Source organism: Pseudomonas sp. NFX5, assembly GCF_049132125.1.
Classification (GTDB): domain Bacteria; phylum Pseudomonadota; class Gammaproteobacteria; order Pseudomonadales; family Pseudomonadaceae; genus Aquipseudomonas; species Aquipseudomonas marginalis.
This window is the reverse complement of the sequence record NZ_JAFMZG010000030.1, coordinates 109,224-166,532: the sequence shown is the minus strand read 5'-3', so window position 1 is coordinate 166,532 and position 57,309 is coordinate 109,224. Positions and strand designations below refer to the sequence as shown.

Genomic DNA, 57,309 nt, shown 5'->3' with positions numbered 1-57,309 from the left:
GTGAATTCCTGCCGGTGGAAGGGGAATCGGGCTACCGCCCGAAAGTGTCGATCCATGTGCCGTGCTACAACGAGCCGCCAGAGATGGTCAAACAGACCCTCGACGCCCTGGCCGCCCTCGATTACCCGGACTACGAAGTCCTGATCATCGACAACAACACCAAGGACCCGGCGGTGTGGGAACCGGTGCGCGACTACTGCGAAACCCTGGGCCCGCGCTTCAAGTTTTTCCACGTCGCCCCCCTGGCCGGTTTCAAGGGCGGTGCACTGAACTACCTGATCCCGCACACCGCCATGGATGCCGAAGTGATCGCGGTGATCGACTCGGACTACTGCGTGTCGCCGAACTGGCTCAAGCACATGGTGCCGCACTTCGCCGACCCGAAAATCGCCGTGGTGCAGTCGCCGCAGGATTACCGCGACCAGAACGAAAGCACCTTCAAGAAGCTCTGCTACGCCGAATACAAAGGCTTCTTCCATATCGGCATGGTCACCCGTAACGACCGCGACGCGATCATCCAGCACGGCACCATGACCATGACCCGTCGCTCGGTGCTCGAGGAACTGGGCTGGGCCGACTGGTGCATCTGCGAAGACGCCGAACTCGGCCTGCGGGTATTCGAGAAAGGCCTGTCGGCGGCGTACTACCACGACAGCTACGGCAAGGGCCTGATGCCGGATACCTTTATCGACTTCAAGAAACAGCGTTTCCGCTGGGCCTATGGCGCGATCCAGATCATCAAGCGCCACACCGCCAGCCTGCTGCGCGGCAAGGACACCGAGCTGACCCGTGGCCAGCGCTACCACTTCCTCGCGGGCTGGTTGCCGTGGGTGGCGGACGGCATGAACATCTTCTTCACCGTCGGCGCGCTGTTGTGGTCGGCGGCGATGATCATCGTGCCGACGCGGGTCGACCCGCCGCTGTTGATTTTCGCGATCCCGCCGTTGGCGTTGTTCGTGTTCAAGGTGGGCAAGATCATCTTCCTCTACCGCCGCGCGGTAGGTGTGAACCTCAAGGATGCGTTCTGCGCCGCCCTGGCTGGCCTGGCGTTATCCCACACCATCGCCAAGGCGGTGCTGTATGGTTTCTTCACCACCAGCATTCCGTTCTTTCGTACACCGAAAAACGCGGATAACCACGGCTTCTGGGTAGCGATTTCCGAAGCCCGCGAAGAAATGTTCATCATGCTGCTGTTGTGGGGCGCCGCGCTGGGGATCTACCTGGTGCAGGGCCTGCCGAGCAATGACATACGTTTCTGGGTGGTGATGCTGCTGGTGCAATCACTGCCGTATGTGGCGGCGTTGATCATGGCGTTCCTGTCGTCGCTGCCGAAACCGGCCGTGGCACCTGAGCCTGCCCCGGCGGCTTAAAAACGTGCGCAATGCACTAAACGGCGGCCTCTGGCCGCCGTTTTGCTATAAGATAACGGCCGTTTTGTCCGCCCGCCCTGCTCTTCCAGACATGTTTCCCGGAGTTTTCCCATGACGGCCCATGCCGACCTTTCGCCGACCCTTCAACTTGCCATCGACCTGATCCGTCGTCCCTCGGTCACGCCGATCGACGCCGATTGCCAGAAGCTGATGATGCAGCGCCTGGGCGACGCCGGTTTTGCGCTGGAGCCGATGCGCATCGAGGACGTGGACAACTTCTGGGCCACCCATGGCAAGCATGACGGCCCGGTGCTGTGCTTCGCCGGCCACACCGACGTGGTCCCCACCGGTCCGGTGCAAGCCTGGCAGAACGACCCGTTCGACGCCTTGATCGACGAAAACGGCATGCTCTGCGGGCGTGGCGCGGCCGACATGAAAGGCAGCCTGGCCGCCATGCTGGTGGCGGCCGAGCGCTTCGTCAGCGACTACCCGGACCACAAGGGCTCGGTCGCTTTCCTGATCACCAGCGATGAGGAAGGCCCGGCGCACCATGGCACCAAGGCCGTGATCGAACGCCTGGCTGCGCGCAAGGAGCGCCTGGACTGGTGCATCGTCGGCGAACCGTCGAGCACCACCCTGGTAGGTGACGTGGTCAAGAACGGCCGCCGCGGCTCCCTCGGCGCCACCCTGACCGTGCGCGGCGTACAGGGCCATGTGGCCTACCCGCACCTGGCGAAGAACCCGATCCACCTGGCCGCACCGGCCCTGGCCGAACTGGCCGCCGAGCACTGGGACAACGGCAACGCCTTCTTCCCACCGACCAGCTTCCAGATCTCCAACCTCAACTCCGGCACCGGCGCCACCAACGTGATTCCGGGTGACCTGACGGCGGTGTTCAACTTCCGTTTTTCCACCGAATCCACGGTCGAAGGCCTGCAACAGCGCGTTGCGGCGATTCTCGACAAGCATGGCCTGGACTGGCATGTGGAGTGGGCGCTGTCTGGCCTGCCGTTCCTCACCGAGCCGGGCGCGTTGCTCGATGCGGTGTCGGCCAGCATCAAGGCGATCACCGGGCGTGAGACCCAGGCCTCCACCAGTGGCGGCACCTCCGATGGGCGCTTCATTGCGACCCTCGGCACCCAGGTGGTCGAGTTGGGCCCGGTGAACGCGACGATCCACCAGGTCAACGAGCGGATCCTGGCCAGCGACCTCGACGTGCTGACCGAAATCTATTACCAGACCCTGATCAAGTTGCTCGCCTGATGCTGGCCTGCCCCATTTGCAGCGCCCCGCTCAACGCGGTGGACAATGGCGTGGCGTGCCCGGCCGGGCACCGTTTCGACCGCGCGCGCCAGGGTTACCTGAACCTGCTGCCGGTGCAGCACAAGAACAGCCGCGACCCGGGCGACAACCTGGCGATGGTCGAGGCGCGCCGTGACTTTCTCAACGCCGGGCACTACGCCCCGGTGGCCAGGCGCCTGGCCGAGCTGGCCGCCGAACGCGCACCGCAGCGCTGGGTGGACATCGGTTGCGGCGAGGGTTACTACACCGCGCAAATCGCCGCGGCCCTGCCCCATGCCGATGGCTACGCCCTGGACATTTCCAAGGAAGCGGTCAAGCGCGCGTGCAAACGCGACCCGGCGCTGACCTGGTTGATCGCCAGCATGGCCCGCGTGCCGTTGGCCGACGCCAGCTGCCAGTTCCTCGCCAGTGTGTTCAGCCCGTTGGATTGGCAAGAGGCCAAGCGCCTGCTCAGTCCCGGCGGCGGCCTGATGAAGGTCGGCCCGACCAGCGGCCACCTGATGGAACTGCGCGAGCGCCTGTACGACGAAGTACGCGAGTACACCGACGACAAGCACCTGGCCCTGGTGCCGGACGGCATGAGCCTGGCACACAGTGAAACCCTGGAACTCACCTTGAGCCTGGCCGAGCCCCAGGACCGCGCCAACCTGCTGGCCATGACCCCTCACGGCTGGCGCGCCAGTGCCGAGCGCCGTGCCGAGGTGATCGAGGCGGCCGAGCCGCTGCTGGTCACAGTATCGATGCGCTACGATTATTTCGTGCTTCAATAACCGACTTTTAACCATCCGCGAATGGATTTTCGAATCCCGCAACGAGGAATATCCATGCGCCAACCCGATATCGAGATTTACCTGAAGGACGCCGACGTCGACTACAAGGCCATCGCCGCCTGGCTGGGCGCTGCCCTGGCCCCTTGCAGCGACTGGGTCCAGCGTGGCCAGACCTACAAGTGCAAGGCCGGCAATGTGCCGGTCACCTGGCTGCCGAAAGCCGTAGGCAAGTGGAACAGCCTGTACCTGGAAAGTGACCAGACGCCGTGGGAAGACGACATTGCCTGCGCCCGCGCTGCGTTTGCTGCGCTGAACGTGGAAGTGCGCTGCGCACCGGGGAGCTGGGTCGAGGAAGAAGGTGAGGAAAGCGCCGACACCTGGATTCGCATCAGCGCGGACGGTGAAGAGCAGATCACCTGGAAAACTGCCTGAGCCTGAACTGTTAACCCAATCAAATGTGGGAGGGGGCTTGCCCCCGATAGCGGTGTATCAGCCAATGTATTCAGTGACTGACACTCTGCCATCGGGAGCAAGCCCCCTCTCACATGGGTTCAGTGGTGAACTTACAGACCGACCACATCCTCCGCCTGCAACCCCTTCTCGCCGCTTACCACGGCGTATTCCACCTGCTGGCCCTCGGCCAACGAACGGTGGCCGTCGCCGCGAATGGCGCGGTAGTGCACAAACACATCCTTGCCATCTTCACGCTGGATGAAGCCATAGCCCTTGGCGTCGTTGAACCACTTCACATTGCCTGTCTCGCGCGTTGCCATCTGTTCACTCCCACTTGATTGTTATTGTTGAGCCGATCGCGTTGAACTGCCGAGTATAAGACAGGCTCAAAAACGATCAACTCAAGTTTACATCGCTGCTTTTTTGCCGATTTTCGGCGAATACGGCACACTACCCGCCCGAGCGCCTGCTCGGTTTTTCCCACTTGAAGCAGCTCGCCTATGACCCGCTCCCCGTTCCGCCGTCTGGTGTTTGGCACCTTGCGCCGACTGTTGTACCTCTGGGTTCGCTCGGAGACGATCAACCAGTCGTCCCTTACCATCAACCTGGACCGCAGCCGGCCGGTGTTTTACGTCCTGCAATCGCCCTCCCTCACCGAATTGGCCGTGGTCGATGCCGAGTGCACCAAGGCCGGCCTGCCGCGCCCGGTACTGCCGGTATCGGTAGGCCCGCTGATGGAACCCGCGGCGTTCTTCTACCTCACGCCCGAGCCGGACTGGCTGGGGCGCCAGGACAAGCGCGGCGCGCCGCCGACCCTGACCCGCCTGGTCAACACCCTCAGCGAACACGCCGAAGAGAATGCACAAATCATTCCGGTCAGCGTGTTCTGGGGACAAACCCCTGCGAGCGAGTCCAGCCCGTGGAAACTGCTGTTTGCCGACAGCTGGGCGGTCACCGGGCGTCTGCGCCGGTTGTTGAGCATCCTGATCCTGGGGCGCAAGACCCGCGTGCAATTCTCCGCGCCCATCAACCTGCGTGAATTGATCGAGCACAATAAAGGCCACGAACGCACCGTGCGCATGGCCCAACGCATCCTGCGCGTGCACTTTCGTAACCTGAAGACGGCGGTGATCGGCCCCGATTTGTCCCACCGGCGCAATCTGGTGAAAGGCCTGGTCAACATGCCGCTGGTGCGCCAGGCCATCCTTGACGAAGCCGAGCGGGAAAAAATCAGCCCGGAAAAAGCCAAGGCCCTGGCCCTGCGCTACGGCAACGAGATCGCCTCGGACTACACCTACACCGCGATCCGCTTCCTGGAAGTGGTGTTGAGCTGGTTCTGGAACAAGATCTACGACGGCATCAAGGTCAATAACATCGAGGGCGTGCAACAGGTTGCCCAGGGCTACGAGGTGATTTATGTGCCTTGCCACCGCAGCCATATCGACTACCTGCTGCTGTCCTACCTGCTGTTCAAGAACGGCCTGACCCCGCCGCATATCGCCGCCGGCATCAACCTGAACATGCCGGTGATCGGCAGCCTGTTGCGCCGTGGCGGTGCGTTTTTCATGCGCCGCACCTTCAAGGGCAACCCGCTGTACACCTCGGTGTTCAACGAATACCTGCACACCTTGTTCACCAAGGGCTTCCCGGTGGAGTACTTCGTCGAAGGCGGACGCTCGCGCACCGGGCGCATGCTGCAGCCGAAGACCGGGATGCTGGCGATTACGCTGCGCAGTTTCCTGCGCTCCTCGCGCATGCCGATCGTGTTCGTGCCGGTGTATATCGGCTATGAGCGCGTGCTCGAAGGCCGCACCTACCTCGGTGAGCTGCGGGGTGCGAGCAAGAAGAAAGAGTCGATCTTCGATATTTTCAAAGTGGTCGGCGCGCTCAAGCAGCGCTTTGGCCAGGTCGCGGTCAACTTCGGCGAGCCGATCAAGCTGGCCGAGTTCCTCGACGCCGAGCAACCGGACTGGCGCAGCCAGGAACTGGGCCCGAACTACAAACCGGCCTGGCTCAACGAAACCACCAACCGCCTTGGCGAACAGGTGGCCCGCCACTTGAACGAAGCGGCCGCCGTGAACCCGGTGAACCTGGTGGCCCTGGCGCTGCTGTCGACCACGCGCCTGGCCCTGGATGAACAGGCCATGGCCCGCCAGTTGGACCTGTACCTGGCGCTGCTGCGCCGCGTGCCTTATTCGCCCCACACCACCTTGCCCGAAGGCGACGGCCTGGCGCTGATCAAGCACGTCAAGGACATGGACCTGCTGTCGGAGCAGAGCGATGCCTTGGGCAAGATTCTGTACCTGGACGAGCAGAACGCCGTCCTGATGACCTACTACCGCAACAACGTGCTGCACATCTTCGCCCTGCCGGCGCTGCTGGCCAGCTTCTTCCAGAGCAGCTCACGGATGAGCCGCGAGCAGATCCTGCGCTATACCCACGCGCTGTACCCGTACCTGCAATCGGAGCTGTTTATCCGCTGGTCGCTGGAAGAGCTGGATACGGTGGTCGATCAATGGCTGGACGCGTTCGTCGAACAGGGCCTGCTGCGCTTCGAAAACAACGTGTACCTGCGCCCGGCACCGAGCTCGCGGCACTTCGTGCTGCTGACCCTGCTGTCCAAGACCATCGCCCAGACCCTGCAACGCTTCTACATGGCGATCTCGCTGCTGCTCAACAGCGGCCAGAACAGCATCAGCGCCGAAGAACTGGAAGACCTGTGCACGATCATGGCCCAGCGCCTGTCGATCCTGCATGGCCTCAACGCCCCGGAATTCTTCGACAAGAGCCTTTTCCGACATTTCATCCAGACCTTGCTGGAACAAGATGTGCTGCGCCGCGACGAGGCCGGCAAGTTGAGCTACCACGACCTGCTCGGCGAACTGGCCGAAGGCGCGGCCAAGCGCGTGTTGCCCGCGGAGATTCGCCTGTCGATCCGCCAGGTGGCCTTGCACCGTGTGGATGGCGCAGCCGAAGCGCCGGTGGAAGCGGAAGAAACACGCTAGATTGAACAAGGCGCCAGTTGGATGCTGGCGCCGTTGAAAAGGAGCTGCACCATGAAAAAGATCATTCTCCTGGGCCTCACCGCCCTGCTCGGAGCCTGCCAATCCATGCATCCAGCGCCCAAGGCCAGCCTTGACGGCGAGGTGTTCTACCTGCAACGCATTGCCCTGCCGCCCGCCGCCACCTTGAGCGTGAGCCTGCAGGACGTGTCCCTGGCGGATGCGCCCGCGGTGACGCTGGCCGAGCAGAAAGGCCCGGTCAAAGGCCAGGTGCCGCTGCCGTTTCACCTGACCTACGACCCCGCACAGGTCAAGCCGGGCCACAGTTATTCGGTGAGCGCTCGCATCGAGCTGGACGGCAAGCTACTGTTTATCACCACCGAACGGCACACGGTGCAGCTCAACGGCCAGGATCCACAGCCGCTGCGCGTGCGCGTGAACGCCGTAGCACCCTGAACTCGAACATAAGGAAGCGCCCATGCTCCGCAACTCCCTTCGCCTCACTGCCCTGTGTGCCGGCCTGCTGCTCGGCGCCAATGCCGTGGCCCTGGACCTCAGTAGCCTGTCCCAGGGCGACGCCAGCGGCGGCCTCAAGGACGCCCTGACCCAAGGCGCACAGATCGCCGTGAAACAACTGGGTGTACCCGGTGGTTTCAGCAACAACCCTGAAGTGAAGATCGGCCTGCCGGGCAAGCTGGGCAAAGTCGCCGACAAACTGAAAATGTTCGGCATGGGTGACCAGGTCACGCAGTTGGAAGACAGCATGAACAAAGCCGCTGAAACCGCCGTGACCCAGGCCCAGCCGATCCTGGTCAACGCGGTGAAGAACATGAGCGTGACCGACGCCAAGGGCATCCTCAGCGGCGGCCAGGACTCCGCCACCAAGTACCTGAACAAGAGCAGTCGCGAACAGATCCGCGCCAAGTTCCTGCCGATCGTCAAGGCCGCCACCGACAAGGTGGGCGTGGCCCAGCAGTACAACGCCCTGGCAGGCAAGGCCGCCGCGTTTGGCGCCGTGGATGCCAAGAGCGCCAACGTCGAAAGCTACGTGACCGAACAGGCGCTGGATGGTTTGTTCAAGATGATTGCGCAGCAGGAAGAGACGATTCGCAAGAACCCGGCGGCGGCGGCCACCAGTCTGGCGAAGAAGGTGTTTGGCGCCTTGTAATAGCTATGATGCCCACGTTTCAGCGAGACGTGGGCATCGGGAAGCCGCTCAATGAGAAGTCTTTAACCAGTTCTTTTGTATTTCTGCTTGGTCTCGCATTGAAAAGAACCATTCGCGGCCAACCTTCTTTTTGACAAATATATTCAAGTCGACAAGACCGTTCAGCACGGCCGATGCCGTATTGTAAGAACAGCCTAGATTTTCCTTCACATTGACGGCGGTGAACTGTTTGGCGGTACCGCTCTTGGCGACCTGAAATACCGTCTTTTGTTTCTCATTCAGTTCCTTATAAAGTCCTGACTCCCACAACCAATGCTCAAACGCCTCGGCCTCTCGGACACTTATCTCGTAAGACTGCTTAAATCCATCAACTGCGCGTTGCACGATGGAGCACTGATAGTCGATGAAGTAAGTCAGATCGAGTTCATCCGTCTCCGTATACAGATAAGACATACCGTATTGAACAGCCGCATTCTTCAGCAAGACACTGATGGAGATATACCTGAATGCCGCGTAATCGCTTTTAAACATGAACCAATAAAACAACGCACGCGCAACACGACCATTGCCATCCCGAAAGGGATGCTCGTAACCCAAGGCAAAGTGCAGAGAAATGCCTTTGATCAGTGGATGCAGGTAGCGGGTGGCCGTAGCATCGTCGTGACAAGTATTGATCCAATCAGCCAACCGCTCCAGCCGAGTGATGATCCCTTCTGCAGGAGGTGGCGAATGCACAACATTGCCATCGCCATCCTGGACAACCACCTCATCGTTTAAACGAAAGCTGCCAGGAGAATATTTATCATCGTCAATGCCCTGAACACCTACTTCGTGCATGTCCGCGATCAACTCCACACTTAGCGGCTCGTTTCTCTTATCCCAAGCGAAACGCATCATTCGGTAATTGCCGATGATCATTTTTTCATCTGGCGTTCTGGGCAGTCGCTCTCGCTTCAACATATCTTTTGCAACGAGCGTCGTGGTTGCCGCGCCCTCCAACTGGCTGCTACTGATGGCCTCATCTTCGATCAGGTCGTTGAGCAAATACTTTATATGAGCAGCCTTCCCGACCTTGCTGCTCATGTACTCAAGTGCGGCAGTCGAGGCATACCTGTCGACCGTGGAGACCACGCGTTGTGCGGTTGGCGTTAATACAAAGTTGCACCAGACCTCAGGCGTACCTACGGGCACTATTTGCTGATACAGACGGGAGCGCTCGGACTTTACGATCCCCCAACATATCGCTGGATCCAAGTGCTGAGGAAAACGGTGGCGTAGCTGATCAAAGTGCAAATAGCGGCCCCGACTGTCTGTTGGCTGAGACAGCTTCATATAGTCAGATAGATGCTGAAGATGGGGCTCCTGGCCAATGAGAACAAAAACCCGTTCTGGCACCTTGGGTGGCAGTTTAATCATCAAAATCTCAATTTTTGATTTCTGAGACTTGAGTACAGCAGAAAACCCCACCTATCTCAATAACCACGAAAATTGAGACATGCCTTTCTTCAATGCAATACCGACTCAGCCAATCGCCCCACCGTCAACGTTGCAAAGCCCCCCATGGCCAGCGCCGTCGCACGGTTGATCTTCAAGGGTGTCAGCCAGGCTTTTTGCAGCCCTTCGAAGCGACTGCCGAATACGATCCACGCAGACCCTACCGGTATCACCACCAATGCCAGTGTGGCCATGAACCCGGCATAGCCTTGCCATGCGGCAAAGGTACCGGCCGGCGCAATGAACGACACGATCAACAGCCCCTTGGGGTTCATCAGCGTCAACCAGAAGAAACTCAACCCACTGAGGCGGTCACGGCCAGGGTCGACGGTGCTGTTTTTGCGTTGCCAGAGCTTGTACGAGACATACAGCAGGTATCCGGCCGCCGCCAATTGCGTGAACTTCGACGCCCAAGGCGAATAGGCCGCCAGGTAGAGCAGTGCAACACCCCATATCGAAACCTGAAGCACGTAAGCCAGGCACTCGACAAATGCCAACCACCAGGACGCACGATAGCCAAACAATACGCCGGCACGAAACAGCAAGGTATTGGTGGGACCGGGGGCGAGCAGTAGCAACATCAGGGCTGGAATGCAGGCGAACATGCAGGTTTTCCTCAAGAGTGACGACCCAAAGTCGTTCCACCCATCGAAACTGACGCGTCAACATGGATGGCCCGGCGACAGTGGCCAACATCAAACCCGCGAAGTCTACTGCAAGTACCCGCAAGATGCCCTCACCGGGAGGGCATGCAGATTCGTTCCAGCGGTTAAACCAGATAACTACAGGAAAGCGCCCACGACAAAAGTCGTCGTTGTTGCCACGCCATAACCAATACTCATGGGCGGCTCGACCGAACGCATTGAACAAGGGAGTGGCCTCGTGGGACTGGGCTCAGGCCAGCAAGGGCTAGGCGGTTTTGCGTAGCAAGGCCGGGGCGGCGGCGGGCAAGGCCGGGGTGGCGGCTCTTGCGGGCAAGGACCGCTTACCGGGGGTCTTTGAGGCATGCACAGCGCAGCAAAAAAGTTCTTGAGGGGGCAAAGAGACATAAAGTATTCCTTAAGTCCAAAGAGATGAGTCCATTTACCGTTGTCGTCAACAACTGACATCGACAAATCCATACCTGTGATCAGGTAGTCTCTAAGTGGCAGGAATGCAGGAAGCGTTCCCGGCTCCTGCCACCCGTTTCGACACTCAAATATTGGCCCTTACCCCTCTATGCCGCCTTCCGAACCTTGAACCACGCCGCGTAGAGCGCCGGCAAGAACAACAGGGTCAACGCCGTCGCCACGATCAAGCCGCCCATGATCGCCACTGCCATCGGCCCGAAGAACACGCTGCGTGACAGCGGGATCATCGCCAGCACCGCCGCCAGGGCGGTCAGCACAATCGGGCGGAAACGCCGTACGGTGGCTTCGATAATTGCCTGCCACGGCGCCAGGCCGGCCCTGATGTCCTGTTCGATCTGGTCCACCAGGATCACCGAGTTGCGCATGATCATCCCAGACAACGCGATGGTCCCGAGCATGGCCACGAAGCCGAAGGGCTGGCGGAACACCAGCAGGAACAGCGTCACGCCAATCAGGCCCAACGGCGCGGTCAGAAACACCATCGCCGTGCGTGAGAAGCTGCGCAGTTGCAGCATCAGCAAGGTCAGCACCACCACGATAAACAGCGGCACGCCGGCCTTCACCGAGTTCTGCCCGCGGGCGGAGTCTTCGACGGTGCCACCGACTTCCAGCAGGTAGCCATCCGGCAGTTCGGCGCGTACACCTTCAAGGGTTGGCAGGATTTGCTGGACCAACGTAGCCGGCTGTTCCTTGCCGTAGATATCGGCGCGCACCGTCACCGTCGGCAAGCGGTTGCGGTGCCAGATAATGCCCTCTTCAAAGCCGTATTCGAGGGTGGCGATCTGCGACAGGGCCACGCTTTTACCGTTGTCGGTCGGTACCGCCAGGCTGGGCAGCAGCGACAACTCAGTGCGCTCGTGGACGGTGCCGCGCAGGAGAATTTCGATCAACTCGTTGTCCTCCCGGTATTGACTGACGCTGGACCCGGTCAGTGAGCTTTGCAGGAATTTCGACAGGTTGGCGGTGCTGACGCCGAGGGCGCGGGCGCGGTCCTGGTCGATATTGAGGTAGACGATCTTGCTCGGCTCTTCCCAGTCCAGGTGCACATTGACCACATGGGTATTTTCGCGAACCTTGGCCGCGACTTTCCGCGCAAGAGCGCGGACTTCCTCGATGTGTTCGCCGGTTACGCGAAACTGCACCGGGTAGCCCACGGGCGGGCCGTTTTCCAGGCGGGTGACACGGGAGCGCAGGTCGGGGAATTGTTCGTTGAGGGTTTCGATCAGCCAGGTGCGCAGGCTCTCGCGGCCCTCGATGGTCTTAGCCAACACCACGAACTGCGCAAAACTGGCCGCTGGCAGTTGCTGGTCCAGGGGCAGGTAGAAACGCGGCGAACCGGTGCCGACGTAGGCCACATAGTTATCAATGCCGGCGTGTTCCTTGAGCAAGGCTTCCAGGCGCTTGACCTGGTCGGCGGTGTTGCTCAGGGAAGCGCCTTCAGCCAATTTCAGGTCGACCATCAGCTCCAGGCGGCCTGAGGCCGGGAAGAACTGTTGCGGCACAAAACGAAACAACGCCACCGAGCCGATAAACAGCAGCAACGTCAGGACAATCACGGTTTTGCGCCGACTCACGCACCACTCCACCAAACGTCTTACACGTTGGTAGAACGGCGTGCCGTAGGGATCCGGGCCATCGGTGCCATGTTTGGCCGCGTGAATCTTCGCCAGGTCCGGCAGGAGTTTTTCCCCCAGGTACGGCACAAACACCACGGCGGCGATCCATGAGGCGAGCAACGCGATCGTCACCACCTGGAAGATCGAGCGCGTGTATTCCCCTGTGCTCGACTGCGCGGTGGCAATCGGCAGGAAGCCGGCCGCCGTGATCAGCGTACCGGTGAGCATCGGGAAGGCGGTGCTGGTCCAGGCAAAACTGGCCGCCTTGAGCCGGTCGTAGCCCTGCTCCATTTTGATTGCCATCATTTCCACGGCAATGATCGCATCATCCACCAGCAACCCCAGGGCCAGCACCAACGCACCGAGGGAAATCTTGTGCAGGCCGATGCCGAGGTAATACATCGTGGCAAAGGTCATCGCCAGCACCAGCGGAATCGCCAGGGCTACGACCATGCCAGTGCGTATGCCGAGGGAGAAGAAACTCACCAGCAAGACAATCGCCAATGCCTCGGCCAACACCTGCACGAATTCGCCGACACCGGTTTTCACCGCTGCCGGTTGGTCTGACACCTTGCGCAGCTCCATGCCCGCCGGAAGGTTCTTTTGCAAACGTGCGAACTCGCCTTCGAGGGCCTTGCCCAGCACCAGGATATCGCCACCGTCGCGCATGGCCACGGCCAGTCCGATAGCATCCGCCCCCATGTAACGCATGCGCGGCGCCGGTGGATCGTTGAAGCCGCGGTGAATATCGGCAACATCACCGATGCGGAAGGTTCGATCAGCGACACGAATAGGAAAGTCGCGGATTTCTTCCACCGTCTTGAAGTTGCCCGACACACGCAGTTGCACACGCTCGCTCGGGGTTTCAAAGAAGCCGGCAGTGGACACCGCGTTCTGCTCCTGCAACGCCTGCTGCACAGCGGCCAACGGCAGGCCAAGGGTGGCGAGCTTGAGGTTGGACAGCTCGATCCAGATCTTCTCATCCTGTAGGCCAAGTAACTCGACCTTGCCCACATCCGCCACCCGTTGCAGCTGAATCTGGATGCGGTCGGCGTAGTCCTTGAGCACGGCATAGTCGAAGCCGTCGCCGGTCAGGGCGTAGATATTGCCGAAGGTGGTACCGAACTCGTCGTTGAAAAACGGCCCCTGGATATCCGGCGGCAAGGTCTGCCGGATGTCGCTGATCTTCTTGCGCACCTGGTACCACAACTCAGGAATCTGCACAGAGTGCATGGAGTCGCGCGCAATGAAGGTGACGGTGGACTCACCCGGGCGAGAGAACGAGACAATGCGCTCGTATTCGCCGGTCTCCATCAGTTTTTTCTCGATACGCTCGGTGACCTGGCGCGAGACTTCCTGGGCCGTAGCGCCGGGCCAGTTGGTCTTGATCACCATGGCCTTGAAGGTGAACGGTGGATCTTCGCTTTGCCCCAGCTTGGTGTAGGACAAGGTGCCGACCACAGCCAGCAGGATCATCAGGAACAGTACGATCTGGCGGTTACGCAACGCCCATTCGGAAAGATTGAAAGCCATTGGGGACTACTCCTTGGCCGCCAGGTTCACTATACGGTTGGAGCCATCCACCGCGCGCACTTGCTGGCCCTCGTGGAGCACATGCACGCCGGCTGCGACCACCCAGTCGTTGGGGGTCAAGCCTTCCAGCACCGGTACGGTTTTTTCGCCAAAGGCGCCGATGCGTACCGGCGTGCGCTTGAGGGTGTTGTCCGGCTGTACACGCCAGACGTAGGACGCACCGTTCTCCGCACTCAGGGCAGACAGCGGTACCGACAGCGGAACAACGCCGTCGGCCTGTATGAATACGCGAGCGCTTTGCCCCAGTTCCGCCGGGACTGTGCCGCCGGTGAAGGCAACGCGAGCGGCGAAGGTGCGCGATTTTGGATCAGCCGCAGGCGACAGTTCACGGATGCGCCCGGTGAAACGCTGGCCCGGCTGGCTCCACAATTCCACCGCGACCGGTTGACCGATCTTGAAGCGACCAAACCCTTGTTCGGGCAGGCTGATAAGCACTTCGCGCTCGCCATCGGTGGCCAGGGTGAACACGGTCTGGCCAGCGGAGACCACTTGGCCGACTTCCACCGCGCGCTTGGCCACGACGCCATCCTGGGGGGCGCGCAATACGGCGTAACCGGCCTGGTTACTGGCCACGTCGAACTCGGCCTTGATCTGCTTGAGGCGCGCTTCGCCGGAACGGTAAAGGTTTTCGGAATTGTCGTACTGGGAACGGCTGACCATCTGACGGTCCATCAGGGTCTTGTAGCGATCACGCTCAGCGCGCACCAGGCGCAGGTTGGCCTCAGCAGCGGCGACCTGGGCACGGGCGGCCTCCAGTTGCAGGCGCACATCCTGAGGGTCAAGTTCCGCCAGCGCCTGGTTGGTCTTGACCCGCTCGCCCTCCTCCACCAGACGCTTGCTGACTTTGCCACCGATGCGAAAGGCCAGGTCCGGCTCATAGCGCGCGCGTACCTCACCGGGGTAGCTGTCCGTCGACTGCGCCGAGGGTTGCGGCTGCACCACCATGGCCGGGCGGACGGTGGTCTGGACCGCTTCTTCCTGGCCGCAGGCGGCCAACAGGAAGACCAGGCAGACAGGCAACGCAAAGGGCAGGAAAGTGCTGCGCATGCTGAAGGACCTTTCGCAAATGGAGCTAGGAATAATTATACTGGCCGGTATGTTATTAATACCAAACTCGCCAGTCCAGTATTAAAGGTGAAAATGTCCGACAATCGTGTAAGCACCAATAGCCCCGGGCGTCCCAAGGACATGGCAAAACGCCAGGCAATCCTCTCGGCAGCAAAAACCCTGTTCTTGAGCAATGGCTACGCCAGCACCAGCATGGATGCCGTGGCCCTTGAGGCCGGCGTGTCGAAACTGACCGTCTACAGCCACTTCACCGACAAAGAAACCTTGTTCACCGCCGCCGTGGTGGCCAAGTGCGAGGAACAGTTGCCGGTGATGTACTTCGAACTGCCCGAAGGCATGCCGGTGGAAACGGTATTGTTGAATATCGCGCGGGGGTTCCATCGGCTGATCAACAGTGAAGAGTCGGTAAACCTGCATCGCCTGATGATGACCACCGGCAATCAGGACGTGAAACTCTCACAGATCTTCTTCGAAGCCGGGCCCATGCGCATGCTCCAGGGCATGGAGCGCCTGCTCGGCAAGATCGACCAGAGCGGCGCGCTGAGCATCGACAGACCGCTTACGGCAGCCGAGCACTTCTTCTGCCTGCTCAAGGGCACCGCGAACTTCTGCCTGCTGTATGGCTGCGGCGGGCAACTGAGTGAGGAAGCCGCCGAAGCCCATGTGCAGGAGGTGGTGGGGTTGTTTATGCGGGCCTATAGGAGAGATGCGGCTGCAAGTGGTTAGCTGCAAGCAGCAAGTGAAAAGCGCTTTTGCTTGCAGCTTGTGGCTTAAGACTTGAGCGCTTTCTTGGGATAAATGTCATACCGGCTGGACTTGCCATCCAGCGCATGGCTCGGCTTGGGCCCCTCGATGCAGGGCGCCTTGCGCGGGCGCTTGACCACCACACGGTGGCTGGCCAGGGCCAGGGCGGCGGCCAGCAACGCCGGTGCGTCCGGATCATCCCCCACCAGCGGCCGGAACAGGCGCATTTCTTTCTTCACCAGGGCGGTTTTCTCACGGTGAGGGAACATCGGATCGAGGTAGATCACCTGGGGCGGCTCCCCTTGCCAATGGAGCATCACGTCAATGGAGTTGCCCTTGAGCAGCTTCATGCGCGCCACGATGGGCGCCACGTCGAAATCCTCCGCGCCGCGTGCCAGGCCATCTTCGAGCAGGGCGCCAATCAGCGGTTGGCGCTCGATCAGGCTCATCTCGCAGCCCAGGCTGGCCAGCACGAACGCGTCCTTGCCCAGACCCGCCGTGGCGTCCAGCACACGGGGACGCACGCCTTGGGCAATGCCCACGGCCTTGGCGATCATCTGTCCGCTGCCGCCGCCATACAGCCGACGGTGAGCCGCGCCGCCTTCGACGAAGTCCACCCGCACCGGCCCCGGCGCGTCGGGACCAAGCTGTTGCAGTTGCAGGCCATGCTCACCTACCTGCAGGGAAAAATCCGCCTCCGCAAGCTGTAAAGGCAAGCCGAGCTGTTCAGCCCACTGCTCGGCCCGGGCCTGGAAACCTTCGCCCAAGGCCTCGACCTGGATGCGGCTGGCCGCTGGTTGTTCGCTCATCAATCGCTACGCTCAAAAATATTAAGGATCGGCAAACAACGGCCGATAAAAACAACAGTCAGGTATTTTGCCAGAGCTGAGCGTCGACCGAGAAAAATGTCAGACATTCTCCCCCTAACCATCGGTGTACTGCCGACCCATAACCACTACGGCCTGCGCAATACTCAAGCGCTGGCCGGGGTGAGCCATGTGTGGCAGGACTTCTTCGCCCGGGCGCTGGCCGAGCAGCTCGGTGAAACGCCGGACGCGCTCGCCGCCAAGGCGCCGGCACCGGCGGACCCGGCGGTAGAGCCCAGCGCCGGTGCCGACCTGTTGTCGCAGATCCTCACCCAGCGTGAGTGCGACGTCAAAGACACCGAGATTGCGCCACCTGAGCCACTGTTCCTGCCCATCGCCGAATTCGAAACCGCATTGCTGCCACCGGCCGCCGAGCCGTTCCCACAGGATGAAATCGTCGCACAGCAGCGCCAGCAGAATTTCGAAAGCGCTTGGGTTCGCCCCATCGTCCTGACGGCCGGCCAGCCACTGCCTGAGCCCGGCCCGGCGCCGGAACCACGCCCTCTGCACTTGCCGATTGCCGAGTTCGAACTGGACCTGTTGCCACCACCGGCCACGCCTTACCCGACCGAAGAATTGCTGGCGCAACAGAAGGCGCTGGACTTCGACTACCACTGGGCACGCCCGCTGATCACCCACAACCTGCGCCTGGCGGCCTAGCGACAGACCCACCAACGCCCCATGTCCAGATGGAAATGGTTGCGGTGCGCGGCGTTGTAGTCCGGGCTCAACACCACATTGAAGTCATCACAGGCGCCATCGCGCACCTGGCGCAGGAACCGCGCGCTGTCGCCCTCCCCGGACCAATCCTTGAGCACGCTGATACTGCGCCCATCCGCCAGGCGAAACCCGGCGATATCCAAGGCATTGGCCGACGCATGCTGGCTGAGCCGCCCTTCGGCACGGTTATACATGTTGCGACAGGCAAAGCTGCCCAGGTGATCGACCCGCGTCACCGCCTGGCCGAACACCGCCTGGGCCGCCGGCTGCAGGCTGTGACGCTCGAACAGGGCGAACGCCACGGCCAACGGGCAACTGGCGAGAAAGCTGCTGCTCAATGCCACGTCTGCCCCCTGCACGCGCAAGGTATTGCGCAGCGGACAGGCAGCGTCGGCGGGCGTGTCAGCCTGATGGCTGACACGCAAACCAGAGGTTTTCAGCACTTGGTCGCACAGCACAGGGTCATCCTGCAGGCGCCCCAGCTTGTAGCGAGTCAACAGGTTAGGGCTGGACCTCACGTCCAGCGGCGACCAGGGGTTCCATTCTGCCGGCAACGGCAGCCAGCCACGCCATACACCCACGGCAAATGCGCCGCCGAGCACCAGCAGAGCACCCAGCAGTTTGAAAAAACGCACGGCTCAGTCCTTGAAGAACTGATTGGCCTGGCTGAAGGGCATCGAGCGCTCGGTAAAGCTGAAGGTGCCCAGCTCATAGACTTCCTGGGCCGCTCGGTAGAACTCACCATAGGCCGCCAGTGCCATGGCCGAGCCCACGCTGATGCGCTTTACCCCCATCGCACTCAATTGCGCCACGCTGAGTTTCAGGCCGCCGGACATCAACACGTTCACCGGCTTTGGCGCCACGGCCTTGACCACCGCCAGCACGTCCTCGGCACTGCGCAGGCCCGGCGCATAAAGCACGTCGGCGCCGGCTTCGGCGTAGGCCTGCAAGCGGCGAATAGTGTCGGGCAGATCCAGGCGACCATGCAGGAGGTTTTCCGCGCGGGCCGTCAGTGTGAAGGGGAATGGCAAGCTGCGGGCAGCGGCGACGGCGGCTTCCACGCGTTCTACGGAAAGGTCGAAGGGATAGATCGGGTCGACGGCAACGCCGGTGGCATCTTCGATAGAGCCCCCCACGATACCGCTGGCCGCCGCCCGCAGGATGGTCTCGGCACAGCCATCAGGGGTATCGCTGAAGCCGTTTTCCAGGTCGGCCGCCACCGGCAGCGCGGTGGCCTTGGCAATCATGCTGGCATTGCCCAAGGTGTCTTCCAGGGACAACGCCCCTTCCGCGTCCGGGCGTCCCAGGCTGAACGCATAACCCGCACTGGTCGTGGCCAGGGCTTCAAAGCCAAGGCTGGCGAGCATCACCGCAGAGCCGGCGTCCCACGGGTTAGGCATCACGAAGGCACGGTCGCGCTCATGCAGGGCCTTGAAGGTTTCGGCGCGAAGGGTTTGGGCATCCATGACTGACTCCTGGCGGGAAAAGGAGCCCTAGAGTAACCCCAGTTGCTCGGCTTCGGGTTCCCGATGCAAGGTCGGCAGCGCCGGCAGGCCGGGCAGGCGCGCCATCAGCTGCGCGTGAAAACGCAGGGCCAGTTGCGCGGCAAGGCGATTATCCGAGGTGTGCAGGAACACGTAGGGTGTGCGGCCTTCTTCGATCCAACCCGCGACTTTTTCCACCCACGGCACCAGGAACGGGTCATTGGCCTCAAGCTCCGGATGGCCGATAAAACGCACTTGGGGAAACCGGGTCAGCGCGGCCGGACGGGGCGGCACCTTGGGCTTTTTCGATTGTGCGTGCAGTACCGCCGCCGAAGTCGACGTGCAACTGAACAACGCACGCGGGTCGAGGCAGATGCGCTCGACACCGCGATCACGCAACAAACGGTTGAGCATGCGCTCGGCATCGCCCTTGGCGAAGAACTCAGGGTGGCGTACTTCCACCGCCATCGGGCGTTCCAGGCCATCGATAAAACCGGCCAGTTCAGCCAGGCGTTGCGGCGAAAAACTCGCCGACAGTTGCAGCCACAGCGGCGAAACACGTTCACCGAGCGGGCTCATCAAACCGACAAAACTTTCCGCCGCCGGCAATTGCTCGCGCAAGTCGCCACCGTGACTGATGTCACCGGGGAATTTGGCAGTGAAGCGAAAATCGTCGGGCATGATGTCGGCCCAGCGCTGCACGGTAGCGGCCGAGGGGCGAGCGTAGAACGTGGTATTGCCTTCAACGGCGTTGAAGACCTGGGAATAAAGGGCAAGGTAATCGCCGGAGCGGGCGTCGGCTGGGTACAGGTACTCGCGCCAGGCGTTTTCACTCCAGGACGGGCAGCCGAGGTAGTAAGGCAGGCGCATCAGATGTGGATGTCGAGACCCAGCACTTCCATATCCCATTCGACAAATCCGGCGGTGGTCAGGTAGCTGGCCAGGGCGGTGGCAACGCTTTTGCTCATGGAGCGCGGGAAGACCATGTCTTGCTGACGGGCGGGAACGCCACTGATGCGGGCTTGTGAACTGGCCTGCGCATCGGATTGGACCTCAATGAAGTCCGGCGAATCCTCGACGGAGTCGTCCACCGTGGCGTTTGCCCTACGCGGCTTGCGCTTGATCGGGTACGACTGTGAGGAAAATCCATCTATACGCATAGGCGCGAACTCGCTATCAGTAATGGCATTTTGGCAGCACTGTCCGTCGCGCGCAAATGCTCTGGTGATAACTAGAACACATAATTTGAAAAAGGTTTAAAAACCCGGGCAAATTCTGACGATTGGCGACTTTTGCCTCAAATTGCCATCATTTTTGGCGTCAAATAATCCCTCTTTCCGCCTTGGTCTGCGCGACCTTATCGCGCAGGTAAACCGGTGCGGCCTGATCCGCAGGAATCGCCTCGCCACGTTCGAACGCGAAGCGCGCCAGGGTCAGCAGATCTTCGGCGTGAGGCAACAGGGTGGCGTCCTGGCCAGCGGGTTGAACACCGATGCGCTCGCCATACCCCCAGCCGGTACCGGCGCCGAACCAGTCACCGCTGGCATCGTCGGGCAATACCGCCGATTCCGGTGGCTGTACCGCTTCCACGCCGACAAGGCGCATTTCGCCAGCCGTTTCGCGGTAGCAAGCCCAATACACTTCGTCCATACGCGCATCGATCGCGGCCGCCACCTGCCGCGCGCCCTGTTCGCGCAAGGCACGCTGGGCCAGTACGGCAAGGTTGGAGACCGGCAGCACCGGGCATTCCAACGCAAAGGCCAGGCCCTGGACCACGCCAATGGCGATACGCACCCCGGTGAACGCCCCCGGGCCACGGCCGAAGGCGATGGCATCCACGGCCGACAGGGTGGTGCCCGCGTCTTCAAGCAGCTGCTTGATCATCGGCAACAGCTTCTGCGCGTGCAGGCGCGGGATCACCTCGTAGTGGCTTGTGACCTTGCCATCGTGCAGCAAGGCAACGGAGCAAGCTTCAGTCGCGGTGTCCAGGGCCAGCAGGGTGCTCATCGGTGTGGGTGTCCAAGTCGAAAAAAAGTGCGCCAGTATAAACAACAACGGCCCGCAAGCGGGCCGTTGTCTATCAAGCCGATAAAGGATCAGCTCAGTGCTTGCAGGACCTTGGCGGTGATGGCTTCCACCGAGCCGACGCCAGGGATATGGCTGTACTTCGGCTTGCCCTGGGCTGCGGACAGCTTCTGGTAGAAATCCACCAGCGGCTTGGTCTGGGAATGGTAGACCGACAGGCGATGACGCACGGTTTCTTCGGTGTCGTCCTTACGCTGCACCAGGTCTTCACCGGTGACATCGTCCTTGCCTTCAACTTTAGGCGGGTTGTAGACGGTGTGGTACACGCGGCCCGAGGCTTCGTGGACGCGACGACCGGCGATACGCTGGACGATTTCTTCATCTTCAACCGCGATTTCCACCACCGCGTCCAGCTCGACGCCGGCTTTCACCAGGGCTTCGGCCTGGGGAATGGTGCGTGGGAAACCGTCGAACAGGAAGCCGTTCTTGCAGTCTTCCTGGCTGATGCGTTCCTTGACCAGGTTGATGATCAGGTCATCGGAGACCAGGCCGCCGCTGTCCATCACGCTCTTGGCGATCAGGCCCAGCTCGGTGCCGGCCTTGACGGCAGCGCGCAGCATGTCGCCGGTGGAGATTTGTGGAATGCCGAATTTTTCAGTGATGAACTTTGCCTGAGTACCTTTACCGGCCCCGGGAGCTCCCAGCAGAATGACGCGCATCGATGTGCTCCTCAATTTTTTATAGAGATGACGCTCGGATTCGCCGCGTGGGGCCAATCTCGTAAAAATAATATAGGGCTCATGAAACTATGGGCCCAGGCCGCCCAAACGGCCAAAGGCTGATCAAGATACACAGCGGGCCCTAACCACACAAGCCGCCAAAAGTCGCAGGAACCCGCGCCACGCGTACGTCATAGGTAGGGTGTGCCTGAGTGCAACCCGCGCTGTAAACGCCGACCACCCCTTTCGGGGCGGCCGTCGTGGTTTCTGCGCAAGCCTTTGAGAACACGCAAAAAACCTCAGCCGGTGTTGCGCAGGCCGGCGGCAATACCGGCCACGGACACCAGCAGCGCCTGTTCCAGAGGGCTGTCCTGCGCGGCTTCCTGGCGACGCGAGCGCGCCAGCAACTCGGCCTGCAACAGGTGCAAGGGATCGAGGTAGGTGTTGCGCAGGCGGATAAACTCCAGGGTGTCAGGGCTATGGGCCAGCAGTTGCGACTGGCCGGTCAGGCCAAGCACCACGTCGCAGGCCTGCGACAATAGGTCGCGTAAGTGCGCCCCCAATGGCAACAGGTCCGGCTGCACCAGGCGCTCGTCATACAGGCGCGCAATATCGGCATCGGCCTTGGCCAGGACCATTTCCAGCATATCGATGCGGGTGCGGAAGAACGGCCACTGTTCGCGCATCTGTCCCAGCAGTTCACCTTCGCCGCGCTCCAGGGCCTTGCTCAACGCGGCCTCCCAACCCAGCCAGGCCGGCAGCATCAGGCGAGTCTGGGTCCAACCGAAGATCCACGGAATGGCGCGCAGGCTTTCTATACCACCGGCGCGACGCTTGGCCGGGCGACTGCCCAGAGGTAGCCGGCCCAGCTCCTGCTCCGGGGTGGACTGACGAAAATACTCGACGAATTGCGGATTTTCCCGCACCACCGCGCGATAAGCGCTGACGCCGTCGGCCGCCAATTCATCCATCAAATGGCGCCACGCCGGCTCCGGTGGCGGCGGTGGCAGCAATGTCGCTTCCAACACGGCGGCCAGATAGAGATTGAGGTTCTGTTCAGCAATGTCCGGCAAGCCGAATTTGAAGCGAATCATCTCGCCTTGTTCGGTGGTACGGAAACGCCCCGCCACCGAACCCGGCGGTTGCGACAGGATCGCCGCGTGGGCCGGGCCGCCGCCACGTCCGACGGTGCCGCCGCGACCGTGGAACAGCAGCAATTCCACCTGTTGCTCCCGGCAGATATCCACCAGCCGCTCCTGGGCCCGGTACTGCGCCCAGGCGGCGGCGGTGGTGCCGGCGTCCTTGGCCGAGTCGGAGTAGCCGATCATCACTTCCTGCGGGCCCTGCAAGCGCGCCCGGTAGCCTGGCAGCAGCAACAGTTGTTCGATCACGGGACCGGCGTTATCCAGGTCGGCCAGGGTTTCGAACAGGGGCACCACGCGCATCGGCCTTTGAACGCCCGACTCTTTAAGCAGCAGTTGCACCGCCAATACGTCCGACGCTGCACCGGCCATGGAGATGACATACGAGCCTAACGATGCGGCAGGCGCGGCGGCCACTTCCTTGCAGGTATTGAGCACTTCGGCCGTATCGGCCGATGGCTTGAAATAGCCCGGCAACAGCGGTCGACGGTTGGCCAGCTCCTTCATCAGGAAGCTGATGCGCATGTCTTCGTTCCAGTCCTCGTAACGGCCCAGGCCCAGGTAATCGGTGATTTCGGTCATCGCCGCCGAATGACGACTGGAATCCTGGCGCACATCCAGGCGCACCAGGAACAGGCCAAAGGTGACGGCCCGACGCAGGCAATCGAGCAACGGGCCGTCGGCGATCACGCCCATGCCGCACGCGTGCAGCGACTGGTAGCACAGCTCCAGTGGCTCGAGCAGGTCGCGGTTGTTCTGCAACACCTCGGCAGGCGCCGGCGTGCTGCTGCTCAACGCGGTATGGGCCCATTGGCGCGTGGCGCGCAGGCGTTCGCGCAGTTGCTTGAGCAGGGCACGATAGGGTTCGACGCTGTCGCCGACCTTGGCCTGCAACGCTGGGCTGGCCTGTTGCATCGACAGTTCGGAGGCCAGGTGGTCGATATCGCGCAGGTACAGGTCGGCCGCCATCCAGCGCGCCAGCAGCAACACCTCGCGGGTGACCGGCGCGGTGACATTCGGGTTGCCGTCACGGTCGCCGCCCATCCACGACGCAAAGCGGATCGGCGCGGCTTCCAGCGGCAAACGCAGGCCCGTCGCCGCGTGTAACGCCTGGTCGGCCTTGCGCAGGTAATTGGGGATGGCGTGCCACAACGAATGCTCGATCACCGCGAAGCCCCACTTGGCTTCATCCACGGGGGTGGGCCGGGTGCGGCGGATCTCTTCGGTGTGCCAGGCTTCGGCGATCAAGCGCTGCAGGCGCTGGCGGATCTGCTCGCGCTCAGCAGTGGTAAGGTCGCGGTGATCCTGCAGCGCCAGTTGCGCGGCGATGGCGTCGTATTTCTGGATCAGGGTGCGACGCGCCACTTCGGTGGGGTGGGCGGTGAGGACCAGTTCGATGTCCAGGCGTCCCAACTGGCGGGCCAGGGACTCATTGCTGTGGCCCTCGCCCTGCAGGCGCGCCAGCAACTCCGGCAATACGCGGGACTCGAACGGTGCCGGTTGCGACTCATCGCGCCGGTGAATCAACTGGTACTGCTCGGCGATATTGGCCAGGTTGAGGAACTGGTTGAAGGCCCGCGCCACCGGCAGCAGTTCGTCTTCCTGCAACTGATTGAGGCTGGCGCTCAGTTCATCACCCGCGGCTTTGTCCGGGGCGGCTCCGCGGCGGTCGGCCTTGGCGCCTTTGCGGATCTGTTCGATCTTGGCGAGAAAATCATCGCCGTACTGCTCTCGAATGGTGTTGCCCAACAGCTCACCCAGCAGGTGAACATCCTCACGCAAGCGTGCATCGATATCACTCATCAGCCAATCTCCAGCCAGAAATCCGGGACGCGCAGGTCTGTCAGAGTGCCGCCGGCATCGTTTTATGACAAGACTTTAAACCTTGTGACTTGCAGCTAGTCTCAAGTGTGAGCCGCCGCGTTTATCCACGCGCACGGCTGGTCACTCATCACCGCCCGCCACCGCAGGCTTTATTGAGGTTGCCATGAAAATTCGAGAACTGGCCCAGCATTGGGAAGAGAACGCCAAGGGTCGCCTGACCAAGACCGAGTACGCCATCCATCTGGATGTGGAGGCCGCTGCACGGCTGGCAGCCATCGCCGAGATGTACCCCAAGCGCCACACCGAAGAACTGCTCGGCGAGCTGATCGGCGCCGCCCTTGAGGAGCTGGAAGCCAGCTTTCCCTACATCAAGGGGCAACAGGTCATCGCCACCGATGAAGAGGGCGACCCGCTCTATGAGGACGTCGGGCCTACGCCGCGGTTCCTGACCTTGTCCCGTCGCTATCTGCATGATTTGTCTGCCAGTGCCGACGACCAAAAGCACTGACGGACTCGATTGACACCCATCTGAACCCCGTATTCCGGGCCTCTGTCGAGGCTCGGAGTACCCCTGCACGTGGCAAAAGTTCCAATTTTTTACCCTGACCAATCAGTCAGATATTTTTTTAGGCAAATCGCCATCTCTTCTGAACTTTTGAAAAAAGCCTCCGGTCACAGCCAGTAAGCCATCACTTGGAACGGCCGTTTGAAAGGGCCTGTCGCGCTTTACCGCCGCGCCCCAAGCCGTTCACCGACTGCGATGGATTTTGATGTTTTTAGGAGCTATCCAATGGAGTTGAAGACGATGAAGACCAGCACTGCCAAATCCACGTTTAACCACCTGCGCGGGCTTAAATTGGCCGCGCTGGCAATCGGCACCAGCTTCGTTTTGGCTGGCTGCGCCGGCAACCCGCCAACCGAGCAGTACGCGGTGACTCAGTCCGCGGTCAACAGCGCAGTGAGCGCCGGCGGCACCGAGTACGCAGCAGTTGAAATGAAATCGGCCCAGGACAAGCTCAAGCAAGCCGAAATCGCCATGCACGACAAGAACTATGACGAGGCGCGTCGCCTGGCCGAACAGGCTGAATGGGATGCTCGCGTTGCAGAGCGCAAGTCCCAGGCCGCCAAGGCCGAACAGGCTGTGAAGGATTCCCAGAAAGCTGTTCAGGAGCTGCGTCAGGAAGGTATGCGCCCGGCTGCTATCCAGCAGAAATAAAGCGCCGCGCCTGATTGCACTGCACCCGATATCGAATTGAAAGGACGACACGACTATGCGTAAACAATTGATGATCCCTGCCCTGCTGGCGATGAGCGTTGCCCTGGCGGCCTGCTCTACCCCGCCCAACGCGAACCTGGAAAACGCACGGACCAACTTCTCGTCCCTGCAAACCAACCCGCAAGCCACCAAGCTTGCCGCGCTGGAAACCAAGGACGCCAGCGATTGGCTGGACAAGGCTGACAAGGCCTACCGCGACAAGGAAGACCAGAAGAAGGTCGATCAACTGGCCTACCTGACCAACCAGCGCGTTGAAGTGGCCAAAGACACCATCGTGCTGCGCGAATCCGAAGCCAAGCTGAAAAACGCCGGCGACGAACGCGCCCGTGCCCTGCTCGAGGCCCGTGATGCGCAGATCAAGCAGCTGCAGGACAGCTTGAACGCCAAGCAAACCGAGCGCGGTACCCTGGTGACCTTTGGCGACGTGCTGTTTGCCACCAACAAGGCCGACCTGAAGTCCAGCGGCCTGGTCAACATCAATAAGCTGGCGCAGTTCCTTCAGGAAAACCCGGATCGCCAGGTGATCGTTGAAGGTTACACGGACAGCACAGGCAGCGATGCCTACAACCAGAGCCTGTCGGAGCGACGCGCCGCTTCGGTGCAGGTTGCGCTGATCAAGATGGGCGTTGACCCACGTCGCATCGTGACCACCGGCTATGGCAAGGAATACCCGGTTGCCGACAACAGCAGCGTCTCGGGCCGTGCCATGAACCGCCGCGTTGAAGTGACCATCTCCAACGATAACCAGCCGGTCAAGCCACGCTCGTCCGTCGCCAACTGATTGATTGATGCTGGATAAGAAAACCCACCTTATGGTGGGTTTTTTTTGGGCTCGCCGAATTGGACAGGACGGTTTGTGTCCTCCGCTGGCAGCTCAATCTTCGGGGCATGGGCATGTTTCGGCAAATGCTCCATCAGTTGCTTTTTCTGCTCCCGAGCCTGCTGCCGTTCCAGATCCTCATGGCACCTGACCATATCCCGCATGTTACGTAATGCAGGACTTTCAGGAGCTGCAGGATTCGCAGGAGTTGAAAAAATAGATATCGCCACTTTCTCGGCCCTGAACTGTGTAAGTTACACCGCTTTCTGTGGCGTCTTGCGCGATATGGTTCCAAATAAATCCCGCCCCCCTGTGGGCATTGAGCGGGCCGTGGCTAACCTGACCCCGGATACACAAAAACCCGCCTATGGCAGGCGGGTTTTTCAACGGGTGGGCAATCAGGGGTTGATCGAGCCTCCCCCCTGATAGTCGGGTTGCGGAATCTGGCCATTGCCCTTGCCACCATCTTCGCTGCCACTGTTCCCCATTAAAGACTGCTGCAATTTTGCCAACTTTTCCTGCATCCTCTTCAGTTCCTCCTCCAGTTCCTCAAGACTAGCTCCGCCCCCGCTTCCATTCCCGCCCTGAGAGCCTTGTGACTTCATTTGGTCAATTCTGTTTTGTAGGCTATTAATATCCCCCTTGAGATCTTGCTCGGGACTACCGCTCCCGCCGGCGCCATAGCTGCCCGTATTCACTGGAGACTGTGTTCCGCTGATGTTTGCCATAAATGTCGACTCCACAATAACTAACGAAAAGGACCGATCAGTCACACCGATCAGTCCATAGTCTGTGGCGGGCAAATAGAGATGGTTCCGGCCTGGGAAGACTCGGACCTGCACCAAGGGACGAATCCCCAGGCTGAGTGGCGTTTTCCCACGGACTCGACGCGCTGGCTTACTGCTGCAGTTGCGGGGTTTCCTGGCCCATGCAACGCACCGCCTGCTTCTTATTATTGACCAATACACCACTCAAGCCTTTTTGTTCGGTATCGAACATGACCAGCACGCCATCGACGCACTGTGCCACTTGAGCGGCCGGGGTCAGGGAGATCTTGTAGTCCTCGCCCGGCACGGTCTTGAGCATGGTGAAGTCGCTGAGCAGCAACGCATCCTCAGGCTTGGCGAAGTGCAAATAGCCGTAGTACCACAGGCAGCCGACGGTGCCGATGATGGTGCCGATGCCGGTGAGGATCAGCGGGATCATGTTGCGTTCTTCGCTCATTGCGGGCTCTCTGATGGATCAACTTTAGGAATGGGGTAATTCGGAATCTCGCCCAGGCGGCGCAGGCCGTTGAAGTGCTGCGGGTCGTCCAGATAGCGCAGCATCACGGTTTGCCAAGTCTTGTCGGCAAAGGTCTGCACATGGCCGCCGCGGGTCAACTGCAATACCCGTGGCGGTGGCGCGGCCTGATACAGGCGGATACCGTTGGCCACGGGCACGATCGGGTCATCCAGACTGTGGAACAGCAATTTCGGCACGCCGGTCAGTTGCGGCATGGCGTTGATCGCGCTGTCGGCGTCAGGCACCAGCCAAGACAAGGGCACCTGGAAGGGCCATGTTAACCAGGAGGTGCTCAGGGCGAATTGTCCTACGTCACGATAACTGGCCGGCACGCCGTCCAGTACCAAGGCCTTGAGTTGGACTTGACGCTGCGGGTGTTCCGCCAGGTAATGCACCGCCAGCGCACCGCCGAGGCTTTGACCGAGGACGATCAACGGCTGGCCCTGGGTTTCGGGCGCCTGGTCGAGCCAGTTGAACGCCGCGTCCACATCCTGATAAATCGCCGGCAGTGAGGGCTTGCCTGCCGACAGCCCATAACCGCGATAGTCCAGCAGCAGTACCTGGTAGCCCTGCTCCGGCAACCACCAGCTGCCGCCCAGGTGCCAGGCCAGGTTACCGCCGTTGCCGTGCAGGTGCAGCACCGTCCCTTTGACGGGTACTCCGGCCTTGGCCGGCAGCCACCACGCGTGCAGCTTTACGCCGTCGGCGGTGGTGAGGGTGACATCGCGGTATTGCAAGTGCGCTTTTTCGGGCGTGAATGGCAGGCCGGGTTCGGGGTAGAACAGCAGGGAGCTGCAACCGTTCAATGTGAGTAGCAGGCACAGAATGCCGAGGATTCTCATCCGTTGAAGCCTCGTGAATAACAGCGTTTAAAGGATATTGGAGTAATCCGCCTCGATCCGGTCCAGGCTCAAGTGGTTGAGGAAGTTGGAGAAACACATCCACGCCGCCAGTGCATTCATGTCGCGGAACTGTTCAGGCAGGTACTTGGGCGGCACCACCAGGCCTTCGTCCACCAGTTGGCGCAAGGTGCGCATGTCTTCCAGGGTGGTCTTGCCGCAGAACAGCAGCGGCACTTGCTCCAGCTTGCCTTTGCGCACAGCCAGCTGGATGTAGTTGTAGACCATGATAAAGCCCTTGAGGTAGGACAGGTCCTTGGTAAACGGCAAGCCGTTCGGCACCGAGCCACGGAATACCCGGCTGGCGTTGCCATAGCTTTCGGCCATTTCAAAGCCTTGCTCGCGGAAGAACTCGAACACCTGCAGGAAGTCGGCACCCTCTTCCACCATGTGGATCGCCCGGGTGCGGTTGGTCAGCTTGCGCAAGCGGCTCGGGTAGGAGGCGAACGTAATGATCTCCATGAGGATCGCCAGGCCTTCCTGGGTCACGGTGGACGACGGCGGGCCCTTGGACAGGAAGGTGCAGATCGGCTGGTTCTGGCCGTTGAGCGTGGTACCGACATGCACCAGGCCTTCGTGGACTTCCAGCGCACGCACGTCGCGGTCGTTGAACATCGCGTCGGCGCGGATCTTGATGTAGTCGGCGCCCGCTGCGGCATCGGCAACGATGCCGTCGGACTCGAACACGCGGATGGTCTCTTCGGCTTCGCCAAATACCTTGTTCAGGCGGGTTTGCAGCAGGGCCACGGCGTCCTTGGCGGTCAGGGTCTTGGCTTCGTCCTTGAGGTCGCCACGGCCGTCGATATTGTTCAGGTAGTCGGAGAGCATCAGGCCCAGGTCAGCCAGGGTCGGGTCGCCGGCGTGGAAGGCGTCGGAAGCGGCGCCGTACAGCTCCTGGGAAATCAGGCCGAAGTCCTCGGTGCCGCGGGCTTCGAGCATGCGCACCACCATGCGGTATTCGCGGCACATGCGGCGCATGATCTGCCCCACCGGGCTGAACTGGCCGAGGCGGCGAGTGATGTCGCGTTCGATGTTCTGGAATTCCAGCTTTACCGCACTGGAGTCGAACGATAGCGGTCGGTTCAGGTAGTAGTCGCGATCCACGGCGGGCATGGCCTTGCCCTTGGCCTTGAGAAATCCCTGGCGAATGTTGTCGTCCCACTTCACAGCGTCGAGGACGCGAATCGGTGTTTGCGCCAGCACAATGCGATCGGACAAGCTGCGTATCGTCTGCTGGTAATCGTCCACCCGGTGCTTCCTCTCTAAACGTTATTTGCCCGCACGCTGGTAGCGCACGGCTTCAACGAACACATCGGCATTGGCCGGGTCATCCAGGTAGGCAAACACCTGGCTCATGGAACTGTCGACCCGTACGCCGGCGCCTTCGACGGTCTCCACGCTGCTGCCCTGCAGCACCTGTTGCCCGATGGCCTGATGAATCTGTTCGAGGTCGAGGTTATAGACCACCAATTCGTGCTTATCGTCGAACTCGAACCCCGCCAGGAAGTAATGCCCTCCGAACCGGGCCGGCAACGGTGCCGACAGGTACCAGCGGTTGCCATGACGCGAAACGGTAAACAGGTACTCATCACGCTGGGCCGGCGTGGCTTTAGGGTAGCTCACTGCCTTGTAGCGGTGCTCACCGGCACGGCTGATGCGCAGATTGAGCGGTTCGCCCCAGGCATTCCTGCTGGTCCAATGGCCCAGCAACTCATCCGGCGCCGCCTCATGGGCGGGCAACGGGTCCTTGAACGTGACCAGGCAACCGCTGAGCAACAGGAACGACAAGGCGATTACCGCCACACGCCAGGTTTTCATTGGACTCCCCCGGTGTCAGACCGAGGCCAACACCAAATGCATGTAACGCTTGAGGATCTCAAGCATCTCTTCACCGGTCAGAGGCTCTGCGCCGCCCAGCAGGCCCTGATATTCCATCCGACTGATAATCGCCGTCAACACCTTGGCGTCCTGTTGCGGCTCGCGGGAGCCCAATACCTGGAAAAACTGTCCCGTGCCCTGCAACAGGATCTGCTGGTGGGACCGCACCAGCTCGGCCAGGCGCGGGTTGAGCAAGGCTTCCTGGCGAAAGGCCTGTTCGGCCATCAAATGTTCGCGGCGGTTGGTCAGTTGGCGCAGCACATAGTCGGCGGTCAGCCGCGCAATGTCATCGGCCAGTTGCGAGCGCGATTCCGGGCTGCCATCGCCATAGGCAACCATCTCACGCAGCAGGCCTTCGTTACGCACCCATAGCTTGCCCATGAAGGCGGCGCTGCGTTCAACATACTGGGCGAAGGTATCGGTGAGCAGGTCATCGATGTCCTTGAAGTAATAGGTAGTGGCTGACAACGGCACACCGGCCTCGGCCGCCACGGCCCGATGGCGCACGGCGCGCACGCCATCGCGCACCACAATGCGCATGGCTGCATCGAGAATGTCTTGCCTGCGTTGCTCGCTGCCCCGACGGCTGGCCTTACGGCCCTGGTACTGGACGCTTTCAGCCACGGCAGCGGCAATGCCGGCGGCACCTTCTTGAGCGGTTACGCGGTTCACGACACACATCCTTGAATAGATCAAAACCTGGCGCTGTTTGCTTGACGCTTAAAAACGCCACATAAAAAAGCCGCCTTATAAAAGGCGGCTTCGGATTTCGCTACATTTACGCTTGTGGCCGCATGTGCGGGAACAAGATCACATCGCGGATCGACGGCGAGTTGGTCAACAACATCACCAGGCGGTCGATGCCGATACCTTCACCGGCCGTTGGCGGCATGCCGTATTCCAGGGCACGTACGAAGTCGGCGTCGTAATGCATGGCTTCGTCATCGCCGGCGTCCTTGTCGGCCACCTGGGCCATGAAGCGCTCGGCCTGGTCTTCGGCATCGTTAAGCTCGGAGTAGGCGTTGGCGATTTCGCGGCCGCCGATGAACAGCTCGAAACGGTCGGTGACGTTCGGGTTGTCGTCGTTGCGACGGGCCAGCGGCGACACTTCGAACGGGTACTGGGTAATGAAGTGCGGCTGTTCCAGCTTGTGCTCCACCAGCTCTTCGAAAATCATCACCTGCAGTTTGCCCAGGCCTTCGAAGCCGAGCACCTTGGCACCGGCTTTCTTGGCGATGGCGCGGGCCTTGTCGATGTCGTTGAGGTCGTCGGCGGTCAGCTCAGGGTTGTACTTGAGGATCGAGTCGAACACCGACAGACGCACGAACGGCTCGCCGAAGTGGAACACCTTGTCGCCGTACGGCACGTCGGTGCTGCCCAGGACCAGTTGCGCCAGCTCGCGGAACAGTTCTTCGGTGAGGTCCATGTTGTCTTCGTAGTCGGCGTACGCCTGGTAGAACTCCAACATGGTGAATTCCGGGTTGTGCCGGGTCGAGACGCCTTCGTTACGGAAGTTGCGGTTGATCTCGAACACTTTCTCGAAGCCACCGACCACAAGACGCTTGAGGTACAACTCAGGCGCGATACGCAGGAACATTTCCATGTCCAGTGCGTTGTGGTGGGTTTCGAACGGCTTGGCTGCGGCGCCCCCCGGGATGGTCTGCAGCATCGGGGTTTCCACTTCCAGGAAGTCACGCTGCATCAGGAAGCTACGGATGTGCGCGATGACCTGCGAACGCACGCGGAAGGTCTGGCGCACGTCTTCGTTGACGATCAGGTCAACGTAGCGCTGGCGGTAACGTTGCTCGGTGTCGGTCAGGCCGTGGTGCTTGTCCGGCAACGGGCGCAGGGACTTGGTCAGCAGGCGCACGCTGGTCATTTCCACGTACAGGTCACCCTTGCCGGAACGGGCCAGGGTGCCTTCGGCGGCGATGATGTCGCCCATGTCCCAGGTTTTCACCGAGGCCAGGGTTTCTTCGGACAGGGTCTTGCGGTTGACGTAGACCTGGATACGCCCGGTCATGTCCTGGATCACCATGAACGAGCCACGGTTGAGCATGATGCGACCTGCCACCTTGACCGGGATCGCCGCTTCAGCCAGCTCTTCCTTGGTCTTGTCCGCGTACTGCTTCTGCAAGGCATCGCAGTAGTTGTCGCGACGGAAGTCGTTGGGGAAGGCATTGCCCTTGGCGCGCTCGGCAGCCAGCTTTTCCTTGCGCAGGGCGATCAGGGAGTTTTCTTCCTGTTGCAGGGCTTGCGGGTCGAGTTGTTGGTCGCTCATGTCTTTAAATTTTCCATCAGGTTCGTGGTCCCCGGCCTGCGGCCGGGGATCGCCGGCAAGGACTGGGCGTCCCTCCGGTTCCTACAAGGGGTTACAGGCCAGATTTCAGGCTGGCTTCCAGGTATTCGTCGATGTCACCGTCGAGCACCTTGTCGCAGTCGCTGCGTTCGATGTTAGTGCGCAGATCCTTGATCCGCGAGGCATCGAGCACATAAGAGCGGATCTGGTGACCCCAACCGATATCCGACTTGGTGTCTTCCAGGGCCTGGGAAGCGGCGTTGCGCTTCTGCATTTCCTGCTCGTACAACTTGGCCCGCAGCATTTTCATGGCGGTGTCCTTGTTCGCGTGCTGGGAACGTTCGTTCTGGCAGCTCACCACGGTGTTGGTCGGTACGTGGGTAATACGTACGGCCGAGTCGGTGGTGTTTACGTGCTGGCCACCGGCACCGGAGGAGCGGTAGGTGTCGATACGCAGGTCGGCCGGGTTGATCTCGATTTCCACCTTGTCATCGATCTCGGGCGAGACGAACACCGCAGAGAACGAGGTGTGGCGACGGTTGCCGGAGTCGAACGGGCTCTTGCGCACCAGGCGGTGCACGCCGATCTCGGTACGCAGCCAGCCAAAGGCGTATTCACCCCTGATGTGCACGGTCGCGCCCTTGATGCCGGCGACTTCACCGGCCGACAGCTCCATGATGGTGGCGTCGAAACCGCGCTTGTCGGCCCAGCGCAGGTACATGCGCAGCAGGATGTTGGCCCAGTCCTGGGCTTCGGTGCCGCCGGAACCGGCCTGGATGTCCAGGTAGGCGTTGTTCGGGTCCATTTCGTGGCTGAACATGCGACGGAATTCAAGCTTGGCGAGGTTTTCCTCGAGACGGGCCAACTCGGCGACGACATCGCCCACTGCGCCTTCGTCGTTTTCTTCGACGGCCATGTCCAGCAGGTCGCGGCAATCGGCCAGGCCGGTGTTCAGTTCATCGAGGGTGTCGACGATCTGCGCCAGCGCAGCGCGCTCGCGCCCCAGTTCCTGGGCGTATTCAGGTTTGTTCCAGACACTCGGATCTTCAAGCTCGCGATTGACTTCGGTCAGACGCTCATGCTTTTGATCGTAGTCAAAGATACCCCCGAATAGTTTCGGAGCGCTCGGACAGGTCCTTGATGGTGTTAAGGATCGGGTTGATTTCCATGGCGGGCAGCACTCGTTGGCGAACTTTTGAAAGCCGGCGAGTATAACGGCAAACGGGGACTAACGGCAGCCCGCTTGGCGAAAAGGCAGACTACGCAGGGTTAAATGTGGGAGGGGGCAAGCCCCTTCCCACCTTTTGATCTGCTGCGGCCTCGAGTCACTCGATACCGACCTGATTGCGCCCGTTGTGCTTGGCCGTATACAAGCCCTTGTCCGCCGCCATGATCAACCGGCGGCAATCGGTACCCTGCACCGGCGTCATGGTCGACAGGCCGATGCTGATGGTCAGGCTCGAGCCTTCCGCCGGCGCGATGTGCGGGATCTTCAGCGCGGCGACGGCCATGCGCAGCTTTTCCGCCACCAGGCGTGCCCCACCCGGCGAGGTGTTCGGCAATACCAGGGCAAACTCTTCGCCACCGTAGCGCGCCGGCAGGTCCGAAGGGCGGCTGCTGGCTTCGCGGATGGTGTTGGCCACTTTGCGCAGGGCTTCGTCACCCTCGACGTGGCCGAAGCTGTCGTTGTAGGTCTTGAAGAAATCCACGTCGATCATCAGCAATGACAGCTGGGTCTGGTCACGCATGGCGCGGCGCCATTCCAGCTCCAGGTATTCGTCGAAGTGGCGGCGGTTGGACAGCCCGGTCAGGCCATCGGAGTTCATCAGCCGTTGCAGCACCAGATTGGTGTCCAGCAGCTGTTGCTGGCTGACCCGCAGCGCACGGTAGGCGGCATCGCGCTGCAACAGGGTCATGTAGGAGCGCGAGTGATAGCGGATGCGCGCCACCAGTTCGATGTTGTCCGGCAGCTTGACCAGGTAGTCGTTGGCCCCCGCCGAGAACGCCGCGCTCTTGATCAGCGGGTCTTCCTTGGTGGAAAGCACGATGATCGGGATGTTCTGCGTGGCCGGGTGGTTGCGGTATTCGCGCACCAGGGTCAGGCCGTCGAGGCCGGGCATCACCAGGTCCTGCAGGATCACCGTGGGCTTGATGCGGATGGCCTGGGCAATCGCCTGGTGCGGGTCGGCACAGAAGTGGAAGTCGATGTTTTCTTCATGGGCCAGGCCACGCCGTACGGCTTCGCCGATCATGGCCTGGTCGTCGACCAGCAACACCATGGCGGCGTTTTCGTCGGTCTTGATGTCGTCGATCTGTAAATCATTCATGTGCAGTCACCTGAATTACTACCTGCAAGCCAGCCGCGGGAGGTGTGGATCATTTTGCAAATACCTCCAGCAATCGGGGCGCAATTCTATCCAGTGGGCGAATTTCAACAGCAGCATCAATCGCCGCCGCCGCTTTGGGCATGCCATACACCGCCGAGCTTTGCTGATCCTGGGCGATGGTCAAATAACCTTGTTCACGCATTAGCTTGAGCCCCTGGGCCCCATCACGGCCCATACCGGTCAGCAGTACGCCGACGGCATCGCCATTCCAGTGGCTGGCCACGCTTTCGAAAAACACATCGATGGAAGGCCGGTAAATCTCGTTCACCGGCTCTGCGGTATAGGCTAGCGTGCCATTCTTCAATAAACGAATGTGGTGATTGGTGCCGGCCAGCAGCACCACCCCGCTTTGCGGCGGTTCGCCTTCGCGGGCCAGGCGTACCGGCAGGCCGGAAGCACTGCTCAGCCACTCGGCCATGCCGGCGGCGAAGACCTGGTCCACATGCTGCACCAGCACAATGGCGGCGGCAAAGTCCCGGGGCAACCCCTTGAGCAGGATTTCCAGGGCAGCCGGGCCACCCGCCGAAGAACCGATCGCCACCAGGCTCTGGCGTTTGCCGGTGCTGCGCTCCGGCGTGGTTTCGGCGCGCACACGGCTGCCGCGCTGGCCGATCAGCCAGCCGATGTTGAGGATCTTGCGCAGCAACGGCGCCGCCGCATCCTTGGGGTTGCCCACGCCGAGCGCCGGCGTGTCCACCACATCCAGGGCGCCGTGGCCCATGGCTTCGAACACCCGGCTCACATTGGCCTGGCGGTCGACGGTCACCAGCAGGATCGCGCACGGGGTCTCGGCCATGATCTGCCGCGTGGCCTCCACGCCGTCCATCACCGGCATGATCAGGTCCATCAGGATCAGGTCCGGGGTCAATTCGGCGCAGCGCTGCACCGCCTCCAGGCCATTGCTGGCCACCCACACCACCTGGTGCAGGGGCTCGAAGCTCAAGGCACGGCGCAGGGCCTCCACGGCCAGGGGCATGTCATTGACGATCGCAATCCTCATGAGCGCGCGCCTCCGATCAGCTCCACCACGGCATCCAGCAGCGCGTCATCGTGGAAGCTGGCCTTGGCCAGATAATAATCGGCCCCAGCATCCAGGCCGCGACGGCGGTCTTCCTCACGGTCTTTGTACGACACCACCATCACCGGCAACGATTGCAGGCGACTGTCACGGCGCAGGAGTGTGACCAATTCAATACCGTCCATACGAGGCATATCGATATCAGTGATAAGCAGGTCGAAGTCTTCGGAGCGCAAGGCGTTCCAGCCGTCCATGCCGTCGACCGCGACGGCCACTTCGTACCCGCGATTGAGCAGCAGTTTGCGTTGCAACTCCCGCACAGTGAGCGAGTCGTCCACCACCAGTACCCGCTTGCGCGGTGCCTCGGTGGCCTGCTGGCTGCGCCGGGCGATGCGTTCCAGGCGCCCGGTGTTGAGCAGCTTGTCCACCGAGCGCAGCATATCTTCCACATCGACGATCAATACCACCGAGCCGTCGTCCAGCAAGGCACCGGCGGAAATATCCTGGACCTTGCCCAGGCGATCATCCAGCGGCAGCACCACCAGGGTGCGTTCGCCGATAAAGCGTTCCACCGCAATCCCGTAAACCGCATCGCGCTCGCGGATCACCACCACCTTCAAGGTTTCGTCATTGCTCTGCCCCGATGGGCGCTGCAACAACTGGCTGGCGGCGACCAGGCCCACATGCCGACCTTCGTGCCAGAAATGCTGGCGGCCTTCCAACTGCACAATGTCGTCGGGGGCCAGGTCGCACATGCGCTCGATATGCGCCAGCGGGAACGCATAGGCTTCCTCGCCGACTTCCACCACCAGGCTGCGCACCACCGACAGGGTCAGCGGCACCTCCAGGTGGAAGCGGCTGCCCTGCCCTGCCGTCTGCTCCAGCACCACCGCGCCGCGCAGTTGGCGGACCATATGCTGCACCGCATCCAGTCCGACACCGCGCCCGGACACTTCGGTGACCTTGTCGCGCAGGCTGAACCCCGGCAGGAACAGGAACGTCAGCAGTTCCTCTTCACTCAGGTTCAGGGCCGTCTCCCAGGTTGAAAGATGCCGATCGACGATGGTGCCGCGCAGGCGCTCCAGGTCGACGCCATTGCCGTCGTCACTCAGCTCCAGCACCAGCAGGCCGGCCTGATGGGACGCGCGCAGGCGGATCAGGCCTTCGGCGGGTTTGCCTGCCAGCAGGCGTTGCTCGGGCATTTCGATGCCGTGGTCGACGGCATTGCGCAATAGATGGGTGAGTGGCGCTTCGAGCTTTTCCAGCACGTCGCGATCGACCTGGGTCTTTTCCCCCTCGATCTCCAGGCGCACTTGCTTGCCCAGGCTGCGGCCGAGGTCGCGCACCATGCGCACCTGACCGGCCAGTACATCGGCAAAAGGGCGCATGCGACACGCCAACGCAGTGTCGTAGAGCACCTGGGCACGCTGGCCGGCCTGCCAGCCAAACTCATCCAGTTCGGCAGTCTTTTCCGCCAGCAGCGCCTGGGCTTCGCTCAGCAGGCGGCGGGTATCGGCCAGGGCTTCCTCGGCTTCGAGGCTCAAGCCCAGGGTCTTGAGCTGGCCATCCAGGGTATCCAGGGCGCGTACGCTCTGGCTTTGAATCCGTTTGAGACGCTGCATGCTGGCCAGGTAGGGCTTGAGCCGCTGGGTTTCCACCAGGGACTTGCTCGAGAGGTCCAACAGGCTGTTCAAGCGCTCGGCGGTCACGCGCAATACGCGTTCGCCACCTTCGGTCATGCGTCGGCCCTGACGCGGCGGATCGCTGGCGACGGGCGGTGCGGGCTCAGGCTCCGGCGGCAGCTCTTCGATGAGCGGCGCCGGGGCGGGCTCAGGCACAGCGGGCAGCGGCGCGACGTAGGCACTGGGCTGGGATGGATCCAGCAGGCGCTCCATCAACGCCACATAGGCGTCGATGTCCGCCGTCCCGACATCGTTGCCAGGGGTGGCGATACGCATCAGCAGGTCGGTGCCTTGCAGCAACGCGTCGATATGCTCGGGTTGCAGGTGCAGGCGGCGTTCCTGGGCGCTGACCAGGCAATCCTCCATGACATGGGCCACGCTGACCCCGGCGTCCACCCCGACGATGCGCGCCGCGCCCTTGAGCGAATGCGCGGCACGCATGCAGGCTTCAAGCTGGTCGGCCTGGGTAGGGTTGCGCTCCAGGGCCAGCAGGCCCGCGCTCAGCACCTGGGTCTGGGCATCGGCTTCCAGGCTGAACAGCTCCAGCAGCGAGGCGTCGCGCATCTGGTCGGGGGTCATGTGAGGCTCCGGGTCACGGCGGACAACAATTGCGCCTCGTCCAGCCACCGCAGGCTACGGCCTTTCCACTGCAACACACCCTGGGTGTAGCGCGCGCTGGCCTGGGTACCCGATGCCGACGCCGCCTTCAGGGTGCGCTCATCGATGGCATGGATGCCATCCACTTCGTCCACCGGCACCACCACCGGGCCATCCTGCGCGGCGATGATCAGCATGCGCGGCATGATCCGCCCACCGCTGGCGCCCTGGTGGGTTGTTTCCAGGCCAAGCAACTCCACCAGCGACAGGCACGCCACCAGCGCGCCACGCACATTGGCCACACCGAGCAAGGCACGGGAGCGCTGGTGCGGCAGCGAATGAATCGGTTGCAACGGCGCCACCTCCACCAGGCAGCGGGTGGCGATGCCCAGCCATTCCTCGCCGAGGCGGAACACCAACAGCGAGCGGGTGACGATCTTTTCGTCAACCTCGGCAGCCGCCACCGGACGACGGTCGTCCTGCTGCAAGGCATAGCGGTCCAGCAAGCGCGTGGCGGCAGCCGAGTACACCGAACAGTTGCGGCAGTGGATATGCTCCACCAGCAGCGGGCATGACTTGTCGCCATGGATACCGATACGGTTCCAGCAGTCGTCGATGGCTTGGGTGTCGGCCAGGGTCAAGTCCAGGCCTGCGGTGTTGAGCGCCTCGGTGCTACTCATCGTTTGGACTCACTGTCTGCTCGCTCGCTGCGGGCGGCCCGCGCCTGTAAACGGCGCGCCCCCGCACTGTCGCCCTGGGACTCGAGCAAGGCGGCCAGGTGCATCAAGGCCTGCGGATGCTGGGGTTCCAGGTACAAGGCTTTTCGATAAAACCCCTGGGCTTCCAGGGCGCTGCCGGCCACGTCGCTGAGCAACCCCAGCCAGTAGAACACCTGGGCGGCCGGCGGGTGACTGTTCAGATACTGCTCACAGGCGGCGCGGGCCTCGGCACTTTTACCTTCGTTGGCCAGGCTGGCGATGCGGCTGAGCAAGGTGCCCGCATCGGAGGGCGGCGCCTTGATCGGCCCCGCCTGGTTGCTGGCCGTGCTGAACGGTCGCGGCTTGACCGGGACCGGCGCGGCGCTGCGCGGTGGCGTCGGCATGGGCACGAATACCGGCTCAGGCTTCACCGGTTCGGCCTGCCGGCTGAAGGCAAATGACTGCGGCACCCCAATCGAGCGCATGCCGTGGCGCCCCAGCAAGCTGCCCTCGGCGGGACCGATAAACAGCACGCCGTCCACATGGGTCAGGCCCTTGAGTACGTCGAAGACTTGCTTCTGGGTCGGCTGGTCAAAGTAGATCAGCAGGTTGCGGCAAAACACGAAATCGTAGCTCGCCTCGTTCGCCAGCAGCGTCGGGTCGAGCAGGTTGCCGACTTGCAGGCGCACCTGTTCGCGCACGCGGTCGGCGATGTGGAACCCGTCGCCGTATTCCGTGAAGTGGCGGTCGCGAAAGGCAATATCGCCGCCACGAAACGAGTTCTTGCCATACACCCCGCGCCGGGCGCGCTCCACGGACAGCGGGCTGACATCCAGGCCCAGGACCTTGAACTGGTGAGGCGCCAACCCGGCATCCAGCAAGGCCATGGCAATGGAATAGGGTTCTTCGCCGGTGGAACACGGCAGGCTGAGAATGCGCAGGGCGCGCATCTGCTTGATCTCGGCCAGGCGTGCAAGCGCCAGTCGGGCCAGGGTCGCAAAGGATTCGGGGTAACGGAAAAACCAGGTCTCGGGGACGATCACGGCTTCGATCAGCGCTTGTTGCTCGTCCTCGGAGCTTTGCAGGTGCTGCCAGTACTGCCCTGGCGTTTGCGCCTGCACGGCCTGGCTGCGCTGGCGCACGGCGCGCTCGATGATGGCCTCGCCGACCGACGCGACATCCAGGCCGATACGTTCTTTCAAGAAGGCAAAGAAACGCGGGTCGTTGCTCATAGGCTCAGCTCGGCAGAAAACAACAAGGCGCGCACATCGTCGGTGAGCACGTCATTCACGCCAATCCACTGCATCAGGCCCAGGGCATCCTCCCGCACCGGCCCCAGGTACCGCGCCTGGCGGTTATCCAGGCCGTAAGGCTGGAATTCCGCCGGGTCGCACCGCAGGGTGTCCGTCGCCTGCTCGAGGATCAGCCCGAGCCAGCGCGATTCGCCCCAGGTGTGCGGCTGGTAATTGACCAGCACCAGGCGCGTACTCGTACGCGCCTGGGCCGCTGTGCCGAAGGTCAGCGCACTCAGGTCGATGACCGGCACCAACGCCCCGCGATGGGCAAAGATGCCCGCCACCCACAGTGGCGCATGGGCGATAGGCTTGAGCGGCAGGCGTGGCAACACCTCGGCCACCTCCGTGGCCTTGAGCGCAAAGCGTTCGCTGCCGATGTGAAACACCAGGAACAAGGCTTTTTTCGCTGCCGGAACGGCGCCGCGTTTAGCCGCAAGGTCGCTCATCAGACTTTGAAACGCGACACGCCGCTGCGCAGACCCACCGCAACCTGGCTCAGTTCATCGATGGCAAAGCTGGCCTGGCGCAGGGACTCCACCGTCTGGCTGCTGGCATCGCCCAGTTGCACCAGGGCATGGTTGATCTGCTCGGCGCCGGTGGCCTGGGCCTGCATGCCTTCGTTGACCATCAACACCCGCGGCGCCAGGGCCTGTACCTGATGGATGATCTGCGACAGCTGCTCGCCTACTTGCTGCACTTCGAACATGCCTCGACGGACTTCTTCGGAGAACTTGTCCATGCCCATCACGCCCGCCGAAACCGCTGACTGGATTTCACGCACCATCTGCTCGATGTCATAGGTGGCCACGGCGGTCTGGTCGGCCAGGCGCCGCACTTCGGTGGCCACCACGGCAAAACCGCGCCCGTATTCGCCGGCCTTTTCGGCCTCGATGGCGGCATTCAGGGACAGCAGGTTGGTCTGGTCGGCGACCTTGACGATGGTCACCACCACCTGGTTGATGTTGCCGGCCTTCTCATTGAGGATCGCCAGCTTGGCATTCACCAGGTCGGCGGCGCCCATCACCGAATGCATGGTTTCTTCCATGCGCGCCAGGCCTTGCTGGCCGGAACCGGCGGCCACCGAGGCCTGGTCGGCGGCGGTGGACACTTCGGTCATGGTGCGGACCAGATCCTTGGAAGTGGCAGCGATCTCCCGCGAAGTGGCACCGATCTCAGTAGTAGTGGCCGCGGTTTCAGTGGCAGTGGCCTGTTGCTGCTTGGAGGTGGCGGCAATCTCGGTGACCGAGGTGGTGACCTGCACCGAAGAGCGCTGGGCCTGGGACACCAGGGCCGTAAGCTCGGTCATCATGTCGTTGAAGCCGGTTTCCACCGCGCCGAACTCGTCCTTGCGCTCCAGGTTCAAGCGTTTGCTCAGGTCACCGGTACGCATGGTCTCGAGGATCTCGACGATACGCTGCATCGGCGCCATGATCGCGCGCATCAGCAGCAGGCCACACAGGCCGGCAGCGAGGATCGCCACGGCCAGCGACAGGAACATGCTGACCTTGGCCGAGGCAACGGCGTCGTCAATGGCGGCCGTCGCGTTGTCGGACACGGCCTTGTTTTCCGTGATGATGTCATTGAGCTTCATGCGCCCTTCGGTCCAGATCGGCGTCAATTGCTCTTCCAAGAGCTCGCGCGCGGCCGGCAGGTCATTGGCTTCGACGCGATCGAGTACCTGGGCCAGGACCTTGTTGTAATTGATGTGGGCGGCCTTGAAGTTGTCGAACTCCATGCGATCGGCCTGGCTATGCACGGTTTTTTCGTAATTGGCCATCTGCTGTTCGATACGCGATTCGAAGGCCTTGTAGTCCGATTTATCGCTATTGGTGAAGGTTTTATCCTCGCGCAGGCCAATGATATCGATGGTCTGCAAATAACTGTCGACCCATGCGCTGCGGATCATCGAACTGAGGTAAACCCCCGGCACCGCGTCGTCACGCACCGATTCCTGGCTGGCTTCAATCTTCAGCAACCGTGAGTAGGACACCACAACCATCAGCAGCATGATCGCGATAATGACCGCAAAGCTCGCCAAAATCCGCTGGCGCAAGGTCCAATTCTTCACAGTGTTTCCTCGAAGGGCCATTCAAATGGAGGGGAGTATAGCTGAGCAGAAGCCCTCATTTATCAATGGGTTTCGATGTGGCACACACACATTGCAAAAACACCTGTGGGAGGGGGCTTGCTCCCGATTGCCGTGGGTCAGTTGCAGAGATTCGAACTGGACCACCGCTATCGGGAGCAAGCCCCCTCCCACAGGTTGGATTTGCCCGGCCCCGTTGGTTACTGGTTAAGCCGTACCTGCTTTTCCAGTTCCAGCTTCAAGCCCGGCTCGAGCTTGAGTTGGCGGGCCAATTCGTCCAGATACGCCTTTTCCATAAAGTTCTCCTCGTCCACCAGCATCACGCTGGCGATGTACATCTCGGCGGCCATTTCCGGGGTGCCGGCGGCGCGGGCGACGTCGGCCGGGTCCAGCGGCTTGTTCAGCTCGGCGTGCAGCCAGCTTTGCAGTTCGCGGTCGTTGTCCAGCTTGGTGAATTCACCTTCGATCAGTGCGCGCTCGCGCTCATCCACATGGCCGTCGGCCTTGGCGGCGGCGACCAATGCCTTGAGGATCCCCTGGCTGTGCTGCTCGACCTGGGCCGGTGGCAGGCGATCGATGGTTTGCGGTTCGCCCTGAGGCGCGTTGGCCTGCTTCGCTTGCCAGTTGCCGTAGGCTTTGTAGGCAATCACGCCCAACGCAGCCAGCCCGCCATAGGTCAGGGCCTTGCCGCCAAACTTGCGCGCCTTCTTGTTGCCCAGCAACAGGCCCATGGCACCCGCCGCCAGGGCGCCGCCGCCCGCACCGCCGAGCAGGCTGCCCAGACCGCCGCCGCCGAGCAGCCCGCCGAGGGCGCCTTTATCGTCCTGCTTGCGCTGGCCGCCGGTTTTGTTCTGCAACATGTCCTGGCCGGACTTGAGCAACTGATCGAGCAATCCACGGGTATTCATTCGTAGCCTCCAGACACTAGGGTTCATAGGACCAATAGGCCCTCAGCGTAAAACTAAGTGCCAAAAAGCCGCGATCTAGAGTGCTTCCAGATGTAACGCCACTGCCGTTCGCTAAAACCGATATACACTCAGACAAATCTATAAAAACACCCCACTGGTAATTCCAGCATGATGACCTTGCGTCAAATCCGGCATTTTATCGCCGTGGCCGAGACCGGCTCGATCTCCGCCGCCGCGCAGACCGCGTTCATTTCCCAGTCCACCCTGACCCTGGCGATCCAGCAACTGGAGCAGGAAATCGGCGTCATCCTGTTCAACCGCCACGCCAAGGGCATGACCCTCACGCACCAGGGCCATCAGTTCCTGCGCCAGGCGCACTTGATCCTCGCCACCGTCGAAAATGCCAAGCGCAGCCTGCAACAGAGCACCGACCAGGTCGCCGGGCAATTGATCATCGGCGTGACCAGCCTGGTCGCCGGCTACTACCTGGCGGATTTGCTCACCCGCTTCCAGCGCGCCTACCCCAACGTGGAGATCCGCGTGATGGAAGACGAACGCCCGTATATCGAGCATTTGCTGGTCAGCGGCGAGATCGATGTGGGCGTGCTGATCCTCTCCAACCTGGAAGATCGCCACGCCCTGCAGACCGAAGTCCTCACCCACTCGCCCCACCGCCTGTGGCTGCCGGCGCAACACCCGCTCCTGGAGCACGACAGCATCAACCTCGCCGACGTGGCAAACGAGCCGTTGATTCAGCTGAACGTCGACGAAATGGGGCATAACGCCCAGCGCCTGTGGGCCGCTGCCGGCCTGCAACCGCGCGTGACCCTGCGCACCGCCTCCACCGAGGCCGTGCGCAGCCTGGTGGCCGCGGGCCTGGGCGTGTCGATCCAACCGGACATGACCTACCGCCCCTGGTCCCTGGAGGGCGACATTATTGAAGCGCGGCCGATTGCCGACCTCAGCCAGACCCTGGACGTCGGCCTGGCCTGGCGTCGGGGCACCGCGCGACCGGCCTTGGTGGATCCGTTCCTCACCGTTGCGCGGGAACAACCACACCCGCGCAAGCCATCTATTTAATCGAATGCTGCATTCAGTATTTAGTATTTGTTGACCTCGCGCCTGACCTCTAGTCTCTGTCTATGCATAAGAGAAGGTCCGGCGCCTTGTAAGAGAACGCCCATGACCGCACAAGAAAAGAGATCACGAAAAATGTCCGGCGCGCCCACCCCGCTGCTTACTGCGTTGCTGATCGACGGCGAACTGGTCCAGGGCCAGGGCGTTGCCGAGCCGATCCTCAACCCGGCCACCGGCGAAGTGCTCACCCAGATCGCCGAAGCCAGCACCGAGCAGGTCGAAAGTGCGATCCTCGCCGCGCACCGCGCTTTTGCCGGCTGGTCGCGGACCACGCCGCAACAACGCTCGAACATCCTGCTGGGCATCGCCGACGCCATCGAGAAACACGCCGACTACCTCGCCCGCCTGGAATCGCTGAACTGCGGCAAGCCGTTGCACCTGGCGCGCCAGGACGACTTGAGCGCCACCATAGATGTGTTCCGCTTCTTCGCCGGCGCCGTGCGCTGCCAGACCGGACAGCTCAGCGGCGAATACCTGCCGGGCTACACCAGCATGGTGCGCCGCGATCCGATTGGCGTGGTGGCCTCGATTGCGCCGTGGAACTACCCGCTGATGATGGCCGCGTGGAAGATCGCCCCGGCGCTGGCGGCCGGTAATACCCTGGTGTTCAAGCCGTCGGAACACACGCCGCTGTCGATCCTCGCATTGGCCCCGGTCCTGAAGGACGTGTTACCACGCGGGGTCATCAACATTCTGTGCGGTGGCGGTGAAGGCGTCGGCAGCCATCTGGTCAGCCACCCCAAGGTGCGCATGGTCTCGCTGACCGGCGACATCGTCACCGGCCAGAAAATCCTGCAGGCCGCCTCCAAGACCCTCAAACGCACGCACCTGGAATTGGGCGGCAAGGCGCCGGTGATCGTGTGCAACGACGCCGACCTGCAAGCCGTGGTCGAAGGCGTGCGTGCCTACGGTTACTACAATGCCGGCCAGGACTGCACGGCGGCATGCCGCATCTACGCCCAGGCGGGCATCCACGACAAATTGGTCGCCGAGCTGGGAGCAGCCGTCAGCAGCCTGCGCTTCGCCGGCAAGCGCGATGCCGATAACGAACTCGGCCCGCTGATCAGCACACGCCAGCGCGACCGCGTGGCCAGCTTTGTCGAGCGCGCCCTCGGCCAGCCGCATATCGAGCGGGTCACCGGCGCGGCCGTGCATTCCGGGGCCGGCTTCTATTACCAGCCGACGCTGCTCGCCGGTTGCAAGCAGAACGATGAAATCGTCCAGCGCGAAGTGTTCGGCCCGGTGGTCACCGTGACCCGCTTCGACGAACTGGAACAGGCGGTGGACTGGGCCAACGATTCCGAATACGGCCTGGCCTCCTCCGTCTGGACCCAGAACCTGGACAAGGCCATGCAGGTCGCCGCGCGCCTGCAATACGGCTGCACCTGGATCAACAGCCATTTCATGCTGGTCAGCGAAATGCCCCACGGCGGCTTGAAGCGCTCGGGGTATGGGAAAGATCTGTCCAGCGATTCGCTACAGGACTACAGCGTGGTGCGCCACATCATGGCCCGCCACGGCCAGCATCTTTAAAACAACAACTAAGCTCATGCGTCACGGCTTCACACACTGCCCCGACCATAATTAAAGAAGAGGGAATCCCCATGTCTGCGCATAAGACCGCACTGCTCAGTGCCTTGACCACCGCGCTGCTGGCCAGCGTCAGTATCCAGGCCGCCGAACCGCTCAAGGCGGTGGGCGCTGGTGAAGGCCAGCTGGATATCGTCGCCTGGCCCGGCTATATCGAACGTGGTGAAAGCGACAAGGCCTACGACTGGGTCACAGGTTTCGAGAAGGAAACAGGCTGCAAGGTCAATGTGAAAACCGCCGCCACCTCTGACGAAATGGTCAGTTTGATGGCCAAGGGCGGTTATGACCTGGTCACCGCGTCCGGGGATGCGTCGCTGCGATTGATCGTCGGCAAGCGTGTGCAGCCGATCAACACGGCGTTGATCTCCAACTGGAAGAACATCGACCCGCGCCTCAAGGATGCGCCGTGGTACGTGGTGGGCCAGCAGACCTACGGCACCCCGTACCAGTGGGGGCCGAACGTGCTGATGTACAACACCACCGTGTTCAAGACCGCGCCCACCAGCTGGAACGTGCTGTTCGATGCGCAGAACCTGCCGGACGGCAAGCCGAACAAAGGTCGTGTGCAGGCCTATGACGGTCCGATCTACATCGCCGATGCGGCGCTGTACCTCAAGAGCACCCAGCCGGAACTGGGGATCCAGAGCCCCTATGAACTGACCGAAACCCAGTACAAGGCCGTGCTCGACCTGTTGCGCGCGCAGCAGCCGTTGATCCACCGCTACTGGCATGACACCACCGTGCAAATGAGCGACTTCAAGAACGAAGGCGTGGTGGCCTCCAGCGCCTGGCCGTATCAGGTCAACGGCCTGCAGAACGAGAAGCAGCCGATTGCTTCGACCATTCCCAAGGAAGGCGCCACCGGCTGGGCCGACACCACCATGTTGCACAGCGAGGCCAAGCACCCGAATTGCGCCTACAAGTGGATGGACTGGTCGCTGCAGCCCAAAGTCCAGGGAGATGTCGCCGCCTGGTTCGGCTCGCTGCCAGCGGTGCCCGCAGCCTGCAAGGAAAGCGAACTGCTCGGTGCCGAGGGTTGCAAGACCAACGGCTTCGACCAGTTCGACAAGATCGCCTTCTGGAAAACCCCGCAGGCCGAGGGCGGCAAGTTCGTGCCGTACAGCCGCTGGACCCAGGACTACATCGCGATCATGGGCGGCCGCTAAGACCATGCAGACGGCATAGATCCCCTGTGGGAGGAGGCTTGCCCCCTCCCACATCGACCGCATTTACCGATGTTTTGTTTTTTCAGCAGTCCAGGCCGGGCGCTGCGACCACCCGCGCCTTTTTGGAGCACCGCACCATGACGCTTGCAGTCCAATTCACCCACGTTTCCCGTCAGTTCGGCGAAGTGAAGGCCGTTGACCGGGTTTCCATCGATATCCAGGACGGCGAGTTCTTTTCCATGCTCGGCCCATCCGGCTCGGGCAAGACCACCTGCCTGCGCCTGATCGCCGGTTTCGAGCAGCCGAGCGCAGGCTCGATCCGCATTCATGGCGAGGAAGCCGCTGGCTTGCCGCCGTATCAGCGTGACGTAAACACGGTATTCCAGGATTACGCACTGTTCCCCCATATGAACGTGCGCGACAACGTCGCCTATGGCCTCAAGGTCAAAGGCGTGGGCAAGACCGAACGCCTCAATCGCGCCGAAGAAGCCTTGGGGATGGTCGCCCTCGATGGCTACGGCGAGCGCAAGCCGGTACAGCTCTCCGGCGGCCAACGCCAACGGGTAGCCCTGGCCCGTGCCCTGGTCAATCGCCCCCGCGTGTTGCTGCTCGATGAACCCTTGGGCGCCCTCGACCTCAAGCTGCGTGAACAGATGCAAAGCGAGCTGAAGAAGCTGCAGCGCCAGCTCGGCATCACCTTTATCTTCGTCACCCACGACCAGACCGAAGCGCTGTCGATGTCCGACCGTGTGGCGGTGTTCAACAAGGGCCGTATCGAACAGGTCGACACCCCGCGCAACCTGTACATGAAACCGGCCACCGCGTTCGTCGCCGAGTTCGTCGGCACCTCCAACGTGATTCGCGGCGAGTTGGCCCAGCGCCTCAGCGGCAGTGCGCAGCCATTTTCGATTCGCCCGGAGCACGTAAGGTTTGCCGAGGGCCCGCTGGGCGCCGGCGAAGTGGAAATCAGCGGCCTGCTGCACGACATCCAGTACCAGGGCAGCGCCACCCGCTATGAACTGAAACTGGAAAACGGCCAGGCGCTGAACATCAGCCAGGCCAACAACCAGTGGCTGGACATCAGCAGCGGCCATCAGGTCGGCCAGTCCATCACCGCCCGTTGGGCGCGAGAAGCCATGACGCCGCTGACTGACCGCGCAGGCGAGGTGTGACATGAGCCTGGCCCTTTCCCAACCGCCGATGCGCAGGTTTTCCAACCTGCTGTACCGCAAGCCCAACCTGTACCTGGCGATGCTGCTGGTTCCGCCGCTGATCTGGTTCGGCGCGATCTACCTGGGTTCGCTGCTGACCCTGCTGTGGCAAGGCTTCTATACCTTTGACGACTTCACCATGGCGGTCACCCCGGACCTGACCCTGGCCAACTTCGCCGCGCTGTTCCAGCCGTCGAACTTCGACATCATCCTGCGCACCCTGGGCATGGCGATCGTGGTGTCGATCGCCAGCGCCATCGTCGCCTTCCCGATCGCCTACTACATGGCGCGCTACACCACGGGCAAGACCAAGGCGTTCTTCTATATCGCGGTGATGATGCCGATGTGGGCCAGCTACATCGTCAAGGCGTATGCCTGGACCTTGCTGCTGGCCAAGGGCGGCGTGGCGCAGTGGTTCGTGCAGCACCTGGGCCTGGAACCGGTATTGCAGTTCGTGCTGGGCATTCCCGGCGTGGGCGGCAGCACCTTGAGCACCTCGCACCTGGGGCGCTTCATGGTGTTCGTCTATATCTGGCTGCCCTTCATGATCCTGCCGATCCAGGCGTCCCTGGAGCGCTTGCCGCCGTCGCTGCTGCAAGCCTCCGCCGACCTCGGCGCGAAGCCGCGCCAGACCTTCATGCAGGTAATCCTACCGCTGTCGGTGCCGGGGATTGCCGCCGGTTCGATCTTCACGTTTTCGCTGACCCTGGGCGATTTCATCGTGCCGCAACTGGTGGGCCCGCCGGGTTACTTCGTCGGCGGCATGGTCTACGCCCAGCAAGGCGCCATCGGCAATATGCCCATGGCCGCCGCGTTCACCCTGGTGCCGATCGTGCTGATCGCGGTTTACCTGTCCATCGTCAAACGCCTGGGGGCCTTCGATGCACTCTGAGAAATCATCCTTAGGCTTGAAGATCGCAGCCTGGGGCGGGTTGGTATTCCTGCACTTCCCGATCCTGATCATCTTCCTCTACGCCTTCAACACCGAAGAAGCCGCGTTCAGCTTTCCGCCCCAGGGATTTACCCGGAAGTGGTTCAGCGTGGCCTTCGCCCGGCCGGATGTGCTGGAGGCGATCAAGCTGTCGTTGCAGATCGCCGCCATCGCCACCCTGATTGCCATGGTGCTGGGCACCCTGGCCTCGGCGGCGCTGTATCGCCGCGAGTTCTTTGGCAAGCAAGGCGTGTCGCTGATGTTGATCCTGCCGATTGCGCTGCCGGGGATCATCACCGGTATTGCACTGCTGGCGACGTTCAAGACATTAGGCATCGAGCCGGGGATGTTCACCATCATCGTCGGCCACGCGACGTTCTGCGTGGTGATCGTCTACAACAACGTCATCGCCCGCCTGCGCCGTACGTCCCACAGCCTGATCGAAGCCTCGATGGACCTGGGCGCCGACGGCTGGCAGACCTTCCGCTACATCATCATGCCCAACCTCGGCTCGGCGCTGCTGGCCGGCGGCATGCTGGCGTTTGCGCTGTCGTTCGACGAAATCATCGTCACCACCTTCACCGCCGGCCACGAGCGTACGTTGCCGCTGTGGTTGCTCAACCAATTGAGCCGGCCACGGGATGTGCCGGTGACCAATGTGGTCGCGATGCTGGTGATGCTGGTGACGATGTTCCCGATCCTGGGCGCCTATTACCTGACCCGCGGTGGTGAAAGCGTGGCGGGGAGCGGTGGTAAATAACTTGGCCACTGAAGGAACGCGGTTCAAATGTGGGAGGGGGCTTGCCCCGATAGCGGTGTGACAGCCAACACAGCTGTCACTGAACCACTGGCATCGGGGGCAAGCCCCCTCCCACATTTAAATCCGGTTTCTTCAGGGAAATAACACGCGTTTTTTGGAGGACTCAATCATGCAAACCAAACTGCTGATCAACGGCCAACTGGTACAAGGCGAAGGCCCGGCCCAGGCCATCTTCAACCCGGCACTGGGCCGCGTGCTGGTGGAAATCAAAGAAGCCAGCGAAGCCCAGGTCGACGCCGCCGTGCGCGCCGCCGATGCGGCCTTCGAAGGCTGGTCGCAGACCGCGCCCAAGGATCGCTCGCTGTTGCTGCTGAAACTGGCCGACGTGATCGAAGCCCACGGCGAAGAACTGGCCAAGCTGGAATCGGACAACTGCGGCAAGCCCTACAGCGCCGCGCTGAACGACGAGATCCCGGCGATTGCCGACGTGTTCCGCTTCTTCGCCGGCGCCAGCCGTTGCATGAGCGGTTCGGCCGGCGGTGAATACTTGCCCGGCCACACCTCGATGATCCGTCGCGACCCGGTGGGCGTGATCGCGTCCATCGCACCGTGGAACTACCCACTGATGATGGTCGCCTGGAAAATCGCACCGGCCCTGGCCGCGGGCAATACCGTGGTGCTCAAGCCGTCGGAGCAAACCCCGCTGACCGCGTTGCGGATGGTCGAGTTGGCGTCGGAGATTTTCCCGGCCGGAGTACTCAACCTGGTGTTCGGCCGTGGGCCTACCGTGGGCAGTCCGCTGGTGAACCACCCGAAAGTGCGCATGGTGTCGCTGACCGGCTCCATCGCCACCGGCGCGAATATCATCTCCAGCACCGCCGACAGCGTGAAGCGCCTGCACATGGAGCTGGGCGGCAAGGCGCCCGTGATCATCTTCAACGACGCGGATATCGATGCAGCGGTGGAAGGCATTCGTACCTTTGGCTTCTACAATGCCGGGCAGGACTGCACCGCTGCCTGTCGGATTTATGCGCAGGCGGACATCTACGACGCCTTTGTGGAGAAACTCGGCGCGGCAGTCGCCAGCATCAAATACGGCTTGCAGGATGACCCGGCCACTGAGCTGGGCCCGTTGATCACTGCGCAACACCGCGACCGGGTTGCCGGGTTTGTCGAACGCGCCGTGGCGCAGCCGCATATACGCCTGGTCACCGGTGGCAAGGCGGTGGAAGGCAATGGTTTCTTCTTTGAGCCGACCGTACTCGCCGATGCGCAACAGGACGATGAGATCGTGCGCCGCGAGGTGTTCGGGCCGGTGGTGTCGGTGACCAAGTTCACCGATGAGGTGCAGGTACTGGGCTGGGCCAATGATTCGGACTACGGGTTGGCGTCGTCGGTATGGACCGCCGACGTAGGACGCGCCCACCGCCTGGCCGCGCGCTTGCAGTACGGCTGCACCTGGGTAAACACCCATTTCATGCTTGTCAGCGAAATGCCCCACGGTGGTCAGAAACTGTCGGGGTATGGCAAGGATATGTCCATGTATGGCTTGGAGGACTACACCACGGTTCGGCATGTGATGTTCAAGCACTGATCCCCCAAGTGCCGTAACGCTTTATTGTAGGAGCGAGCTTGCTCGCGAAGAACGCAAGAGCACTGCGGTTAATCAGAATCTCCGCGTTATCGTTGACGTTCTTCGCGAGCAAGCTCGCTCCTACATTTGGATCTTCATAATTGGTGGGTAATGTGTTCACTCACAGCGTCGGAAATGTCTTGTCGCATTTGCAATGCCATCACCCCGCCATCAATCAATTTTCCTTCTCCATCGAACCGCTTAAGCTATCCGGCGTCTGTTTAATGTCCGTTGCGTTTGGCCGAAGGCATGTCCGAACCGTAATTTCTGATCCAGCACGTGCCAGGAACGGCGCGGGATTTGCTCACGACAGGTTGTCTCTATGCACCGCAGGAATTTGCTCAAAGCCTCCATGGCCATTGCGGCCTACACCGGTTTATCGGCCAGCGGCCTGCTTGCCGCGCAGGCCTGGGCCGGGAACCGTGCCGCCGATGGCAAGGCCGTAGCGTTCGATTTTGAAACGCTCAAGGCCCAAGCCAAACAGCTCGCCGGGACCACGTATAAAGACACCAAACAGGTGCTGCCGCCTACCCTGGCGACCATGACCCCGCAGAATTTCAACGCCATCGGCTACGACGGCAACCATTCGCTGTGGAAGGAATTGAACGGCCAGCTCGACGTGCAGTTCTTCCACGTCGGCATGGGCTTCAAGACACCGGTGCGCATGCACAGCGTCGACCCCAAGACCCGTGAAGCCCGCGAAGTGCATTTCCGCCCTTCACTGTTCAATTATGAAAAAACCACCGTCGACACCAAACAGCTGACCGGCGACCTGGGTTTCTCCGGCTTCAAGTTGTTCAAGGCGCCGGAACTGGATCGCCATGACGTGCTGTCGTTTCTCGGCGCCAGCTACTTCCGCGCGGTGGATTCTACCGGCCAGTACGGCCTCTCCGCCCGTGGCCTGGCGATTGATACCTACGCAAAAAAACGCGAAGAGTTCCCGGACTTCACGCAGTTCTGGTTCGAGACCCCGGATAAGAACGCGACCCGCTTTGTGGTCTACGCCCTGCTCGACTCGCCGAGCGCCACCGGCGCCTACCGCTTCGATATCGACTGCCAGGCCAACCAAGTGGTGATGGCCATCGACGCCAACATCAATGCCCGCACCGCCATCGAACAGTTGGGCATCGCCGCCATGACCAGCATGTTCAGTTGCGGCACCCACGAACGCCGCATGTGCGACACCATCCACCCACAGATCCACGATTCGGACCGCCTGGCGATGTGGCGAGGTAATGGCGAGTGGATTTGCCGCCCGTTGAATAACCCGGCCAAGCTGCAGTTCAATGCGTTCGCCGACACCGACCCGAAAGGTTTCGGCCTGGTGCAGACCGACCATGAGTTCGCCAGCTACCAGGACACCGTCGACTGGTACAGCAAGCGTCCAAGCCTGTGGGTCGAACCGACCACCGCCTGGGGCGAAGGCTCGATCGACCTGTTGGAAATCCCCACCACCGGCGAGACCCTGGACAACATCGTGGCCTTCTGGACCCCGAAAAAGCCGGTGGCGGCCGGCGACTCACTCAACTATGGCTACAAGCTGTACTGGAGCGCCCTGCCCCCGGTCAGCACGCCGCTGGCGCAAGTCGACGCGACCCGTTCCGGCATGGGCGGCTTTACCGAAGGTTGGGCGCCGGGCGAGCACTACCCGCCAGTGTGGGCGCGCCGGTTTGCCGTGGACTTCAAGGGCGGCGGCCTGGACCGTTTGCCGGCCGGCACCGGGATCGAGCCGGTGGTGACCTGCTCCCACGGCGAAGTGAAAGACTTCAGCGTGCTGGTGCTCGACAACATCAAGGGCTACCGCATCCTGTTCGACTGGTACCCGACCAGCGACAGCGTGGAGCCGGTGGAACTGCGGCTGTTTATTCGCACCCAGGACCGCACCCTGAGTGAAACCTGGTTGTATCAGTACTTCCCGCCGGCACCGGAGCAGCGCAAGTACACCTGATCCAGATCGTTCCCACGCGCGTGGGAACGATCCTCGCGCACGCCATCAGAACCGCGACACACTCTTCATCGCTCCAATCAGATAGCGCATCGCCACCTGATCGTTTTCGGTCAGGGCGCGATACTGCGCCAGTAATTCGGCTTCGTCCGAACTCAACCTGCGGCCACGCAAGGACACCCTGCGGGTAAAAAAAGACACCACCGCACCCGCTACACCATAGGACTTGGCCATGGACTGTTTCTCCTGATATCGATCAAAAACTCCTGTGCCCACAAACCGTTTCCCGGGGAGCGCAATGCCTCCGTGAACAAACAGGCTGACTTCCTGGGCCAGAAATCAGTCCTACCCTAAGCGTAGAAACAATCTCGTTACGTGTGGGATTTTTTTAGAGCATTCACTTAAAAAATCACTTCGGTAACAAATACCTACAACCCCATCCCACAGCAGCAGGCAAAAAAAACCCACCGGTTCAAGGTGGGTTTCGACGGCGCCGACGCAGGATCAATCCCTCAAGTCAGACTCGTGGATCGGTTGGTCCCGATGGGTCGCTCGTTGGTACTGAGCCGGCCAAATGGCCTTGCGCCCGCCCAGATCATCATCGGCATGCAGCGGCCAGTAAGGGTCACGCAGCAGTTCACGCGCCAGGAAGATGATGTCGGCCTGGCAGGTACGCAGGATGTGCTCGGCCTGGGCCGGTTCGGTGATCATGCCGACGGTGCCGGTGGCGATGCCCGACTCCTTGCGTACACGCTCGGCAAAGCGCGTCTGGTAACCGGGGCCGGTGGGGATTTCGGCGTTAGCGGCAGTGCCGCCGGAAGACACGTCGATCAGGTCCACGCCCAGGTCTTTGAGGCGACGCGCGAGTTCCACGGTTTCATCAGGGTTCCAGCCATCTTCCACCCAGTCGGTGGCCGACACCCGCACGAACAGTGGCAGCTCCTGGGGCCAGACCTCGCGCACGGCCTCGGTCACTTGCAGCACCAGGCGGATACGGTTCTCGAAGGAGCCGCCATATTGGTCCTGCCGCTGGTTGCTGATGGGCGAGAGGAATTGATGCAGCAGGTAACCATGGGCGGCGTGGATCTCCACCACTTCAAAACCGGCGGTCAGGGCTCGCCTGGCGGCGGCGACGAAGTCGGCGATCACTTGCTGGATCTGCGCCTCATCCAAAGGCTTGGGTTGGGTGTGCTGCGGGTCAAAGGCAATCGGCGACGGCCCCACCGGCACCCAGCCACCGTCTTGCGGCTTGACGCTGCCGTGCTTGCCGATCCATGGGCGGTGGGTGCTGGCCTTGCGCCCGGCATGGGCCAGCTGGATGCCCGCCACCGCGCCCTGGGCGGCGATAAACCGTGTGATGCGCCGCAGGGGTTCGATCTGTTCGTCGTTCCACAGGCCCAGGTCTTCGGCCGTGATGCGGCCATCGGCGGTTACGGCGGTGGCTTCGGTGAATATCAGCCCGGCGCCACCGACCGCGCGGCTGCCGAGGTGGACCAGGTGCCAGTCGTTGGCCAGGCCATCGACACTTGAGTACTGACACATCGGCGACACCGCGATACGGTTGAGCAGGGTCAATTGGCGCAGGGTATAGGGTTCGAGCAGCTGACTCATGGCGCACCTCTTCTGGGGTCTGTGGGCACTATTCAAACAGTGCTTAGAGCCTAGTCGACAACCGTGGATTGCACAGGGTTCAGACGTAAAGCGGGAGCCGATTGCCGGCTCCCGTACCGCGCAGGCTTACATTTCGACCTGGGTGCCCAATTCGATCACTCGGTTGACCGGGAGCTTGAAGAACCGCAGGTTGCCGTTGGCGTTCTTGAGCATGAATGCAAACAACGCTTCGCGCCAACGGGCCATGCCCTTGATGCGGGAGGCGATGACGGTTTCACGGCTGAGGAAGTACGTGGTGCGCATCGGACTGAAATCCAGGCCGTCCAAATGGCACAGCTTCAACGCTTCGGGGACGTCCGGCTCATCGGTAAAGCCGAAGTGCAGGATCACGCGAAAGAACCCCTCGCCGTAGGAATCCACCTCGAAGCGCCGTGAGGCCGGGACACGCGGGATGTCTTCGTAGACCACCGTCAGCAAAACCACCTGTTCATGCAGCACCTGGTTATGCAGCAGGTTGTGCAACAGGGCATGGGGCACGGCGTCCGGGCGCGCAGTAAGGAACACCGCCGTGCCCTGCACGCGATGCGGCGGCTGCACGCGGATGCTGCTGATGAAGATCGGCAACGGCAGGCCACCTTCGTCGAGGCGGTCCACCAGCAATTGCTTGCCGCGCTTCCAGGTGGTCATCAGCACGAACAGCACAATCCCCGCCAATACCGGGAAGGCGCCACCCTGGATGATCTTCGGCACGTTGGCCGCGAAGTACAGCCCGTCCACCAACAGGCAGCAGACCAGGACCGGCACGGCCAGAATCGGTGGCCATTTCCACAGCAACAGCATGACTGCCGACACCAGGATGGTGGTCATCAGCATGGTCCCCGTCACCGCCACGCCGTAGGCCGACGCCAGTGCGTTGGAGGACTCGAAACCCAGCACCAGCAGGATCACGCCGACCATCAGCGACCAGTTCACCGCACCGATATAGATCTGGCCCTGTTCGGCGCTAGAGGTGTGCTGGATATGCATACGCGGGATATAACCCAACTGGATCGCCTGGCGCGTCAACGAAAACGCACCGGAAATCACCGCCTGGGACGCAATCACCGTGGCCAGGGTGGACAACACCACCAGCGGGATCAGCGCCCAACTTGGCGCCAGCAGGTAGAACGGGTTGCGTGCGGCTTCCGGGTCGCCCAGCAGCATGGCGCCCTGGCCGAAATAGTTGAGCACCAGCGCCGGCAACACCAGGATGAACCAGGCGCGGGCGATGGGCTTGCGGCCGAAGTGACCCATGTCGGCATACAGCGCCTCGGCACCGGTCAACGCCAGCACTACCGCACCGAGGATTGCCACGCCAATGCCAGGGTGGGCCTCGAAGAAACGCACGCCCCACATCGGGTTCAGGGCATTGAGCACTTCAGGGTGCAGGGTAATGCCATACACGCCGAGGCCACCCAGCACCAGGAACCAGGTCACCATCACTGGCCCGAACAGCTTGCCGATGCGGTCGGTACCGTGCTTCTGGATCAGGAACAGCGCCACCAGCACCACCAGGGCGATCGGCACCACCCATTTTTCCAAGCCGTCGAACGCCAGTTCCAGGCCTTCAATGGCCGACAGCACCGAAATCGCCGGGGTGATCATGCTGTCGCCATAGAACAACGCCGCACCGCACAGGCCACACACCACGAGGAAACTGCGCAACTTC

General features: G+C 61.8%; 52 protein-coding genes (2 of these 52 running past the window's edge). 20 read left to right on the top strand and 32 right to left on the bottom strand.

Translation table 11 applies throughout. The features are described from left to right. From J1N02_RS20230 to J1N02_RS20215, 4 genes are all read left to right on the top strand, one after another. Positions 1-1,370: the 3' portion of a glycosyltransferase gene (locus tag J1N02_RS20230; RefSeq protein ID WP_421147661.1), read on the top strand. 1,222 nt of this gene lie to the left of the window's left edge; the window shows 1,370 of its 2,592 coding nt (coding positions 1,223-2,592); the start codon falls outside the window, past its left edge; its stop codon occupies positions 1,368-1,370. A gap of 111 nt (positions 1,371-1,481) precedes the next feature. Continuing rightward, positions 1,482-2,633, top strand: coding sequence for a succinyl-diaminopimelate desuccinylase (gene dapE, locus J1N02_RS20225; RefSeq protein ID WP_027604490.1), 1,152 nt, complete (start codon positions 1,482-1,484; stop codon positions 2,631-2,633). Continuing rightward, complete coding sequence (locus tag J1N02_RS20220; RefSeq protein ID WP_421147660.1) at positions 2,633-3,442, top strand: putative RNA methyltransferase; 810 nt, start codon at positions 2,633-2,635, stop codon at positions 3,440-3,442. The genes dapE and J1N02_RS20220 overlap by 1 nt, the downstream gene beginning before the upstream one ends. A gap of 54 nt (positions 3,443-3,496) precedes the next feature. Next, a complete protein-coding gene (locus J1N02_RS20215; RefSeq protein WP_421147659.1) occupies positions 3,497-3,874 on the top strand; it encodes a hypothetical protein in 378 nt (125 codons plus the stop codon). 131 nt (positions 3,875-4,005) lie between these two features. On the opposite strand, the gene J1N02_RS20210 is transcribed toward J1N02_RS20215, so the two are convergent. Then, positions 4,006-4,215, bottom strand: a complete 210-nt coding sequence (locus tag J1N02_RS20210) for a cold shock domain-containing protein (protein WP_017529713.1) — start codon at positions 4,213-4,215, stop codon at positions 4,006-4,008. Between the two features lie 180 nt (positions 4,216-4,395). Between J1N02_RS20210 and plsB the strand changes: the two genes are divergently transcribed. From plsB to J1N02_RS20195, 3 genes are read left to right on the top strand one after another with little or no spacing between them, the layout of a single operon-like run. Then, a complete protein-coding gene (gene plsB / locus J1N02_RS20205; protein WP_421147658.1) occupies positions 4,396-6,900 on the top strand; it encodes a glycerol-3-phosphate 1-O-acyltransferase PlsB in 2,505 nt (834 codons plus the stop codon). Between the two features lie 51 nt (positions 6,901-6,951). Further along, positions 6,952-7,353, top strand: a complete 402-nt coding sequence (locus tag J1N02_RS20200; protein WP_027604494.1) for a YbaY family lipoprotein — start codon at positions 6,952-6,954, stop codon at positions 7,351-7,353. Positions 7,354-7,375: 22 nt separating this feature from the next. After that, a complete protein-coding gene (locus J1N02_RS20195) occupies positions 7,376-8,065 on the top strand; it encodes a DUF4197 domain-containing protein (RefSeq protein WP_421147657.1) in 690 nt (229 codons plus the stop codon). A gap of 48 nt (positions 8,066-8,113) precedes the next feature. Here J1N02_RS20195 and J1N02_RS20190 read toward each other — a convergent pair whose 3' ends face one another. The 4 genes from J1N02_RS20190 to J1N02_RS20175 form a co-directional block, all read right to left on the bottom strand. Further along, positions 8,114-9,478: a Fic family protein gene (locus tag J1N02_RS20190; protein ID WP_027604496.1), complete on the bottom strand. Its 1,365-nt coding sequence runs from the start codon at positions 9,476-9,478 to the stop codon at positions 8,114-8,116. 92 nt (positions 9,479-9,570) lie between these two features. Further along, complete coding sequence (locus J1N02_RS20185; RefSeq protein ID WP_092356443.1) at positions 9,571-10,164, bottom strand: LysE family translocator; 594 nt, start codon at positions 10,162-10,164, stop codon at positions 9,571-9,573. 611 nt (positions 10,165-10,775) lie between these two features. Then, positions 10,776-13,838: an efflux RND transporter permease subunit gene (locus J1N02_RS20180; protein ID WP_027604498.1), complete on the bottom strand. Its 3,063-nt coding sequence runs from the start codon at positions 13,836-13,838 to the stop codon at positions 10,776-10,778. Between the two features lie 6 nt (positions 13,839-13,844). After that, positions 13,845-14,945, bottom strand: coding sequence for an efflux RND transporter periplasmic adaptor subunit (locus J1N02_RS20175; protein ID WP_092356439.1), 1,101 nt, complete (start codon positions 14,943-14,945; stop codon positions 13,845-13,847). Positions 14,946-15,038: 93 nt separating this feature from the next. Here J1N02_RS20175 and J1N02_RS20170 point away from each other — a divergent pair, with 93 nt between their 5' ends. Further along, entirely contained in the window at positions 15,039-15,692 is a 654-nt protein-coding gene (locus J1N02_RS20170) for a TetR/AcrR family transcriptional regulator (protein ID WP_027604500.1), read from the top strand. A gap of 44 nt (positions 15,693-15,736) precedes the next feature. Here J1N02_RS20170 and J1N02_RS20165 read toward each other — a convergent pair whose 3' ends face one another. Then, positions 15,737-16,519: a class I SAM-dependent methyltransferase gene (locus tag J1N02_RS20165; protein ID WP_092356436.1), complete on the bottom strand. Its 783-nt coding sequence runs from the start codon at positions 16,517-16,519 to the stop codon at positions 15,737-15,739. A gap of 96 nt (positions 16,520-16,615) precedes the next feature. Here J1N02_RS20165 and J1N02_RS20160 point away from each other — a divergent pair, with 96 nt between their 5' ends. Further along, positions 16,616-17,236, top strand: coding sequence for an energy transducer TonB (locus J1N02_RS20160; protein ID WP_098480280.1), 621 nt, complete (start codon positions 16,616-16,618; stop codon positions 17,234-17,236). Here the strand turns inward: J1N02_RS20160 and J1N02_RS20155 are convergent. From J1N02_RS20155 to ppc, 7 genes are all read right to left on the bottom strand, one after another. After that, the gene (locus tag J1N02_RS20155; RefSeq protein ID WP_027604503.1) at positions 17,233-17,931 is read right to left on the bottom strand and encodes an extensin family protein; all 699 of its coding nucleotides are present in this window, start codon (positions 17,929-17,931) and stop codon (positions 17,233-17,235) included. The genes J1N02_RS20160 and J1N02_RS20155 overlap by 4 nt on opposite strands. Before the next feature lie 3 nt (positions 17,932-17,934). Next, the gene (locus tag J1N02_RS20150; protein ID WP_092356430.1) at positions 17,935-18,762 is read right to left on the bottom strand and encodes an isocitrate lyase/PEP mutase family protein; all 828 of its coding nucleotides are present in this window, start codon (positions 18,760-18,762) and stop codon (positions 17,935-17,937) included. A gap of 27 nt (positions 18,763-18,789) precedes the next feature. After that, the gene (locus tag J1N02_RS20145; protein ID WP_027604505.1) at positions 18,790-19,650 is read right to left on the bottom strand and encodes a DUF72 domain-containing protein; all 861 of its coding nucleotides are present in this window, start codon (positions 19,648-19,650) and stop codon (positions 18,790-18,792) included. Beyond that, positions 19,650-19,940: a hypothetical protein gene (locus tag J1N02_RS20140; RefSeq protein ID WP_027604506.1), complete on the bottom strand. Its 291-nt coding sequence runs from the start codon at positions 19,938-19,940 to the stop codon at positions 19,650-19,652. Before J1N02_RS20140 ends, J1N02_RS20145 begins: the two co-directional genes overlap by 1 nt. 160 nt (positions 19,941-20,100) lie before the next feature. After that, positions 20,101-20,787, bottom strand: a complete 687-nt coding sequence (tsaB, locus tag J1N02_RS20135; protein ID WP_027604507.1) for a tRNA (adenosine(37)-N6)-threonylcarbamoyltransferase complex dimerization subunit type 1 TsaB — start codon at positions 20,785-20,787, stop codon at positions 20,101-20,103. 89 nt (positions 20,788-20,876) lie between these two features. Continuing rightward, on the bottom strand, positions 20,877-21,524 hold the full coding sequence (gene adk, locus J1N02_RS20130) for an adenylate kinase (RefSeq protein ID WP_010212617.1): 648 nt from the start codon (positions 21,522-21,524) through the stop codon (positions 20,877-20,879). Positions 21,525-21,823: 299 nt separating this feature from the next. Continuing rightward, positions 21,824-24,469, bottom strand: a complete 2,646-nt coding sequence (gene ppc, locus J1N02_RS20125; protein ID WP_027604508.1) for a phosphoenolpyruvate carboxylase — start codon at positions 24,467-24,469, stop codon at positions 21,824-21,826. Positions 24,470-24,653: 184 nt separating this feature from the next. Between ppc and J1N02_RS20120 the strand changes: the two genes are divergently transcribed. The 3 genes from J1N02_RS20120 (at position 24,654) to J1N02_RS20110 (ending at position 26,547) form a co-directional block, all read left to right on the top strand. After that, complete coding sequence (locus J1N02_RS20120) at positions 24,654-24,998, top strand: hypothetical protein (RefSeq protein ID WP_027604509.1); 345 nt, start codon at positions 24,654-24,656, stop codon at positions 24,996-24,998. Positions 24,999-25,295: 297 nt separating this feature from the next. Beyond that, positions 25,296-25,706 (top strand): DUF4398 domain-containing protein, encoded by a 411-nt coding sequence (locus J1N02_RS20115; RefSeq protein WP_169899499.1) that lies wholly within the window; start codon positions 25,296-25,298, stop codon positions 25,704-25,706. Between the two features lie 55 nt (positions 25,707-25,761). Then, positions 25,762-26,547 carry an OmpA family protein gene (locus tag J1N02_RS20110; protein ID WP_098480282.1) on the top strand — a complete coding sequence of 262 codons (786 nt, stop codon included), beginning with the start codon at positions 25,762-25,764 and terminating at the stop codon, positions 26,545-26,547. 437 nt (positions 26,548-26,984) lie between these two features. Here J1N02_RS20110 and J1N02_RS20105 read toward each other — a convergent pair whose 3' ends face one another. The 16 genes from J1N02_RS20105 to J1N02_RS20030 all read right to left on the bottom strand — a co-directional run bounded on the left by J1N02_RS20105 (position 26,985) and on the right by J1N02_RS20030 (position 43,617). After that, positions 26,985-27,314, bottom strand: a complete 330-nt coding sequence (locus J1N02_RS20105) for a hypothetical protein (protein WP_043293396.1) — start codon at positions 27,312-27,314, stop codon at positions 26,985-26,987. Positions 27,315-27,483: 169 nt separating this feature from the next. Continuing rightward, a complete protein-coding gene (locus J1N02_RS20100) occupies positions 27,484-27,810 on the bottom strand; it encodes a hypothetical protein (RefSeq protein WP_003172217.1) in 327 nt (108 codons plus the stop codon). Next, positions 27,807-28,712 (bottom strand): alpha/beta hydrolase, encoded by a 906-nt coding sequence (locus J1N02_RS20095; RefSeq protein WP_027604512.1) that lies wholly within the window; start codon positions 28,710-28,712, stop codon positions 27,807-27,809. Before J1N02_RS20095 ends, J1N02_RS20100 begins: the two co-directional genes overlap by 4 nt. A 27-nt stretch (positions 28,713-28,739) precedes the next feature. Next, positions 28,740-30,017, bottom strand: coding sequence for a flavohemoglobin expression-modulating QEGLA motif protein (locus J1N02_RS20090; RefSeq protein WP_027604513.1), 1,278 nt, complete (start codon positions 30,015-30,017; stop codon positions 28,740-28,742). A gap of 21 nt (positions 30,018-30,038) precedes the next feature. Continuing rightward, positions 30,039-30,587, bottom strand: coding sequence for a hypothetical protein (locus tag J1N02_RS20085; RefSeq protein WP_092356418.1), 549 nt, complete (start codon positions 30,585-30,587; stop codon positions 30,039-30,041). Between the two features lie 15 nt (positions 30,588-30,602). Beyond that, positions 30,603-31,319: a TetR/AcrR family transcriptional regulator gene (locus J1N02_RS20080; protein WP_027604515.1), complete on the bottom strand. Its 717-nt coding sequence runs from the start codon at positions 31,317-31,319 to the stop codon at positions 30,603-30,605. A 106-nt stretch (positions 31,320-31,425) separates the two neighbouring features. Then, a complete protein-coding gene (gene lysS / locus J1N02_RS20075) occupies positions 31,426-32,928 on the bottom strand; it encodes a lysine--tRNA ligase (RefSeq protein WP_046071251.1) in 1,503 nt (500 codons plus the stop codon). A 91-nt stretch (positions 32,929-33,019) separates the two neighbouring features. Beyond that, positions 33,020-34,115, bottom strand: a protein-coding gene (gene prfB, locus J1N02_RS20070; RefSeq protein WP_421147656.1) for a peptide chain release factor 2 whose coding sequence is annotated in 2 segments (ribosomal slippage) — positions 33,020-34,042 and positions 34,044-34,115 — 1,095 coding nt in all. Because the reading frame shifts where the segments join, the coding sequence is not laid out codon by codon here. A 156-nt stretch (positions 34,116-34,271) separates the two neighbouring features. Further along, a complete protein-coding gene (locus J1N02_RS20065; RefSeq protein ID WP_027604517.1) occupies positions 34,272-35,273 on the bottom strand; it encodes a response regulator in 1,002 nt (333 codons plus the stop codon). 49 nt (positions 35,274-35,322) lie between these two features. Next, on the bottom strand, positions 35,323-36,333 hold the full coding sequence (locus J1N02_RS20060) for a chemotaxis response regulator protein-glutamate methylesterase (protein WP_092356415.1): 1,011 nt from the start codon (positions 36,331-36,333) through the stop codon (positions 35,323-35,325). Next, on the bottom strand, positions 36,330-38,612 hold the full coding sequence (locus J1N02_RS20055) for a hybrid sensor histidine kinase/response regulator (protein WP_421147655.1): 2,283 nt from the start codon (positions 38,610-38,612) through the stop codon (positions 36,330-36,332). The genes J1N02_RS20060 and J1N02_RS20055 overlap by 4 nt, the downstream gene beginning before the upstream one ends. Then, positions 38,609-39,310 carry a chemotaxis protein CheW gene (locus J1N02_RS20050; protein ID WP_027604520.1) on the bottom strand — a complete coding sequence of 234 codons (702 nt, stop codon included), beginning with the start codon at positions 39,308-39,310 and terminating at the stop codon, positions 38,609-38,611. Before J1N02_RS20050 ends, J1N02_RS20055 begins: the two co-directional genes overlap by 4 nt. Next, positions 39,307-40,560: a CheR family methyltransferase gene (locus J1N02_RS20045; protein ID WP_027604521.1), complete on the bottom strand. Its 1,254-nt coding sequence runs from the start codon at positions 40,558-40,560 to the stop codon at positions 39,307-39,309. The genes J1N02_RS20050 and J1N02_RS20045 overlap by 4 nt, the downstream gene beginning before the upstream one ends. After that, positions 40,557-41,069: a chemotaxis protein CheW gene (locus J1N02_RS20040; RefSeq protein WP_421147654.1), complete on the bottom strand. Its 513-nt coding sequence runs from the start codon at positions 41,067-41,069 to the stop codon at positions 40,557-40,559. Before J1N02_RS20040 ends, J1N02_RS20045 begins: the two co-directional genes overlap by 4 nt. Further along, on the bottom strand, positions 41,069-42,691 hold the full coding sequence (locus J1N02_RS20035) for a methyl-accepting chemotaxis protein (RefSeq protein ID WP_027604523.1): 1,623 nt from the start codon (positions 42,689-42,691) through the stop codon (positions 41,069-41,071). Before J1N02_RS20035 ends, J1N02_RS20040 begins: the two co-directional genes overlap by 1 nt. A 218-nt stretch (positions 42,692-42,909) precedes the next feature. Then, the gene (locus J1N02_RS20030; RefSeq protein ID WP_065938734.1) at positions 42,910-43,617 is read right to left on the bottom strand and encodes a tellurite resistance TerB family protein; all 708 of its coding nucleotides are present in this window, start codon (positions 43,615-43,617) and stop codon (positions 42,910-42,912) included. A 168-nt stretch (positions 43,618-43,785) separates the two neighbouring features. On the opposite strand from J1N02_RS20030, the gene J1N02_RS20025 reads away from it, so the two are divergent. The 8 genes from J1N02_RS20025 to J1N02_RS19990 all read left to right on the top strand — a co-directional run bounded on the left by J1N02_RS20025 (position 43,786) and on the right by J1N02_RS19990 (position 53,993). Next, positions 43,786-44,697: a LysR family transcriptional regulator gene (locus J1N02_RS20025; RefSeq protein ID WP_421147653.1), complete on the top strand. Its 912-nt coding sequence runs from the start codon at positions 43,786-43,788 to the stop codon at positions 44,695-44,697. Positions 44,698-44,829: 132 nt separating this feature from the next. Beyond that, positions 44,830-46,287: a gamma-aminobutyraldehyde dehydrogenase gene (locus J1N02_RS20020; RefSeq protein WP_065926495.1), complete on the top strand. Its 1,458-nt coding sequence runs from the start codon at positions 44,830-44,832 to the stop codon at positions 46,285-46,287. A gap of 71 nt (positions 46,288-46,358) precedes the next feature. Next, positions 46,359-47,510 carry a putative ABC transporter substrate-binding protein YdcS gene (ydcS, locus tag J1N02_RS20015; protein WP_146475839.1) on the top strand — a complete coding sequence of 384 codons (1,152 nt, stop codon included), beginning with the start codon at positions 46,359-46,361 and terminating at the stop codon, positions 47,508-47,510. Between the two features lie 137 nt (positions 47,511-47,647). Then, positions 47,648-48,682, top strand: a complete 1,035-nt coding sequence (locus J1N02_RS20010) for an ABC transporter ATP-binding protein (RefSeq protein ID WP_027604528.1) — start codon at positions 47,648-47,650, stop codon at positions 48,680-48,682. A 1-nt stretch (position 48,683) separates the two neighbouring features. Then, complete coding sequence (locus J1N02_RS20005) at positions 48,684-49,613, top strand: ABC transporter permease (protein ID WP_027604529.1); 930 nt, start codon at positions 48,684-48,686, stop codon at positions 49,611-49,613. Beyond that, positions 49,603-50,412 (top strand): ABC transporter permease, encoded by an 810-nt coding sequence (locus J1N02_RS20000; RefSeq protein ID WP_027604530.1) that lies wholly within the window; start codon positions 49,603-49,605, stop codon positions 50,410-50,412. The genes J1N02_RS20005 and J1N02_RS20000 overlap by 11 nt, the downstream gene beginning before the upstream one ends. Positions 50,413-50,581: 169 nt before the next feature. Then, a complete protein-coding gene (locus J1N02_RS19995) occupies positions 50,582-52,006 on the top strand; it encodes a gamma-aminobutyraldehyde dehydrogenase (protein WP_169899493.1) in 1,425 nt (474 codons plus the stop codon). 361 nt (positions 52,007-52,367) lie between these two features. Further along, positions 52,368-53,993, top strand: a complete 1,626-nt coding sequence (locus tag J1N02_RS19990; RefSeq protein ID WP_027604532.1) for a glucan biosynthesis protein D — start codon at positions 52,368-52,370, stop codon at positions 53,991-53,993. Positions 53,994-54,038: 45 nt separating this feature from the next. Here the strand turns inward: J1N02_RS19990 and J1N02_RS19985 are convergent, their stop codons facing one another. The 3 genes from J1N02_RS19985 to J1N02_RS19975 form a co-directional block, all read right to left on the bottom strand. Further along, complete coding sequence (locus J1N02_RS19985) at positions 54,039-54,224, bottom strand: hypothetical protein (protein WP_027604533.1); 186 nt, start codon at positions 54,222-54,224, stop codon at positions 54,039-54,041. 270 nt (positions 54,225-54,494) lie between these two features. After that, positions 54,495-55,601, bottom strand: coding sequence for an NADH:flavin oxidoreductase/NADH oxidase (locus J1N02_RS19980; protein WP_027604534.1), 1,107 nt, complete (start codon positions 55,599-55,601; stop codon positions 54,495-54,497). A gap of 126 nt (positions 55,602-55,727) precedes the next feature. Beyond that, positions 55,728-57,309: the 3' portion of a potassium transporter Kup gene (locus J1N02_RS19975; protein ID WP_027604535.1), read on the bottom strand. The gene runs 320 nt beyond the window's last position; the window shows 1,582 of its 1,902 coding nt (coding positions 321-1,902); the start codon falls outside the window, past its right edge — the gene reads right to left on this strand; its stop codon occupies positions 55,728-55,730.

Bases quoted from the DNA above. Each gene is read 5' to 3' on its own strand.
- J1N02_RS19990 (WP_027604532.1), top strand. From the start codon at position 52,368: ATGCACCGCAGGAATTTGCTCAAAGCCTCCATGGCCATTGCGGCCTAC.
- J1N02_RS20040 (WP_421147654.1), bottom strand. From the start codon at position 41,069: ATGAGCGACCTTGCGGCTAAACGCGGCGCCGTTCCGGCAGCGAAAAAA.
- tsaB (WP_027604507.1), bottom strand. From the start codon at position 20,787: ATGAGCACCCTGCTGGCCCTGGACACCGCGACTGAAGCTTGCTCCGTT.
- J1N02_RS20180 (WP_027604498.1), bottom strand. From the start codon at position 13,838: ATGGCTTTCAATCTTTCCGAATGGGCGTTGCGTAACCGCCAGATCGTA.
- J1N02_RS20115 (WP_169899499.1), top strand. From the start codon at position 25,296: ATGAAGACCAGCACTGCCAAATCCACGTTTAACCACCTGCGCGGGCTT.
- J1N02_RS20110 (WP_098480282.1), top strand. From the start codon at position 25,762: ATGCGTAAACAATTGATGATCCCTGCCCTGCTGGCGATGAGCGTTGCC.
- J1N02_RS20045 (WP_027604521.1), bottom strand. From the start codon at position 40,560: ATGAGCAACGACCCGCGTTTCTTTGCCTTCTTGAAAGAACGTATCGGC.
- J1N02_RS20195 (WP_421147657.1), top strand. From the start codon at position 7,376: ATGCTCCGCAACTCCCTTCGCCTCACTGCCCTGTGTGCCGGCCTGCTG.
- J1N02_RS20010 (WP_027604528.1), top strand. From the start codon at position 47,648: ATGACGCTTGCAGTCCAATTCACCCACGTTTCCCGTCAGTTCGGCGAA.
- J1N02_RS20200 (WP_027604494.1), top strand. From the start codon at position 6,952: ATGAAAAAGATCATTCTCCTGGGCCTCACCGCCCTGCTCGGAGCCTGC.
- J1N02_RS20000 (WP_027604530.1), top strand. From the start codon at position 49,603: ATGCACTCTGAGAAATCATCCTTAGGCTTGAAGATCGCAGCCTGGGGC.
- adk (WP_010212617.1), bottom strand. From the start codon at position 21,524: ATGCGCGTCATTCTGCTGGGAGCTCCCGGGGCCGGTAAAGGTACTCAG.
- dapE (WP_027604490.1), top strand. From the start codon at position 1,482: ATGACGGCCCATGCCGACCTTTCGCCGACCCTTCAACTTGCCATCGAC.
- J1N02_RS20005 (WP_027604529.1), top strand. From the start codon at position 48,684: ATGAGCCTGGCCCTTTCCCAACCGCCGATGCGCAGGTTTTCCAACCTG.
- lysS (WP_046071251.1), bottom strand. From the start codon at position 32,928: ATGAGCGACCAACAACTCGACCCGCAAGCCCTGCAACAGGAAGAAAAC.
- J1N02_RS20065 (WP_027604517.1), bottom strand. From the start codon at position 35,273: ATGAATGATTTACAGATCGACGACATCAAGACCGACGAAAACGCCGCC.
- J1N02_RS19995 (WP_169899493.1), top strand. From the start codon at position 50,582: ATGCAAACCAAACTGCTGATCAACGGCCAACTGGTACAAGGCGAAGGC.
- J1N02_RS20220 (WP_421147660.1), top strand. From the start codon at position 2,633: ATGCTGGCCTGCCCCATTTGCAGCGCCCCGCTCAACGCGGTGGACAAT.
- J1N02_RS20055 (WP_421147655.1), bottom strand. From the start codon at position 38,612: ATGACCCCCGACCAGATGCGCGACGCCTCGCTGCTGGAGCTGTTCAGC.
- J1N02_RS20165 (WP_092356436.1), bottom strand. From the start codon at position 16,519: ATGAGCGAACAACCAGCGGCCAGCCGCATCCAGGTCGAGGCCTTGGGC.
- ydcS (WP_146475839.1), top strand. From the start codon at position 46,359: ATGTCTGCGCATAAGACCGCACTGCTCAGTGCCTTGACCACCGCGCTG.
- J1N02_RS20095 (WP_027604512.1), bottom strand. From the start codon at position 28,712: ATGAGAATCCTCGGCATTCTGTGCCTGCTACTCACATTGAACGGTTGC.
- plsB (WP_421147658.1), top strand. From the start codon at position 4,396: ATGACCCGCTCCCCGTTCCGCCGTCTGGTGTTTGGCACCTTGCGCCGA.
- J1N02_RS20120 (WP_027604509.1), top strand. From the start codon at position 24,654: ATGAAAATTCGAGAACTGGCCCAGCATTGGGAAGAGAACGCCAAGGGT.
- J1N02_RS20030 (WP_065938734.1), bottom strand. From the start codon at position 43,617: ATGAATACCCGTGGATTGCTCGATCAGTTGCTCAAGTCCGGCCAGGAC.
- J1N02_RS20100 (WP_003172217.1), bottom strand. From the start codon at position 27,810: ATGAGCGAAGAACGCAACATGATCCCGCTGATCCTCACCGGCATCGGC.
- J1N02_RS20150 (WP_092356430.1), bottom strand. From the start codon at position 18,762: ATGGATGCCCAAACCCTTCGCGCCGAAACCTTCAAGGCCCTGCATGAG.
- J1N02_RS20050 (WP_027604520.1), bottom strand. From the start codon at position 39,310: ATGAGTAGCACCGAGGCGCTCAACACCGCAGGCCTGGACTTGACCCTG.
- J1N02_RS20145 (WP_027604505.1), bottom strand. From the start codon at position 19,650: ATGCGCCTGCCTTACTACCTCGGCTGCCCGTCCTGGAGTGAAAACGCC.
- J1N02_RS20160 (WP_098480280.1), top strand. From the start codon at position 16,616: ATGTCAGACATTCTCCCCCTAACCATCGGTGTACTGCCGACCCATAAC.
- J1N02_RS19980 (WP_027604534.1), bottom strand. From the start codon at position 55,601: ATGAGTCAGCTGCTCGAACCCTATACCCTGCGCCAATTGACCCTGCTC.
- J1N02_RS20170 (WP_027604500.1), top strand. From the start codon at position 15,039: ATGTCCGACAATCGTGTAAGCACCAATAGCCCCGGGCGTCCCAAGGAC.
- J1N02_RS20085 (WP_092356418.1), bottom strand. From the start codon at position 30,587: ATGAAAACCTGGCGTGTGGCGGTAATCGCCTTGTCGTTCCTGTTGCTC.
- J1N02_RS20185 (WP_092356443.1), bottom strand. From the start codon at position 10,164: ATGTTCGCCTGCATTCCAGCCCTGATGTTGCTACTGCTCGCCCCCGGT.
- J1N02_RS20025 (WP_421147653.1), top strand. From the start codon at position 43,786: ATGATGACCTTGCGTCAAATCCGGCATTTTATCGCCGTGGCCGAGACC.
- J1N02_RS19985 (WP_027604533.1), bottom strand. From the start codon at position 54,224: ATGGCCAAGTCCTATGGTGTAGCGGGTGCGGTGGTGTCTTTTTTTACC.
- ppc (WP_027604508.1), bottom strand. From the start codon at position 24,469: ATGAGTGATATCGATGCACGCTTGCGTGAGGATGTTCACCTGCTGGGT.
- J1N02_RS20140 (WP_027604506.1), bottom strand. From the start codon at position 19,940: ATGCGTATAGATGGATTTTCCTCACAGTCGTACCCGATCAAGCGCAAG.
- J1N02_RS20060 (WP_092356415.1), bottom strand. From the start codon at position 36,333: ATGAGGATTGCGATCGTCAATGACATGCCCCTGGCCGTGGAGGCCCTG.
- J1N02_RS20175 (WP_092356439.1), bottom strand. From the start codon at position 14,945: ATGCGCAGCACTTTCCTGCCCTTTGCGTTGCCTGTCTGCCTGGTCTTC.
- J1N02_RS20215 (WP_421147659.1), top strand. From the start codon at position 3,497: ATGCGCCAACCCGATATCGAGATTTACCTGAAGGACGCCGACGTCGAC.
- J1N02_RS20210 (WP_017529713.1), bottom strand. From the start codon at position 4,215: ATGGCAACGCGCGAGACAGGCAATGTGAAGTGGTTCAACGACGCCAAG.
- J1N02_RS20020 (WP_065926495.1), top strand. From the start codon at position 44,830: ATGTCCGGCGCGCCCACCCCGCTGCTTACTGCGTTGCTGATCGACGGC.
- J1N02_RS20105 (WP_043293396.1), bottom strand. From the start codon at position 27,314: ATGGCAAACATCAGCGGAACACAGTCTCCAGTGAATACGGGCAGCTAT.